Source organism: Actinopolymorpha sp. NPDC004070 (genome assembly GCF_040610475.1).
Lineage (GTDB): Bacteria > Actinomycetota > Actinomycetes > Propionibacteriales > Actinopolymorphaceae > Actinopolymorpha.
In genome coordinates, this window is sequence record NZ_JBEXMJ010000011.1 from 1 (window position 1) to 55,971 (window position 55,971).

54 protein-coding genes (1 of these 54 only partly in view) are annotated in these 55,971 nt (G+C 72.1%); 23 read left to right on the forward strand and 31 right to left on the reverse strand.

Translation table 11 applies throughout. From position 1 onward, the window contains the following. Positions 1-186: 186 nt before the first annotated feature. Positions 187-1,167 carry a hypothetical protein gene (locus tag ABZV93_RS20095; protein WP_354938226.1) on the reverse strand — a complete coding sequence of 327 codons (981 nt, stop codon included), beginning with the start codon at positions 1,165-1,167 and terminating at the stop codon, positions 187-189. 134 nt (positions 1,168-1,301) lie between these two features. On the opposite strand from ABZV93_RS20095, the gene wecB reads away from it, so the two are divergent. Then, positions 1,302-2,498 carry a UDP-N-acetylglucosamine 2-epimerase (non-hydrolyzing) gene (wecB, locus tag ABZV93_RS20100; RefSeq protein ID WP_354938229.1) on the forward strand — a complete coding sequence of 399 codons (1,197 nt, stop codon included), beginning with the start codon at positions 1,302-1,304 and terminating at the stop codon, positions 2,496-2,498. 33 nt (positions 2,499-2,531) lie between these two features. On the opposite strand, the gene wecC is transcribed toward wecB, so the two are convergent. The 5 genes from wecC to ABZV93_RS20125 form a co-directional block, all read right to left on the reverse strand. Then, a complete protein-coding gene (gene wecC, locus ABZV93_RS20105) occupies positions 2,532-3,800 on the reverse strand; it encodes a UDP-N-acetyl-D-mannosamine dehydrogenase (protein WP_354938232.1) in 1,269 nt (422 codons plus the stop codon). A 112-nt stretch (positions 3,801-3,912) separates the two neighbouring features. After that, positions 3,913-4,887, reverse strand: a complete 975-nt coding sequence (locus ABZV93_RS20110; RefSeq protein ID WP_354938855.1) for a glycine cleavage T C-terminal barrel domain-containing protein — start codon at positions 4,885-4,887, stop codon at positions 3,913-3,915. 157 nt (positions 4,888-5,044) lie between these two features. Then, entirely contained in the window at positions 5,045-5,527 is a 483-nt protein-coding gene (locus tag ABZV93_RS20115; RefSeq protein WP_354938235.1) for a Fur family transcriptional regulator, read from the reverse strand. A gap of 61 nt (positions 5,528-5,588) precedes the next feature. Next, on the reverse strand, positions 5,589-6,155 hold the full coding sequence (locus tag ABZV93_RS20120; protein ID WP_354938237.1) for an FABP family protein: 567 nt from the start codon (positions 6,153-6,155) through the stop codon (positions 5,589-5,591). Between the two features lie 6 nt (positions 6,156-6,161). Beyond that, a complete protein-coding gene (locus ABZV93_RS20125; RefSeq protein WP_354938240.1) occupies positions 6,162-6,296 on the reverse strand; it encodes a hypothetical protein in 135 nt (44 codons plus the stop codon). Between the two features lie 404 nt (positions 6,297-6,700). Here ABZV93_RS20125 and ABZV93_RS20130 point away from each other — a divergent pair, with 404 nt between their 5' ends. Beyond that, entirely contained in the window at positions 6,701-7,837 is a 1,137-nt protein-coding gene (locus ABZV93_RS20130) for an LCP family protein (protein ID WP_354938243.1), read from the forward strand. A 161-nt stretch (positions 7,838-7,998) separates the two neighbouring features. Here the strand turns inward: ABZV93_RS20130 and ABZV93_RS20135 are convergent, their stop codons facing one another. Next, a complete protein-coding gene (locus tag ABZV93_RS20135; protein WP_354938245.1) occupies positions 7,999-9,522 on the reverse strand; it encodes a sugar transferase in 1,524 nt (507 codons plus the stop codon). Positions 9,523-9,712: 190 nt separating this feature from the next. On the opposite strand from ABZV93_RS20135, the gene ABZV93_RS20140 reads away from it, so the two are divergent. After that, positions 9,713-10,681 carry a UDP-glucuronic acid decarboxylase family protein gene (locus tag ABZV93_RS20140; protein ID WP_354938248.1) on the forward strand — a complete coding sequence of 323 codons (969 nt, stop codon included), beginning with the start codon at positions 9,713-9,715 and terminating at the stop codon, positions 10,679-10,681. Between the two features lie 138 nt (positions 10,682-10,819). Here ABZV93_RS20140 and ABZV93_RS20145 read toward each other — a convergent pair whose 3' ends face one another. The 8 genes from ABZV93_RS20145 to ABZV93_RS20180 form a co-directional block, all read right to left on the reverse strand. Then, a complete protein-coding gene (locus tag ABZV93_RS20145; protein WP_354938251.1) occupies positions 10,820-11,140 on the reverse strand; it encodes a DUF1416 domain-containing protein in 321 nt (106 codons plus the stop codon). After that, positions 11,137-11,988 (reverse strand): sulfurtransferase, encoded by an 852-nt coding sequence (locus tag ABZV93_RS20150; RefSeq protein ID WP_354938254.1) that lies wholly within the window; start codon positions 11,986-11,988, stop codon positions 11,137-11,139. Before ABZV93_RS20150 ends, ABZV93_RS20145 begins: the two co-directional genes overlap by 4 nt. A 174-nt stretch (positions 11,989-12,162) precedes the next feature. Then, the gene (locus ABZV93_RS20155; protein WP_354938856.1) at positions 12,163-12,249 is read right to left on the reverse strand and encodes a putative leader peptide; all 87 of its coding nucleotides are present in this window, start codon (positions 12,247-12,249) and stop codon (positions 12,163-12,165) included. 106 nt (positions 12,250-12,355) lie between these two features. Then, positions 12,356-13,762, reverse strand: a complete 1,407-nt coding sequence (locus ABZV93_RS20160; RefSeq protein WP_354938257.1) for a glycosyltransferase — start codon at positions 13,760-13,762, stop codon at positions 12,356-12,358. 243 nt (positions 13,763-14,005) lie between these two features. Continuing rightward, positions 14,006-14,335: a thioredoxin family protein gene (locus tag ABZV93_RS20165; protein WP_354938260.1), complete on the reverse strand. Its 330-nt coding sequence runs from the start codon at positions 14,333-14,335 to the stop codon at positions 14,006-14,008. A 43-nt stretch (positions 14,336-14,378) separates the two neighbouring features. Continuing rightward, the gene (locus ABZV93_RS20170; protein ID WP_354938263.1) at positions 14,379-15,155 is read right to left on the reverse strand and encodes a zf-HC2 domain-containing protein; all 777 of its coding nucleotides are present in this window, start codon (positions 15,153-15,155) and stop codon (positions 14,379-14,381) included. Next, on the reverse strand, positions 15,152-15,700 hold the full coding sequence (locus ABZV93_RS20175) for a sigma-70 family RNA polymerase sigma factor (RefSeq protein WP_354938858.1): 549 nt from the start codon (positions 15,698-15,700) through the stop codon (positions 15,152-15,154). The genes ABZV93_RS20170 and ABZV93_RS20175 overlap by 4 nt, the downstream gene beginning before the upstream one ends. A gap of 71 nt (positions 15,701-15,771) precedes the next feature. Continuing rightward, positions 15,772-16,041 (reverse strand): MoaD/ThiS family protein, encoded by a 270-nt coding sequence (locus ABZV93_RS20180; RefSeq protein WP_354938266.1) that lies wholly within the window; start codon positions 16,039-16,041, stop codon positions 15,772-15,774. A gap of 85 nt (positions 16,042-16,126) precedes the next feature. Here ABZV93_RS20180 and ABZV93_RS20185 point away from each other — a divergent pair, with 85 nt between their 5' ends. Next, positions 16,127-16,891, forward strand: a complete 765-nt coding sequence (locus ABZV93_RS20185) for a response regulator transcription factor (RefSeq protein WP_354938269.1) — start codon at positions 16,127-16,129, stop codon at positions 16,889-16,891. Between the two features lie 106 nt (positions 16,892-16,997). Here the strand turns inward: ABZV93_RS20185 and ABZV93_RS20190 are convergent, their stop codons facing one another. Together ABZV93_RS20190 and ABZV93_RS20195 are read right to left on the reverse strand one after the other, a co-directional pair. Further along, positions 16,998-18,062: an LLM class flavin-dependent oxidoreductase gene (locus ABZV93_RS20190; RefSeq protein WP_354938272.1), complete on the reverse strand. Its 1,065-nt coding sequence runs from the start codon at positions 18,060-18,062 to the stop codon at positions 16,998-17,000. 180 nt (positions 18,063-18,242) lie between these two features. Next, complete coding sequence (locus ABZV93_RS20195) at positions 18,243-20,129, reverse strand: 5'-nucleotidase C-terminal domain-containing protein (protein ID WP_354938275.1); 1,887 nt, start codon at positions 20,127-20,129, stop codon at positions 18,243-18,245. A 139-nt stretch (positions 20,130-20,268) separates the two neighbouring features. Here ABZV93_RS20195 and mshD point away from each other — a divergent pair, with 139 nt between their 5' ends. From mshD to ABZV93_RS20210, 3 genes are all read left to right on the forward strand, one after another. Further along, positions 20,269-21,306 (forward strand): mycothiol synthase, encoded by a 1,038-nt coding sequence (gene mshD / locus ABZV93_RS20200; RefSeq protein WP_354938278.1) that lies wholly within the window; start codon positions 20,269-20,271, stop codon positions 21,304-21,306. 31 nt (positions 21,307-21,337) lie between these two features. Beyond that, on the forward strand, positions 21,338-23,467 hold the full coding sequence (locus tag ABZV93_RS20205) for an RNA degradosome polyphosphate kinase (protein WP_354938860.1): 2,130 nt from the start codon (positions 21,338-21,340) through the stop codon (positions 23,465-23,467). Between the two features lie 65 nt (positions 23,468-23,532). Next, positions 23,533-24,426, forward strand: coding sequence for an NUDIX hydrolase (locus ABZV93_RS20210; RefSeq protein ID WP_354938281.1), 894 nt, complete (start codon positions 23,533-23,535; stop codon positions 24,424-24,426). A gap of 9 nt (positions 24,427-24,435) precedes the next feature. Here ABZV93_RS20210 and ABZV93_RS20215 read toward each other — a convergent pair whose 3' ends face one another. After that, positions 24,436-24,867 carry a VOC family protein gene (locus ABZV93_RS20215; protein WP_354938284.1) on the reverse strand — a complete coding sequence of 144 codons (432 nt, stop codon included), beginning with the start codon at positions 24,865-24,867 and terminating at the stop codon, positions 24,436-24,438. Positions 24,868-25,234: 367 nt separating this feature from the next. Between ABZV93_RS20215 and pstS the strand changes: the two genes are divergently transcribed. Genes pstS through pstB form a run of 4 tightly spaced genes read left to right on the forward strand, consistent with a single transcriptional unit; the run spans position 25,235 to position 29,057 of the window. Further along, positions 25,235-26,350 carry a phosphate ABC transporter substrate-binding protein PstS gene (pstS, locus tag ABZV93_RS20220; RefSeq protein WP_354938287.1) on the forward strand — a complete coding sequence of 372 codons (1,116 nt, stop codon included), beginning with the start codon at positions 25,235-25,237 and terminating at the stop codon, positions 26,348-26,350. Positions 26,351-26,358: 8 nt separating this feature from the next. Further along, entirely contained in the window at positions 26,359-27,348 is a 990-nt protein-coding gene (gene pstC / locus ABZV93_RS20225) for a phosphate ABC transporter permease subunit PstC (RefSeq protein ID WP_354938290.1), read from the forward strand. Continuing rightward, positions 27,345-28,259 (forward strand): phosphate ABC transporter permease PstA, encoded by a 915-nt coding sequence (gene pstA / locus ABZV93_RS20230; protein WP_354938293.1) that lies wholly within the window; start codon positions 27,345-27,347, stop codon positions 28,257-28,259. Before pstC ends, pstA begins: the two co-directional genes overlap by 4 nt. 21 nt (positions 28,260-28,280) lie before the next feature. After that, entirely contained in the window at positions 28,281-29,057 is a 777-nt protein-coding gene (pstB, locus tag ABZV93_RS20235; protein ID WP_354938296.1) for a phosphate ABC transporter ATP-binding protein PstB, read from the forward strand. Between the two features lie 34 nt (positions 29,058-29,091). Here the strand turns inward: pstB and ABZV93_RS20240 are convergent, their stop codons facing one another. The 4 genes from ABZV93_RS20240 to ABZV93_RS20255 all read right to left on the reverse strand — a co-directional run bounded on the left by ABZV93_RS20240 (position 29,092) and on the right by ABZV93_RS20255 (position 31,589). Further along, positions 29,092-30,087 carry an inorganic phosphate transporter gene (locus ABZV93_RS20240; protein ID WP_354938299.1) on the reverse strand — a complete coding sequence of 332 codons (996 nt, stop codon included), beginning with the start codon at positions 30,085-30,087 and terminating at the stop codon, positions 29,092-29,094. A 44-nt stretch (positions 30,088-30,131) separates the two neighbouring features. After that, entirely contained in the window at positions 30,132-30,749 is a 618-nt protein-coding gene (locus ABZV93_RS20245; protein WP_354938302.1) for a DUF47 family protein, read from the reverse strand. 172 nt (positions 30,750-30,921) lie between these two features. Continuing rightward, positions 30,922-31,248, reverse strand: a complete 327-nt coding sequence (locus ABZV93_RS20250; RefSeq protein ID WP_354938305.1) for a DUF202 domain-containing protein — start codon at positions 31,246-31,248, stop codon at positions 30,922-30,924. A 2-nt stretch (positions 31,249-31,250) separates the two neighbouring features. Further along, complete coding sequence (locus tag ABZV93_RS20255) at positions 31,251-31,589, reverse strand: DUF202 domain-containing protein (RefSeq protein WP_354938308.1); 339 nt, start codon at positions 31,587-31,589, stop codon at positions 31,251-31,253. 103 nt (positions 31,590-31,692) lie between these two features. Here ABZV93_RS20255 and ABZV93_RS20260 point away from each other — a divergent pair, with 103 nt between their 5' ends. After that, a complete protein-coding gene (locus ABZV93_RS20260) occupies positions 31,693-33,033 on the forward strand; it encodes a C1 family peptidase (protein WP_354938311.1) in 1,341 nt (446 codons plus the stop codon). Positions 33,034-33,141: 108 nt separating this feature from the next. Here the strand turns inward: ABZV93_RS20260 and ABZV93_RS20265 are convergent, their stop codons facing one another. Further along, positions 33,142-33,849, reverse strand: a complete 708-nt coding sequence (locus tag ABZV93_RS20265; protein ID WP_354938314.1) for a Type 1 glutamine amidotransferase-like domain-containing protein — start codon at positions 33,847-33,849, stop codon at positions 33,142-33,144. 314 nt (positions 33,850-34,163) lie between these two features. Here ABZV93_RS20265 and fdhA point away from each other — a divergent pair, with 314 nt between their 5' ends. After that, entirely contained in the window at positions 34,164-35,411 is a 1,248-nt protein-coding gene (gene fdhA / locus ABZV93_RS20270; RefSeq protein ID WP_354938317.1) for a formaldehyde dehydrogenase, glutathione-independent, read from the forward strand. A 31-nt stretch (positions 35,412-35,442) separates the two neighbouring features. Here the strand turns inward: fdhA and ABZV93_RS20275 are convergent, their stop codons facing one another. Together ABZV93_RS20275 and ABZV93_RS20280 are read right to left on the reverse strand one after the other, a co-directional pair. Further along, positions 35,443-36,114, reverse strand: coding sequence for an alpha/beta fold hydrolase (locus tag ABZV93_RS20275; protein WP_354938319.1), 672 nt, complete (start codon positions 36,112-36,114; stop codon positions 35,443-35,445). Beyond that, positions 36,111-37,286 (reverse strand): YbfB/YjiJ family MFS transporter, encoded by a 1,176-nt coding sequence (locus ABZV93_RS20280; protein WP_354938322.1) that lies wholly within the window; start codon positions 37,284-37,286, stop codon positions 36,111-36,113. Before ABZV93_RS20280 ends, ABZV93_RS20275 begins: the two co-directional genes overlap by 4 nt. An 81-nt stretch (positions 37,287-37,367) precedes the next feature. Between ABZV93_RS20280 and ABZV93_RS20285 the strand changes: the two genes are divergently transcribed. Then, positions 37,368-37,979: a TetR/AcrR family transcriptional regulator gene (locus ABZV93_RS20285; protein ID WP_354938325.1), complete on the forward strand. Its 612-nt coding sequence runs from the start codon at positions 37,368-37,370 to the stop codon at positions 37,977-37,979. 183 nt (positions 37,980-38,162) lie between these two features. After that, positions 38,163-39,812, forward strand: a complete 1,650-nt coding sequence (locus ABZV93_RS20290; protein WP_354938328.1) for a carboxylesterase family protein — start codon at positions 38,163-38,165, stop codon at positions 39,810-39,812. Between the two features lie 12 nt (positions 39,813-39,824). On the opposite strand, the gene ABZV93_RS20295 is transcribed toward ABZV93_RS20290, so the two are convergent. After that, on the reverse strand, positions 39,825-40,928 hold the full coding sequence (locus ABZV93_RS20295) for a phosphotransferase (RefSeq protein WP_354938331.1): 1,104 nt from the start codon (positions 40,926-40,928) through the stop codon (positions 39,825-39,827). A gap of 100 nt (positions 40,929-41,028) precedes the next feature. Between ABZV93_RS20295 and ABZV93_RS20300 the strand changes: the two genes are divergently transcribed. Together ABZV93_RS20300 and ABZV93_RS20305 are read left to right on the forward strand one after the other, a co-directional pair. Then, positions 41,029-42,351 (forward strand): sensor domain-containing protein, encoded by a 1,323-nt coding sequence (locus ABZV93_RS20300; RefSeq protein WP_354938334.1) that lies wholly within the window; start codon positions 41,029-41,031, stop codon positions 42,349-42,351. A gap of 30 nt (positions 42,352-42,381) precedes the next feature. Next, positions 42,382-43,020, forward strand: coding sequence for a response regulator transcription factor (locus ABZV93_RS20305; RefSeq protein ID WP_354938337.1), 639 nt, complete (start codon positions 42,382-42,384; stop codon positions 43,018-43,020). 31 nt (positions 43,021-43,051) lie between these two features. Here ABZV93_RS20305 and ABZV93_RS20310 read toward each other — a convergent pair whose 3' ends face one another. Further along, on the reverse strand, positions 43,052-44,104 hold the full coding sequence (locus ABZV93_RS20310; protein WP_354938340.1) for an alcohol dehydrogenase catalytic domain-containing protein: 1,053 nt from the start codon (positions 44,102-44,104) through the stop codon (positions 43,052-43,054). Between the two features lie 214 nt (positions 44,105-44,318). On the opposite strand from ABZV93_RS20310, the gene ABZV93_RS20315 reads away from it, so the two are divergent. Then, positions 44,319-45,458 carry a GNAT family N-acetyltransferase gene (locus tag ABZV93_RS20315; RefSeq protein ID WP_354938343.1) on the forward strand — a complete coding sequence of 380 codons (1,140 nt, stop codon included), beginning with the start codon at positions 44,319-44,321 and terminating at the stop codon, positions 45,456-45,458. Between the two features lie 37 nt (positions 45,459-45,495). On the opposite strand, the gene ABZV93_RS20320 is transcribed toward ABZV93_RS20315, so the two are convergent. Together ABZV93_RS20320 and ABZV93_RS20325 are read right to left on the reverse strand one after the other, a co-directional pair. Then, positions 45,496-46,473 (reverse strand): alpha/beta hydrolase, encoded by a 978-nt coding sequence (locus ABZV93_RS20320; protein ID WP_354938346.1) that lies wholly within the window; start codon positions 46,471-46,473, stop codon positions 45,496-45,498. A 249-nt stretch (positions 46,474-46,722) separates the two neighbouring features. After that, positions 46,723-47,685: a 1,4-dihydroxy-2-naphthoyl-CoA synthase gene (locus tag ABZV93_RS20325; protein WP_354938349.1), complete on the reverse strand. Its 963-nt coding sequence runs from the start codon at positions 47,683-47,685 to the stop codon at positions 46,723-46,725. A 287-nt stretch (positions 47,686-47,972) separates the two neighbouring features. Here ABZV93_RS20325 and ABZV93_RS20330 point away from each other — a divergent pair, with 287 nt between their 5' ends. Continuing rightward, a complete protein-coding gene (locus ABZV93_RS20330) occupies positions 47,973-48,575 on the forward strand; it encodes a hypothetical protein (RefSeq protein WP_354938352.1) in 603 nt (200 codons plus the stop codon). Between the two features lie 82 nt (positions 48,576-48,657). Then, a complete protein-coding gene (gene secD, locus ABZV93_RS20335; RefSeq protein WP_354938355.1) occupies positions 48,658-51,060 on the forward strand; it encodes a protein translocase subunit SecD in 2,403 nt (800 codons plus the stop codon). 52 nt (positions 51,061-51,112) lie between these two features. Here secD and ABZV93_RS20340 read toward each other — a convergent pair whose 3' ends face one another. Beyond that, the gene (locus ABZV93_RS20340; RefSeq protein ID WP_354938358.1) at positions 51,113-52,318 is read right to left on the reverse strand and encodes an NADPH:quinone reductase; all 1,206 of its coding nucleotides are present in this window, start codon (positions 52,316-52,318) and stop codon (positions 51,113-51,115) included. A 75-nt stretch (positions 52,319-52,393) separates the two neighbouring features. Beyond that, entirely contained in the window at positions 52,394-53,287 is an 894-nt protein-coding gene (locus ABZV93_RS20345; protein ID WP_354938361.1) for an SDR family oxidoreductase, read from the reverse strand. Between the two features lie 123 nt (positions 53,288-53,410). Here ABZV93_RS20345 and ABZV93_RS20350 point away from each other — a divergent pair, with 123 nt between their 5' ends. The 3 genes from ABZV93_RS20350 to ABZV93_RS20360 all read left to right on the forward strand — a co-directional run. Continuing rightward, positions 53,411-54,319 (forward strand): aldose 1-epimerase family protein, encoded by a 909-nt coding sequence (locus ABZV93_RS20350; protein ID WP_354938363.1) that lies wholly within the window; start codon positions 53,411-53,413, stop codon positions 54,317-54,319. A 142-nt stretch (positions 54,320-54,461) separates the two neighbouring features. Then, entirely contained in the window at positions 54,462-55,604 is a 1,143-nt protein-coding gene (gene dnaN, locus ABZV93_RS20355; RefSeq protein ID WP_354938366.1) for a DNA polymerase III subunit beta, read from the forward strand. A gap of 141 nt (positions 55,605-55,745) precedes the next feature. Beyond that, positions 55,746-55,971: the beginning of a ferritin-like domain-containing protein gene (locus tag ABZV93_RS20360; RefSeq protein WP_354938369.1), read on the forward strand. 590 nt of this gene lie beyond the right edge of the window; the window shows 226 of its 816 coding nt (coding positions 1-226); the start codon lies at positions 55,746-55,748; its stop codon lies beyond the right edge, outside the window.

A 55,971-nucleotide genomic window follows, 5' to 3' on the forward strand; every position in this document is an offset into this window, starting at 1 on the left:
GCGCGCGGGCGCCGTGCCCCCTAGTGCCCCCCGCGGGGGGGGGGGGGGGGCGGCCGGGGGGGGGGGGCGGCGCGCGGGGGGGGGGGGGGGGGGGCCCCCCCGCCCCCCCCCCCCCCCACGACCACCGGCTAGGACAGACCCTGAGCAAGCGGTCAGGGCGAACAACAGGTCCAGGGCGGCCGCCGGTCAGTGCGACTGCCGGCCCCACGGCGTTCGGGTCCAGTGCCGACCGGCGTCGGTGGTGGCCCACACGGCCTCACCCCGGGCGAGGTACGCGCGATCGCCGTCGGCGGAGATGTCAGGGGGGGACCCGCTTCGCGCCTGGTCACCGGTCACGCAAGCTGTCAACTTCCAGTGCCGTCCGCCGTCGGTGGTGCGGACGACCTGAACTCCGTCGCAGCCGGGCACGCCGGTCCGGACGACCAGCCCGGTGCGTTGGTTCACGAAGTCCAGGTCGGCAGCGGCCTTCACCGTCCCCTGGGCGCTCCAGTGCGCACCGCCGTCGCTGGTCGACATCACTCTCCCGTCGTCGCACAGGACGAACGCGCGCCGCGCGGACAGCGTGCTGAACCCGAGCAGGTCGGCGGCCTTCCCGCAGGGGAGGACCACCTCGCCGGTGGGCGCGTGCAGCCGGGGCGCGGGCCTGGCCTCGAGGTACCAGTTGCCGTCGGCGCCGTCCAGCCGGGTCCAGGTCCCGCCGGCGTCGGTGGTGACGTACGTCGCGAGCTTGCGGCAGTCGACGTCCGCACCGATCAGCGAGGTGTTGCGTACGGTCTTGGTCATCACCCGGACGACGACCTTCGCCGACGGGATCTCGGCCTCGTCGAAGGTCCGGCCGCGGTCGGCGGACAGTTGCACCGTCGCACCGCCCCGGCCGCAGGTGCCGGTCGTCGCCCGGGCGACGGCGGCCCCCGCGCCGATGTCGACCAGCGAGCGGGACCGGACGGACGGGCTCGCGGGCGCGCTGGTGGGCGACGTCCCCGGAGTCACCGGGGGTTCCTCCCCCGGCGACGGGGAGCCGGCCGAGTTGTCCGTAACCGAGTTGTCCGTCTTCGAGTTCTGCGTGGCCGTCCCGAGGACCGCCTCACCGGCCGAGTGCCGGATCGCCATCGTGACGAACATCGCGTCCGCCACCACGAGCCCGACCAGTCCGGTGACTGCCACCATGCCCTTCCACCGCATGTGTGGTGCATTCCCGGGATACGAAAACCCGACACCTCGGTCGGCGCGACCGGGTCACCCGCTAGCCTGACCGCCGTCCGGCGGTCATCCGCGTCCGCGCACGCCAGCCCCACGACCGGATGCCCGCGACCCCCACCTCGACGAAGGGGAGTTCCGCGACCGTGGCCCGCGTCATGCTCGTCTACGGCACCCGGCCGGAGGCCATCAAGATGGCTCCCGTCGTCCGGGCACTCGGTGAGTCCGCCACCATCGAACCAGTCGTCGCCGTGACCGGCCAGCACCGCGAGATGCTGGACCAGGTACACGAACTCTTCGGGATCGATCCCGACCACGACCTGGCCATCCTCTCCGCGGGGCAGACGCTGGGGCAGGTGACGACCCGTGCCCTGACCGGGCTCGAGCCCCTCGTCGCCGAGATCGCACCCGACGCGGTGGTGGTCCAGGGCGACACCACGACGACCTTCGCCGGAGCGCTGGCGGCGTTCTACGCGCAGGTCCCGGTGGTCCACCTCGAGGCGGGCCTGCGTACCGACAACCGCTACTCGCCGTTCCCGGAGGAGATCAACCGCCGGCTCACCACCGAGTTGGCGACCCTCCACCTGGCGCCCACACCGGCCAACCGGGCGCACCTGGAGGCGGGCGGCGTGGCGCCGGAGGCGATCACGGTCACCGGCAACACCGTCATCGACGCGCTGTTCGAGGTCGCCGGGCGCCGGCCCGCCTACACCGATCCCGACCTGGCCCGCACCGTCGACGCGGCGGCGGCCACCGGTCGGCGGCTGGTCGTGGTCACCGCCCACCGGCGGGAGTCGTGGGGCGAGCCGATGCGGGGATCCTTCCGGGCCGTCGCCGAGGTGGCCCGGGCGCATCCGGACACCGACTTCGTGTTCCCGGTCCACCGCAACCCGGTGGTCCGGGAGGTGGCGGCGGCCGAGCTCGGCGCCGAACCCAACGTGCTGCGCACCGAGCCGCTGTCGTACGCGGAGTTCGCCCACCTGCTCGGCAGCGCCCACCTGGTGGTCACCGACTCCGGGGGCGTCCAGGAGGAGGCACCCAGCCTGGGCAAGCCGGTGCTGGTGCTGCGCGACACCACCGAACGCCCCGAGGCCGTGACCGCCGGCACCGTCCGGCTGGTCGGCACGGACCGGGAGGCCGTCCGCGACGCGGTCACCGAGCTTCTCGACGACGAGGAGGCGTACGCGGCGATGGCGGCCGCGGTCAACCCCTACGGCGACGGCAAGGCCGCCGCCCGCAGCGTGGCGGCGATCGAGGAACTGCTCGGGCTGGGCGTACGGCTGCCCGACTTCACCGGCTGAACTTCACCGGGCTGAACTTCACCGGGCTGAACTTCACCGGCTGACGCCTCGCCAGGCGCCGCGGGTGTCCACCACCTCGGCGCCGGCGAGGTGCTCGGGCTCGATCCCGGCGAACTCGTCGTGGTCGACCAGCAGGGCGAGCACCCCGGCCTGCTCGAGCGCGGCCGCGGCACCGACCAGCCGCACCTGCTCGTACGCCCTCAGCGCCGCGGGCAGCGCGCGCACGTGCGGCTCCACCACCAGCAGCGGCACGTCCGGCAGCGCGGCGGCCAGGCCGGCCACCACCTCCACGGCGGGGCTCTCCCGGAGGTCGTCGACGTTGGCCTTGAAGGCCAGCCCGAAGCAGGCCACCGGCTCACCCGGCCGGGACCGCGCCGCCTCGGCGATCCGGCGTACGACCTGGGCGGGCCGGTCGTCGTTGACCTCCCGCGCCGTCCGCATCAGCCGGGTGTCCCCCGGTGCCGCCGACACGAGGAACCACGGGTCGACCGCGACGCAGTGCCCACCCACCCCGGGGCCGGGCCGCAGGATCTGCACCCGGGGATGCCGGTTGGCCAGCTCGACGACGTTCCACACGTCGACTCCGAGCCGCTCGGCCACCTGCGCCAGCTCGTTGGCGAAGGCGATGTTGACGTCGCGGTAGGCGTTCTCGGCCAGCTTGGTGAGTTCGGCGGTCCCGGCGTCGGTGAGGTGCAGCTCGCCCTGGGCGAAGATGCGGTAGACCTCCGCGGCCCGCTGCGCGCACGCCGGGGTGATGCCGCCGATCACGCGGTCGTTGGTGACGATCTCGATCATGATCCGGCCCGGGAGCACGCGTTCGGGGCAGTACGCCACGTGCACGTCGACCGGCCCGGCACCACGTTGGTGGGCCAGCACCAGGTCGGGTCGCAACTCCGCGAGCCACTCGCTCACCTGCAGCGTGGTGCCCGGCGGAGAGGTCGACTCCAGGATGACCAGCGCTCCGGGGCGCAGCCGCGGCGCGATCTCCTCGGCCACCGCACGGACGTGGGACAGGTCCGGTCGGCGGTCGCGCTTGAACGGCGTGGGCACCGCGATGATGTACGCCGCGGCCTCGGGCATCCGGGTCGACGCGCGCAGCCGGTCCATCGACACCGCGCCGCTGACCGCCACCGCGAGGTCCGGCTCGACGAACGGCACCTCGCCGCGGTTGACCGCCCGCACCGTGTCGGTGTTCACGTCGACACCGCGGACCTCCACACCCTGGGTGGCCAGCGCGGCCGCGGTCGGAAGACCGATGTAGCCCAGGCCGACGACGGCCACCTTCCCCACTGCTCGTGCCACGACTCGACGCCCCCGGTTCACGACAGGCTCAGCAGCTTCGGACGGCGGCGAGCCTATCCCCAGGGCAGGTCACGACGATGGAGGCGCCTGGGTTCCGTGGTCTGGAGCCCGGTCAGCGGCGCGCCCGCACGTGCAGCCCGGCCTCGGGATCGACCACGACCTCCTGCGCCGCGGCCACGCCGTCGGCCAGGAGCCCTGCCTCGACCGGGACGTTGCGGCGGACCAGGGCCAGCGCCACCGGTCCCAGGTCGTGGTGGCGTGTGCTGCTGGTGACGAAGCCGACCTCGCGGCCGTCGAGGACGACCGGCGTACCGTGGCCGGGTAGCCGGTCGACCGAGCCGTCCAGGTGCAGGAACGCCAGTCGGCGCGGCGGGCGGCCGAGGTTGTACACCCGGGCCACCGTCTCCTGGCCGCGGTAGCAGCCCTTGTCCAGGTGGACCGCGGAGCCCAACCAGCCGACCTCGTTCGGGATGGTGCGGTGGTCGGTCTCGAAGCCGAGCCTGGGCTGGTGGGCGGCGATCCGCAGCGCTTCGTACGCCCACAGCCCGGCGGCCGGGCCGGCCATCTCGGCGTATGCGGCCAGCTCGCCCCGCGGCACGAACAGCTCGCGTCCACCGATCGGGTCGCCACCCCGCCGGACGAGGTGTCCGCCGCTCTCGCCCTCCGCGCGGGGCTCCCACACCACGGCGTACTCCGCGGTCACGTCGGCCACCTCGACCCGCAGCATGAACCGCATCGAGTCCAGGAAGCCGGCCGCCGCGGCGGCGGTGCCCGGCTCGACGTGCATCCAGAACGCCGTGCCGTCGTCGACGCCGTACAGCGCGTGCTCGACGTGGCCGTGCGGCGACAGGACCAGCGTGGTGGTGCCCTCGCCGGGGCCGAGCCGCTCCAGCGCCTGGGTGGTCAGCGAGTGCAGCCAGCTCAGCCGGTCCGGTCCGCTGACCCGCACGACCCCGCGGTGGGACAGGTCGACGAAGCCGGCCCGGTCGCGTTCCAGGCGGCGCTGCTCGATCAGCGGCTCGCCGTAGTGCGCGGCGACGCCCGCGTCCGGGTGTTCGCCGGCCACCGCACCGGGCAGCCCGAGCAACGGGCTCGAGGGTTGGTCCGCGGCGTCCGGCGGCGTCGCGCCCGGCTGGTCGGGCCGGGCGGGCTGGTCGGGTGTGCTGGAGGAGCTGGTCACGCGTTCGAGATTACGACCCGGCTGCCAACCCGGCAGACCGTCGGGGTGTCCCGGGCACTCGCACCTACCCGCGCGGTGGCGGGCAGTCGGCTCCTTCGCGACATTCGGCGCACTGCCCGAAGACCGTCAGGTGGCGTACGTCGGTGTCGAAGGCGTACTGCTCGCGCAGGCGATCGGCGAGCGGCTCGACCGCCTCCGGAGGCACCTCGATCACCCGGCCGCAGCCACGGCACACCAGGTGGGCGTGGTCGGCGGTGGTGGCGGCGTGGTAGGTCGGGGCACCGTGGCCGAGGTGGGCGTGCGAGACCAGGTCCAGCTCCTCGAGCAGCTCGAGGGTGCGGTAGATCGTGGACATGTTGACGCCGCGCGCCTTGCGCCGCACCGCGGTGAGGACCTCCTCGGGGGTGGCGTGCACAAGATCCTCGACCGCCTCCAGCACCAGCTGGCGCTGCGGGGTCAGCCGGTACCCGCGGGCGCGCAGTTCCTCGTGCAGCGCGCCGGCGGCAACGGCATCGTGGCCGTGACCGTGGTCGTGCGATTCGCCCATCAGATCGAGTCTAGGCTCGGCGGCAGCGGGCAGCGGCCCTCGCGGCGCGAGCCGTCCGGGGTCAGTCACCTTCCGGAGCGGGCGGCGCCACCTCGGGCGCGGCGGCCGCCGATCCCGGAGCCCCGGCGCGTTCGAGCTTGCCCCACAGGTGCGGCTGCAGGCTCTCCCCGCGCGCCGCCATGTCGAACGTCCACATCAGTGCGCCCTGCACCAGGCCGTACAACCGCTGGCCGCCGGAGTAGTCCTTCGCGGTGGTCGTGCGCGCCACCAGATCGGTGGCGAGCTCGATCTTGGCGCCGTCGATCCGGCCGTACCACACCTCGGCGTAGCCGGTGGGATGTGCGAGCACCACCTCCAGGCCGTGGTCGGGCTGCGGCCGCCAGAAGCCGGTCTCCATCGCCAGCGGACGGACCGCGGTGCCCTCCTCGTCCAGCAGCCAGGTGCGGCTCGTGTAGTAGAGGAACGCCTTGCCGTTGTGGCTGAAGACGACCTCCTGACCGAACGTGAACGGCTCGATCGTGGGGTAGTCGCCGTGCCCCTTGCCCTCCCAGCGGCCCAGGAGGAAGGCCAACTGGACGCAGTCGGGGTGCAGATCGCCGGGGATCTGGAACGGCGCCGGCGTCGACAAGACGGATCAACTCCCGTTTCGCTGGTCGGTGTCCTGCGCGCGCCGGGGGCGGCGGAGCAGGCTGCGGAGGACGTACGCCCCGAGCACGCCGACGGCGAGCACGAGTACGAGCAGCACCGCCACGAACGCCGCCTCCCACACCCGCCAGAGTCTAGGGTCCTGCGGGGTCGGTGCCGCGGGTGCGGTCCGACCGAGCCCGCGAGGGGCGAACGTGGAGCCCGTGACGTGCCGGGAGGCGACCCGGGGTCGACAGACCCGGGACGGCCCGGACAAAATGGACTTCGGGACGAAGCCGGGGCAACTGACGCCTGTCGTCGTACGAAGTGGGGCCGACCCCACCCGCCCGTAGGATTGCTCGGCCGGCAGGTGCGACTTCGTCCGCGAAGCGGGGTATCCCCGTTCCAAGACAACCGGGGCAGCCGGTCGCGCGTCAGTGCTGTCGGGGTTCCTGTTTTCGGGGACACCGTCGACAGACGCTGAGCGCGTCGAGTCAAGCCGGGGCGGACGTCCGCCACTCACGGGGTACGAGGACATCAGGGACGCTAATGAGTGACTACCGCACCGACGACGGGTTGCGTTCGATTCGCCTGCACGAGGACGAGGACGGTCCCCCCGACCGCCGGGCCGCCGGGCATCGCCGGAAGTCGAGCCGCACCAAGACCACGCTGCTGATCCTGCTGTCGCTGGTCCTGATCCTGGGCGGCGGCGTCGCGCTGACCGGCTACCTGCTGTCGGAGAAGTTCGGCAACCAGGTCTCGCGGGTCCCCGCGTTCTCCCAGCTGCCCGAGGCCGAGCGGCCCAAGAAGCCGGTGAAGGGCGCGCCCGGCGCGGACGCGATCAACATCCTGCTCGCCGGCAGCGACGCCCGCACCGACGACGCCAGCGGCGGCACCACCGGCGCCGGCAAGGGCAACGCCTGGGAACGCCACGGCCAGCGCAGCGACACGATCATGGTGTTGCACATCACCGGCGACCGGAAGTCCGCCTACCTGATCTCGATCCCGCGCGACTCGTGGGTGGAGATCCCCGGCCACCGGCCCAACAAAATCAACGCCGCCTACTCCTTCGGCGGCCCGCCGCTCTACATCCAGACCATCGAGAAGCTCACCGGGCTGCGGATCGACCACCTCGCGGTGATCGACTGGACCGGCTTCAAGGCACTCACCGACGCGCTCGGCGGCGTGCAGCTGACGTTCCACCAGGAGACCCGCTTCGCCAGCGGAAAGATGTACCCCCCCGGCCAGCACACGCTGTCCGGTCAGGATGCGCTCGACTACGTGCGCGAGCGCCACCACCTGGCCAACGGAGACTTCGGCCGGATGCAGCGCCAGCAGAACTTCCTGCGGGCACTGATGCGGCAGACCCTGTCCAACGGCACGCTGACCAACCCGCTGAAGCTCGGCCGGGCGATGGACGCGATCACCAACAACCTCTCCGTCGACGAGGAGTTCAGCACCGGGGAGATGCGTTCGCTGGCCCTGGAGATGAAGGACCTGCGGCAGAGCAACGTGACGTTCATGACGGCGCCGTACAAGGGCACCGGCATGCAGGGGAGCCAGTCGGTCGTCTACCTCGACAAGGCCAAGGACGACGCCCTGTGGAAGGCGATCCGTGACGACCAGGTCGGCGAGTGGCTGAAGACCACCGGTCGCGACGACGTGCTCGGCGAGCAGGTCCGCTGACGCGGGATCACCACCGCGGACACGACCGGCGTACGCAAAGCCGGTCGTACGCAAAGCCGGTCGTACGCATGTCGATGAGAGAGGGCCTTCCCGGTGCGCGAGCCGCGCGGGGAAGGCCCTCGCTCGTTCCACTTCCGCGAGCGGACCGGCCGGGTAGTCGGTCAGTACGCGCCGTTGCGGCTGAGCACCGCGCCGACCGTCTTCGCGAGGATCACCAGGTCGGCCGACAGCGACCAGTTCTCGACGTAGTAGAGGTCGAGGCGCACCGAGTCGTCCCAGGAAAGGTTGGACCGGCCGGAGACCTGCCACAGGCCGGTGATGCCGGGCCGGACGAGCAGCCGGCGGCGTACGTCCTCGGCGTAGGCGTCGACCTCCGCCGGCAGCGGCGGCCGCGGGCCGACCAGGCTCATCTCTCCGCGGAGCACGTTGAACAGCTGCGGGACCTCGTCCAGCGACAGCTTCCGGATCACCCGGCCCACCCGGGTGATGCGCGGGTCGTTACGGATCTTGAACAGCACCCCGTCGTGCTCGTTGGCCGCGCGGAGCTCCGCCAGCCGCTGCTCGGCGTCGACCACCATCGAGCGGAACTTGAAGCAGGTGAACTCGTTGCCGTGGACGCCGACCCGGGTCTGGCGCAGGATCACCGGCCCGCCGTCGTCGCACTTGATCGCCAGCGCGATCGCGAGCATCACCGGCGCGGCGACGATGGTGATGAGTCCGGCGCCCACCCGGTCGAAGATGTTCTTCACGATGCGGCGCGCGCCGGTGAACTCCGGCTCCTCCACGTGCAGCAGCGGCAGGCCGGCCACCGGCCGGTGGTGGATGCGCGGGCCGGCGACGTCGGTGAGGCTGGGCACGACCACCAGGTCGACCCCGAGGCCCTCCAGCGACCACGACAGCCGGCGCAGCAGCCGTGAGGAGCGGCCGGGCAGCGCGCTGACCACCACGGTGTCGGCGCCGGAACGCTCCACGGCGGAGCGGACGTCGTCGAGGTAGCCGTAAATCGGCAGGCCCTCGTCGGCCACCTCGTCGCCCGGGTCCTTGGACAGCCGCGGCAGACAGGCGCCGACGACGGAGAACCCCATCTTGGGCTCGCGGCGCATCACCTCGAGCAGTTCGGCCACGCCGGCCGGCATGCCGACCAGCAGGACCCGGTGGACCAGCCGGTCGCGCGCCCGCAGCCGGTGCAGGACCTTGCGGGCGCTGAAGCGTCCGGCCACCAGGAGCACGGCGCCGATGGGGAACGCGAACCCCAGGAAGCCGCGGGACAGCTCGATCTTGGCGAGGTAGCAGACGATCGCGATCAGCCCGGCGGTGAGGACGCTGGCGCTCAGCACGAGTTTGTACTCGTCCGCGCCGGAGCCGAACGTACGACCGGAGTAGCCCCCGCGTACCGCCAGGACGGCGATCCACACCACGGCGACCATCACCACGACGGCGGAGTAGGGCACTCCGCTGAGGTTGGAGCCGCGCCATCCACCGGCGATGTAGGTGGTCGGCTCGCCGAACCGCGAGACGGCGGCGAGCAGCCCCGCGCAGAGGATCAGCACGGTGTCCAGCACCATCACCACCGTGGCGAACCACGCCATGCCCCGGGCGGTGGCCCGGCGATCCGGCAGCGGTGCCGTGGTGCCGGGTACGGCCCGGTCCGTGAGCGTTTCGTCGAGTTGCTTCAGCGTCACCATGTGTTTGTCGTCCGTCCCCCCGAGCGTCTTCTGCGTATTACGTACCACGGGGCTGATTGGTTGCCGGCGAATCGGCGCAACCGCGGGGACATCATGACAGGCCACTCATATCGCCCGACCCGAAATACCCGTCCTCACCGTAGTCCCCCAGGCAATACCATTCGACATCAGATCGGGTAAGGGGAACGAATTGCGACAAGTCGGGTATCCGAGCACGAAGCGCAGGGCCGTGGTCACCGGCGGTGCCGGCTTCCTCGGCAGCCACCTGTGCGAAAGGCTGCTGGCCGACGGCTACGAGGTCGTCTGCCTGGACAACTTCCTCACCGGACGACCGGAAAATGTCGCACACCTTCTGCCCCACCAGGCGTTCCGGCTACTGCGGTGCGACGTGACCGACTACATCCACGTCGGCGGGCCGGTCGACCTGGTGCTCCACTTCGCATCCCCCGCCTCGCCGATCGACTACCTCCAGCTCCCGATCCAGACGCTGAAGGTCGGCTCGGTCGGCACCCTGCACGCACTCGGCCTGGCCAGGGACAAGGGCGCGCGCTTCGTCCTCGCCTCCACCTCCGAGGTGTACGGCGACCCGCTGGTCCACCCGCAGGAGGAGGAGTACTGGGGGAACGTCAACCCCGTCGGGCCACGCGGGGTCTACGACGAGGCGAAGCGGTTCGCCGAGGCGCTCACGATGGCCTACCGCTCCGCCCACGGGCTGGACGCCGCGGTCGTACGCCTCTTCAACACGTTCGGGCCCAGGCTGCGGCCCGGTGACGGCCGGGCCATCCCGACGTTCGTCCGCCAGGCACTGAAGGGCCAGCCGCTCACCATCGCCGGAGACGGCTCACAGACCCGTTCGATCTGCTACGTCGACGACACGGTGGAGGGCATCCTCGCGATGGCCCACACCGACCACCCGGGCCCGGTCAACCTGGGCAACCCCCACGAACTGTCCGTGCTCGACCTCGCCCGGTGGATCCGCGACCTCACCGGGTCGGACTCCGAGCTCGCGTTCGTTCCCCGCCCGCAGGACGATCCACGCGTGCGCCAGCCGGACATCTCCCGCGCCCGCGACCTCCTCGGCTGGGAGCCGAAGGTCCCGGTCGAGGACGGCCTCCGCATGACCATCGAGTGGTTCCGGGCCCACCCCGAGCTGGTCTGACCTCGACCCGCACTGCCGGAGACGCCTCGCGGGGCGCCCCGGAACCCGGTGGGCGGTGACCCGCCGGGAAAGGGACGCCCCGCGAGGGCGTGCTGCGTACTCTGTTCGGTTTCTGCGTTCGGCGTTGTCGCGCCGGACTCAGGCCGGGGTGAGCGCGAGCTCGACCTCGGCGATCTTGCCGAGCTCTGCCTCCACCGAACCCTCCGCCGTGGCACCGCGCGGCGCGAGCGCCCGCACCGTCCAGGTGCCGGGGCCGGCGAAGAAGCGGAACACGCCGTCGGCGTCGGTGGGGACCTCGGCGGTGAACTCACCGGACCCGTCCAGCAGGCGCACGTAGGCGCCCGACACCGGGCCGGCGTCGGCGCGGACGACGCCCTGGATCACTGCTTCCTTGGCCAGGTTGACCCCGGCCAGAGCGGCGCCGCCGGTGGGCGCGCCGCAGCTGTCGTTGGCACTCATGAGGCATCTCCAGGCTGGTCACCGAGGGAAACGGGGACACCCACGAGGGAGCCGTACTCGGTCCAGCTCCCGTCGTAGTTCTTGACGTTCGGCTGCCCGAGGAGCTCGTGCAGCACGAACCAGGTGTGCGAGCTGCGCTCGCCGATCCGGCAGTAGGCGATGGTGTCCTTGCCGAAGTCGACGCCGGCCTTGCCGTAGATGTCGCGCAGCTCGTCGTCGGACTTGAACGTGCCGTCCTCGTTGGCCGCCTTGCTCCACGGCACGTTGACCGCGGTGGGCACGTGGCCGGCCCGCTGGGCGACCTCCTGCGGCAGGTGCGCCGGGGCGAGGAGCTTGCCGGAGTACTCGTCGGGCGAGCGGACGTCGACCAGGTTGAGCTGGCCGATGGCGTCCACGACCTCGTCGCGGAACGCGCGGATGGACAGGTCGGGGTCGGAGGCGACGTACTGCGTGGGGGCGTACGAGGGCACGTCCTCCACCAGCCCGCGGCTGTCGAGCTCCCACTTCTTGCGGCCGCCGTCGAGCAGCTTGACGTCCTGGTGGCCGTAGAGGCGGAAGTACCAGTAGGCGTAGGCGGCGAACCAGTTGTTGTTGCCGCCATAGAGGATCACCGTCTGGTCGTTGCCGACGCCGCGGGACGACAGCAGCTTCTCGAACTGCTGCTTGTCCACGAAGTCGCGCCGGACCTTGTCCTGCAGGTCCTCACGCCAGTCCAGCTTGATGGCGCCCTTGATGTGGCCCTTGTCGTAGGCGCTGGTGTCCTCGTCGACCTCGACCAGAACGATGTTGGGGTCGTCCAGATGCTCTTCCACCCATTCGGCGGAGACGAGGACGGAGTCACGGCTCATGCGGAAACCTCCATGCGAGCGGTTGTGGGACGTTTGCCGCAGAGCGCGGCGGGTCAGCATTCGGGGCGCGGGCCGCCCTGGATCGTCAGGGGGCACTGCGGACGGCGTGAGGTCCAAACCGGGGTGACTGCTCGGCACGGGGTGCGAGCGACGGAAGGAGCGGACGGCCGTCGGTCAGGAGGCCGGACACAAACAGGTCGAGGTGCGGCAGTTGTCCACCGCACGGCGCTTGGTCAACAGGGTCCTCCGCAGCACGAGCATCAGCGTACGGACCTGGCCCGACCCTGTCACGGACGTCTCACATGATGGGAATGCCGGTCAAGTGGTGAGACGTCGGTCGGCGGTCCCAAGGACGGGCCCCCACTGGTCAGGCGATGAGCCGGCGCGACCGGAACGGGCCGCGCCGCTCGCCCCGTGACAGCCGGGTCGCCGACCCCGCCCGGCGTACGGCCTGGCCGTAGATCGCGGCCATCCGCCGGGCGTACTCCGACGGCGAATTATGCCGGGCCCGGCGCCGCGCCTCCTCCCCCACGTGCGCCCTGCGCACCGGGTTGGTCAGCAGGTCCTCCAGCGCCTCGGCGTACCGCATCGGGTCCGGGCCGGCGAGCACACCGGTGCCCGCCAGCGGCCCGGTGGAGTACAGCGCCTCGTCGGCGAGCACCGCCGGCAGCCCGGCCAGCGCCGCCTCCTGGACCACCAGCCCCTGCGTGTCGGTCAGAGACGGGAACGCGAACACGTCGCTCGCGGCGTACGCGGCGGCCACCTCGGCCGGCGGCAACTGGCCGGTGAGGACCACACGGTCGGCGATACCGGCCTGTTCCAGCAGCCGCTGCACCCAGCGGGGCTCGTACACCGCGCCGACCAGCACCAGCCGGGCCGCGGGGACGACACCGCGCAGCCGGCCGAACGCGTCGGTCAGCAGGTCGATGCCCTTCTCGCGGTTGACCCGCCCGACGAAGACCACGACCGGCTCGTCCGGCCCGATGCCGTACCGCCGGCGAAACTCCGGGCCCGCATCGGCCGGAACGTCGTGCAGGGAAACACCCGTGGGCGCGACGTAGATCCGGTCGTCGTCGATCGGCAGCCGGCACCGGGTGAGAATCGCGGAGGTCGGTACGAGCACGGCGTCTGCGTCGGCCAGCAGCAGGCCGGTGCCCGCGTCGACCAGGGCGTCGCGGCGCGCGGTGCGGTCGGCGCCGTGCGGCAGCTCCAGTTTGGGTGAGCCCAGCCGGCGGGCGTAGCAGCGCAGAACTCCCTCGATCACCGGAGTCGGCAGGCGGTACGCGTCGGCGTACGCCCGCAGATCGGTGTGGTACGTCTGCACCAGCGGCAGGCCGAGCCGGCGCGCGGCGAAGATGCCCAGCAGGCCGACCGGACCGGGCGTGTGCACGTGCACCACGTGCGGCAGCCAGTGCGCGACCCGCTCCACGTGCCGGCTGCGCGGCCAGGCCGCCAGCCGGAACTGTGCCACCCCGCACGGCAGCGACCGCAGCCGCAGCAGTTCCTCGTCCGCGGGCTGGTCGGGGTGCCGCGGCACCACCAGCAGGCTCGAGTGGCCGAGTTCGGACATCGCGGCGGTGAGCGACTGCAGCGAGGTCACCACGCCGTCCCGGCGCGGGAGGTAGGTGTCGGTGAAGTGCGCGACCCGCAGCGTCGGCCTGGCCGTACGGGCCGCGGCGGCCGGATCGAGCGCGATCACCGAGGCGAGGTCACCCCGCGCGGACGGACGGCCGCGGCGGAAATGACGTGCCCCGATCATTGGGCGGAGGTCCATGGACCGGCTCCTTGTGTCGGCCTGCGTGACCCGGACGATTCGGGACATCATGACCCAGACCCCACGGCTGCTCCCATCGGGGATCGCCCGGATCCGCCCGACACCCGCTGTTCCACACGCGCGTTCCTACCCGGATGGAACGCCCGTAGGCGTGGCCTTTCGGCCCGAATCCGGCCCGAACGGAGCAGACACGAAGGGGGCTACGGGAGCGGCGCGGTCAGGACGCAGGCGCGCAGAACGCCGTCAGACCGAATTCGCGGACGCCGCCCGCTCCACGGCCGCCACCACCTGCGGGCGGCGCGGCACACCGCTCGCCCGGGTGACGACCCGGCCGTCGGCGGTCAGCACCAGGACGGTCGGCGTGCTCCGGACGTCCAGCCGGCGGACCAGCTCCAGGTGGGACTCCGCGTCGAGTTCGACGTGGGCCACGCCCGGCTCGGTCTCGGCCACGGCCCGCAGCACGTGCCGGGTCGCCCGGCAGGGCGCGCAGAACGCGGTCGAGAACTGCACGAGGGTCGCCCGGGCGCCGAGCGGGACACCCAGCACGCCCGCGTCCAGCCGATCGTCGTCCACCCGTGCAGCGTACGAGGTTCGCCCGCCGTCGATCAGCTTCGGCTCAGCCGTCGATGGTGAGCAGCGGCCGCTCGCCGGTGGCCTTGATCTCGATCCTGACCACCTCGTTCGCGGGTACGGCGATGCCGCCGCTCCACCGCACGCCGTCGCGGTAGGCGACCCGCCAGCTTCCGCCGTCCCAGCGCCGCCCGGACCGGTCATACACCGTCAGCGAGCACACCTGGCCCTGCTGCACGCCGTGCAGCACGATGTCGACCCTGGTGCCCCATGGAACGCCGTTCATCGTGGCCGTCCCGTCGACGGCGAGCGTGGCGTTCGTCCCCGACCAGCGCACCGGCGGCGCGGTCGAGTGACCGGTGGGAGCGGGGCTCGGGGTGGGCGTGGACCCGGCGACCGGCGGGCCGGACGGGGCAAGCGCCTGCCCGACCGCCCAGCCGCCACCGCCGGCGACCGCCACGGTCACCGCGGCCGCCGCGAGCGCCACGGCCAGCCGCCGGCGGCGTTCGCGCGCGCGTTCTGCCCGGACCCGCGCCAGCAGCCGCCGCAGACCCAGCTCGTCGGTATCGGGGGCGGAGCTCGACGAGTCCGCGGACTCCCCGGGCCCCTCCGGCAGTGCTTCACCGACGGTCGCGGCCTCCTCCGCACCGACCAGTCCGAGCAGCGCGGGCAGGCCGGCCAGGTCGTCGTACGCCGCACGGCACTCGGCACAGTCGGCCAGGTGGGCGTCGACCGCGGCAGCCTCGGCCGCGTCCAGCGCTCCGAGCACGTGCGCACCGATCGCGGCGCGCACCTCCGCACAGGTGGGGGCCCTCTCGCTCACAGCGCCACCTCCGCGGTGAGGCCGCGCTCCTCCAGCAGCAGCCGCAGCTGGCGCAGGGCGTAGTAGGTGCGGCTCTTGACCGTCCCCGGCGGTACGCCGAGCCGCCGGGACGCCTCGGCGACGGAGTGGCCGCGGTAGTAGACCTCCACCAGAACCTGCCGGTGGTGCGGCGGGAGCTCGGCCAGCACCTCCATGACCTCCCATGCCACCATCGCCCGGTCGAGGTCCTCCTCGCCGGTGGGTACGACGTCCAGCGCCTCCTCGCCCACCTCGGGCGGTCGCGCCCGGCGGGCCCGGTCCCCGTCGAAGACCAGGTTGCGGGCCACCGTCACCAGCCACGCCCGCGCCGGGCCCCGCGCGGGGTCGAGCGCCTCGGGATGCCGCCAGGCTCGCAGCAGCGTCTCCTGTACGACGTCCTCGGCCCGCTGCCGGTCGCCGCGGACCAGCCGCAGGACGTAGCCGAACAGAGCTCGCCCGTGCTCGGCGTACAGCCGTCGGACCAGCTCCTCGTCAGCGGTCGCGCCCCTCGGCGCCGCCGCACCCATGCCCTGGACACGGCGCGCGGGACGAGGTGGTTCATCCATCGAGCAACCCAGTCATTGCGGCAGACCCGTCCTCAGCCACCAGCGAACGGCGGAAGCAGCTCGATCCGGGCACCCTCGGCCAGGCGTACGGTCGCCGGGTCGCGGCCGCCCACGGGGTCGCCGTCGACCAGCACCGAGCACATGGCCAGCACCCGCGCGAACCTCGGCCGATCGCCGTGCCGTGACCGGGCTTCGGCGAGAACGTCGGCGAGCGTGCCCGCCTGCACCTGTTCCTCGGCCAGCCCGGCAGCCTCTTTCGCGGCCGCCCAGTAGCGCACCGTCACCGTCATCGGGGAAGACACGTGGGATATCCTGCCTGCAACCGGCGGACCTGGGCGACAGCGCCGTCCCGAGTGCCAGGTCCCCACTGACCAGGGGAGACGTCCGGTGAGCACAATCATCCTGCTCACGAACGCCCTTCAGCCGTCGGCGGAGATCGTTCCGGCACTCGGCCTGCTCGCGCACCACGTGCGCGTCGCACCTGCCGAGGCGAGCGCACTCTTGGACGTAGGCCCGGCTGACGCGGTGCTCGTGGACGCGCGAAGCGACCTGGTGCAGGCCCGCAGCCTGACCAGAATCATCCGGACCACCGGCATCGGCGTTCCGCTGCTGGTGGTCGTCACCGAGGGCGGCCTGGCCGCCGTGAACGCCGACTGGGGCCTGGACGACGTCCTGGTCCACAACGCCGGCCCGGCCGAGGTGGACGCCCGGCTGCGGGTGGCGATCGGCAAGCTCGCCCTGCACGCCGCCGAGGACGAGCACCCCAACGTCATCCGGCGCGGCGAACTCGTCATCGACGAGGACACCTACACCTCCCGGCTCGCCGGGCGCACGCTCGACCTCACGTTCAAGGAGTTCGAGCTGGTGAAGTTCCTCGCCCAGCACCCGGGCCGGGTGTTCACCCGGCAGCAACTGCTGCAGGAGGTGTGGGGATACGACTACTTCGGCGGCACCCGCACCGTCGACGTGCACGTACGCCGGCTGCGCGCCAAGCTCGGCTCGGAGTACGAAGCCCTGATCGGCACGGTCCGCAACGTCGGTTACCGCTTCGTCTCACCGCCTGTCACCCCCGTGCCCGAGGACGACGACGACTCGTCCGGCTCGTCCCGGGTACCCGACGACGCGCGGTCGCTCACCGGCGAGGCTTCGTAACCGACGCACGACCTGACTTCGACACGACAGGTGGCCCGGGCGCAGATCCGCCCGGGCCACCTGTCGTTCGTACGTCGGTCGCCCTCCGGTCGCCCTCCGGTCGCCCTCAGTGGCGAAGCAGGGGCAGCAGCTGGTCTCCCTGGCGCCTGATCTCCGGCAGGTAGGGAGTGTCGGAGAGTACGAAGTGGGAGATGCCGAGGCTCTCGTACTTCCGCAGTGACTTCGCCACGTCCTCGGCCGAACCGACCAGCCAGGTGGTGCCCGCTCCACCGCCGCCGTACCGCCCGGGCGTGGTGTAGAGGTTGTCGTCCAGCACCTCGCCCCGCGCGTGCAGGTCGAGCAGCCGCTGTTGCCCGACGGCACCCCGCCAGTTGGGATGCCGCGACCCGGCCACACTGCCCTTCGCCATCTCCGCGACCTTGGCCTCCGCGTCCGCCCACGCCTCGGCGGTGGTGTCCCGGACCAGGGTGGTGATCCGCAGCCCGAACTCCAGCGGCGGGTGCTCGCGTCCCAGCTTCGCGGCCAGGTCCTTCAGCCGCTCGATGCGTTCCCGGACCCCGTCCAGCGGCTCGCCCCAGAAGAGCTGGACGTCGGCCTCGGTGGCGGCGACCTTCTCGGCGGCCTCGGACGCGCCGCCGAAGTAGAGCCGGGGGTGCCTGCGGTCGCCGCGGACGACCGGCCGGGACGCCAGCGTGGAGTCGGTGACGTCGAAGTGTTCGCCGTGGTAGGTGACGTTCTCCTCGGTCCACAGCCGACGCACGATCTGCAGGAACTCCCTGGTGCGGGCGTAGCGGGCGGCCTGGTCGCCCTCGCTGTCGCCGTACGCCGCCAGGTCGTCCTGGCCGGACACGACGTTGACGAGCACCCGTCCGCCGCTGAGGTGGTCCAGGGTGGCAGCGGCGGAGGCGAAGTTCGCCGGCCGCCAGTAGCCGGGGCGGATCGCGATCAGCGGCCGGAACGTCGTCGTCCGCGCGGCCAGGGCGGTGGCGACCGTGAAGGTGTCCGGCCGGCCCCACCCGGTGCCGAGGAGCGCGCCGTCCCAGCCGTGGTCCTCCAGGGCCCGGGCGTGGCTGGTCAGGGTGTCCAGGCTGTTGTGGCCCTCGACCACGGCGTCACCACGGTGACCGGGCTGGACCTGGTTCGGGATGTACCACAGGAACTCGGGGCTCATGCGCCAAACCATACCTAATAAGTAGGCATTGTAGAGATTGATGCGGAAGAGCTCCCGAAGAGCGGCGGGGGGGGGGGGGGGGGGGGGGGGGCCCCCCCCCCCCCCCCGCCGAGTGCGCCGTACACCAGTACGCCGTACGCCAGTTCGCCGTACCCCAGTTCACCGTACGACGTCCGGCCGTCAGTTGGTGGCGGTGATCCGGCCCTCGCCACCGACCGGGTAGTCGGCCGCGCGGACCTTCCCCGACAGCCCTTCCTCGAGGTAGCCGCGCAGCGCGCCCTGGTAGGTCGTGCCGACCGGGGTGAAGTCCAGGCCCTTCAGCGGGTAGGCGTCCCCGCCGCGGGCGGAGAAGTCGTTCGTCGCCACCGGCACCGGTGCGCCGTCGACCACCTGGCCGTCCCGGACCAGCACGGTCCCGTCGTCGAGTACGACGTCGCGCACCCGCTCGCCCGGGGTGAGGATCTCCCCGGTCGACTCGTTCACCACCTGCGCCTGCCGGCTCACGTCGTAGGTGAACGCCAGCCCGGACACCTGGATGAACGCGCCCGCCGGCGAGGGCGCCGCGGCGACCCCGCGCTCGAGGAGCTGGCGCAGCGTGTCGCGAGGCACCTCGGGTACGACCGCGACGAAGTTGGCGAACGGCGCGACGTCGTAGGTGTCCAGCGCGGTCACCGGACCGGCCGGGATCACCGCGTCGTTGCGCAGGCCGCCGCCGTTCTGGATGCCGACCACCGGTGCGGGTACGCCGTACTCCGCGGCCTTCTGCGCGCCCGCCCACACCAGTGCGTCGGCCACCAGGTCACCGAGGTTGGTCTCCTTGCTGCGCACGTCGGCCCGGACGCCGTTCAGCGGCACCTCACTGTCGGCGACGACAGTCTCCCGCAGGGACGCCAGGTGGCTCTCGACGGGCACCTCGACGTTGGTGCGGGTCCAGGCGTCCTTCGCCACCGCGTCGGCCCCGGCGCCGGAGACCCGGACCGGGCGGCTGCGCTGGTCGTCGGCGCCGAGCAGCCGGCCCGCGCGGTCGAAGCGCAGGACGAGCTGCCCGACGTACTTGTAGTTGCCGGTCGTGGTGGCGACCGGCACCTGCCGGCCGTCGGCGTCGGTCGCCCACAGCGGGTAGCCGCGTTCGGCCCGGTCACCGGGGATCAGCCGGTCGCCGGGGTCGGCCAGAATCTCCCCGCCGCCGGCACCGAGCACGACGTCGATGTCGCGCAGCTGCGGTACCAGCGCGAGCTCGTTGTCGATGTCCTGCAGGTGGCTGACCAGGATGATCTTGTCCACACCCTGCCGGGTGAGCGCGCTCGCCGCGTCGTTGGCGATCCGCGCCAGTTCGGTGCGGACCCGGACGTTGCGCGGGCTGGAGATGGTGGGCAGCTCCGGCGTGGTCAGGCCGATCACGCCGATGCGTTCGCCGCGCTCGCGGATCACCGTACTGGCGCGGATGACGCCCTGGTCGGCGTACTTGGCCAGCGCGGGTTCGCCGCTCACGTCCAGGTTGGCCGAGACGAACGGGAACGAGCCGCCGGTTTCCTGCACGCTGGCCACGAAGTCGGCGAACACGTCAGGTCCGAAGTCGAACTCGTGGTTGCCGATCCCCGACGCGTCCAGGCCGAGCCGGCTGAGGGCGAGGGCGTCGTAGAACGGCACACCGCGCTCGATGCTGGCCGAGAACTCCGGGCCGGCGAGGTAGTTGTCGCCCCCGGAGATCGACACCACGGCGCGCGTGCCGCCCTGGGCCGGGCGCCCGGTCTCCGCCTCCCGCCGCAGCTGCCGCCACAGGGTGGTGTAGCGGGCGGCGCCGCCGTAGGCGCGGGTCTCGTCCGGCTCGATCGTGCCGTCGCCGTCGGTGTCGCCGTCGACGCCGAGGAGCTGGGACTCGTCGTCGTTGGTGTGCAGGACGGTCAGGGTGAGGTCGGTACGCGGCCCGCTGTCGGCCGCGGCGGGGCCCGCGCCGACCGTGCCCACCAGCCCGGCCGCGACCGCGCCGAGTCCCAGCACGCCGGCCGCGCCCAGCGCGACGGTGCGCCGGAACGCCGACCTGCGCGATGGCATGTCCTGTGTCATGCGCGCTCCTTGCTCTCGCCCCCGAGGGGCGGACAGGTCCGGCTCGAGGCGGGCCGGACAATGCTTGCCTGCGATACCTCACCGCGCGGTCGCCGGATCGCCGCGGCGGACGTCGGTGGGTGACCCGTACGGTAGCGGTGTGGGTACCTCGCCGGGTGGAATCAAGATCACCGGTCGCCTCTCCGCGGCCGAACGTGCGGCGGTCGACGCCCTGGTCGAGGCCGCCGCGGCCGAGGACGGTGTACGCGCCCTCGACGAACGCGCGACCCTGCTCCTCGGCGTGCCCGACGCCACCTGCCACCTGCTGGCCCTTGGCGGAGACGGGAACGGGGACGACGAGGTGGGCGACGTGGCGGGGTACGCCCACCTGGACCTTCCGGCGGTCACGGCCGACGAGCCCGCCGACGGCGCTCCGGCGCAGGCGGCCACCGCCGACCTGGTGGTCCGGCCCGACCACCGTGGCCGTGGCGTCGGCCGGGCACTGGCCGACGCACTGGTCACCGAGGCGGGCCCGGTGCCGGTGCAGGTGTGGGCACACGGCCCGCACCCGGGTGCCGCCCGGCTGGCCGCGGCGACCGGGTTCACCGCCGACCGGGCGCTGGCCTGGATGCGCCGGCCGCTGAACGGACCGGACGCCCGGCCGCTTCCGGACATCGCGCCGCCGGCCGGCATCACGATCCGCACCTTCGTACCCGGCCGCGACGAGCAGGCCTGGCTGGCGGTCAACGCGGCCGCGTTCGCCGCCCACCCCGAGCAGGGCCGCTGGACCCGCGCCGATCTCGACGCCCGGGTCGGCGCGGACTGGTTCGATCCGGAGGGCTTCTTCGTCGCCGAGCGCGACGGTGAACTGGTCGGCTTCCACTGGACGAAGGTGCACACCGGCCAGGTACGCGGAGGCGAGCCCGGCCCGGCGGGTGAGATCTACGTGCTCGGCGTGGCTCCGCACGCCCAGGGCGGCGGGCTGGCCAAGGCGCTGGCGGTGGCCGGTCTGGCGTACCTGCGCGACCGTGGCCTGCCGACCGTGATGCTGTACGTCGAGGACGGCAACCGCGCCGCGGTCGGCCTCTACGAGAAGCTCGGCTTCACCCGGGCCGCCACAGACGTGATGTACCACCACGAACCGGTCGGTCGGTTGAGATCGTCGCTACCGCTTGTCCACGCCACGGTGAAACGATGACGGGGTGAGCACCCAGATCGCGCGCCCCGAAATCACCGAGTACGACGTCGAACCCCCGTACGACGTGACCGAGGGCGACCTGCCCGACGACCGGTTCCTCGACCGGGAGCTGTCCTGGCTGCACTTCAACACCCGGGTGCTCGAGCTCGCCGAGGACCCCCAGATGCCACTGCTGGAACGCGTGCGGTTCCTCGCGATCTTCGCCAACAACCTGGACGAGTTCTTCATGGTCCGGGTCGCCGGCCTCAAGCGCCGGATGGCCGCGGGCGTCGCCGTGCGGGCCGCCTCCGGGCTGCTGCCGAAGGAGGTGCTGGAGAGCATCTGGGCGCGCACCCGGGAGCTGATGGTGCGGCACGCGGACGCGTTCCACGACCGGGTGCTGCCGGAGCTGGTCGCGCAGGGCATCGAGGTGCAGCGCTGGGACGACCTGGACGAGGACGCCCGCAAGCGCATGCACGAACTGTTCGGCGCCCGGGTCTTCCCGGTGCTCACGCCGCTCGCGGTCGACCCGGCGCACCCGTTCCCGTACATCTCCGGGCTGTCCCTCAACCTCGCGGTCGTCGTGCGCAACCCGCAGACCGGCGGCGAGCACTTCGCCCGGGTGAAGGTGCCGCAGATCCTGCCCCGGTTCGTTCCGGTGGACAAGCAGCGCTACGTCCCGCTGGAGGACGTCATCGCCGCGCACCTGGACCAGCTGTTCCCCGGCATGGAGATCCTCCAGCACCACTCGTTCCGGGTCACCCGCAACGAGGACCTCGAGGTGGAGGAGGACGACGCGGAGAACCTCCTGCAGGCGCTGGAGCGGGAGCTGCTGCGCCGCCGGTTCGGGCCGCCGGTGCGGCTGGAGGTGGAGGCGTCCATCGACCCGCACGTCCTCGACCTGCTGGTGTCCGAGCTCGGCGTCAGCGAGGAGGAGGTGTGCCGGCTGGCCGGGCCGCTGGACCTGTCCGGCCTGTCCGCGATCGCCGACCTGGACCGCGCCGACCTGAAGTTCCCCGCGTTCGTGCCGGTGACCCACCGGGACCTCGCCGAGGTGGAGAGCTCGCACCCGCCGGACGTGTTCTCCGCCGTACGCCAGCGGGAGGTGTTGCTGCACCACCCGTACGACTCGTTCTCCACCAGCGTGCAGCGGTTCATCGAGCAGGCCGCCGCCGACCCGCACGTGCTGGCGATCAAGCAGACCCTCTACCGCACCAACGAGGAGTCGCCGATCGTCGACGCGCTGATCGACGCCGCCGAGGCCGGCAAGCAGGTGCTGGTCGTGGTGGAGATCAAGGCCCGGTTCGACGAGGAGGCCAACATCCGCTGGGCCCGGCAGTTGGAGCAGTCCGGCTGTCACGTCGTCTACGGCCTGATCGGGCTGAAGACCCACTGCAAGCTGGCGCTCGTCGTCCGCGAGGAACCGGACGGGCTGCGCCGCTACGCCCACATCGGCACCGGCAACTACAACCCCAAGACCGCCCGGCTGTACGAGGACCTCGGGCTGCTCAGCAGCGACCCCGTGCTGGCCGCCGACCTGAGCGCGTTGTTCAACACGTTGTCGGGGTACGCCCGGACCACGGAGTACGACCGGCTGCTGGTCGCGCCGCGCTCGGTGCGTACGTCTCTGATCGAACGCATCCACCGGGAGGTGGCCCACCACCGGGCCGGCCGGCCCGCGTGCATCAGGTGGAAGGTCAACGCGCTGGTCGACGAGGCGGTGATCGACGCGCTGTACGAGGCGTCCCGGGCCGGTGTCCCGATCGACCTGTGGATCCGCGGGATCTGCGCGTTGCGGCCCGGGGTGCCCGGCCTGTCCGAGACGATCCGCGTCCGCAGCGTGCTCGGCCGGTTCCTGGAGCACTCCCGGATCTTCTGGTTCGCCAACGGCGGCGACACCGACGTGTGGATCGGGTCCGCGGACATGATGCACCGCAACCTCGACCGCCGGGTGGAGGCGCTCGCCCAGATCCGCCAGGACGACCACGTGACCGAGCTGACCAAGCTGCTCGACCTGGCCTTCGACGACCGCACCTCGTCGTGGCACCTCGCCGCCGACGGCGACTGGATCCGCCACCACCTCGACGCCGAGGGCGCACCGCTGCGCGACCTGCAGCAGCACCTGATCTCGGTCAAGCTGCGCCACCGGATGAAGGTGGCCGCGGGGCAGGGGGTGGCATGAGCCGCCCGGCGGGGGACGCGGTGGTCGGCGCGACAGTCGGCTCGGCAGGCGAGGGGCGCTGATCCGTGGCCCCGGGGAGGACCGAACCCAGGGACCGGGTGGTCGAGGCCGCCGGTGCGGTGGTGTGGCGGCCGTCGGCGTACGAACGCGCCGAGGTGCTGCTGGTGCACCGGCCGAAGTACGACGACTGGTCCTTCCCCAAGGGCAAGCTCGAGCCGGGCGAACGCGCGCCGGCCGCGGCGGTCCGCGAGGTCGCCGAGGAGACCGGCATCTCGGTGGCGCTGGGGCCGCCGATGCCTCCCGTGCGCTACCCGCTGGCCGGCGGGGCGGTGAAGGTGGTGCGTTACTGGCAGGCCGTGCCCCTCGACGAGGGGGACTTCACGCCCGGCCACGAGGTCGACCGGCGGGTCTGGCTGCGGATCGGCGAGGCCGCCCGCCAGCTCACCCACCCCCGGGACCGTTCGCTGCTCACCACCCTGACGCCGCGGACGACCCGGCCGCTGGTGCTCGTCCGGCACGGCTCGTCGCTGCCCCGGTGCGGCTGGACCGGCGACGACCTGGAACGCCCGCTCAGCGACGAGGGCCGCACCCAGGCCGCCGAACTCGTCGGGACGCTCGCGGCGTACGCCATCACCCGGGTGGTGAGCTCACCCGCCCGGCGGTGTGTGGAGACCGTGCTGCCGTACGCCACCGCCGCCGGGGTTCGGATCGAGCTCGAGCCCGCGTTCGCCGAGGGGGCCGACCCGGAGCTGGTCCGGGAGCAGGCGATGCGCCTGCTGGACGCGCCGGAGCCGACTGCCGTGTGCTCCCACCGACCGACGCTTCCGGACCTGTGGGCGGGTCTGGGCGTGACCCCGATGCCGCTGCAGACCGGCGAGGCGGTCGTACTCCACCTCGCCGGCCGTAGTCCCGTGGCGGTCGAACGCCACCCACCAGCCGAACCCCTCTCGGGTCGCTGAGGAAAGCGGTCAGGCGCGCTCGACGACGTAGAGATGGTTGGCGTCGGGGTCGCGCAGGCCGAACATCGGCGGCACGCCGGGCCAGCGCAGCACCTCGGGGTCGACGTCCACACCGTGCTCACGCAGGTACGCATGGTCGGCGCCGGCGTCCGCCGTGGCCAGCCGGATGCCGGTGTCCACCCCGGCGGGCGCCTCGTCCCGAGCGCTGACCAGGGCGATCGTCGTACCCCCTGCCGGGCCCTCGGATGACGGAGCCACCTCCACCCAGCGCTGCCCCGGGCCGAACGAGCCGTCCATGGTCACCTCGAACCCGCACGTACCCACATAGAACGCCAGAGCGCGGTCGTGGTCGGCCACCGGCACCGCCACCGTCGCCACCCCGGTCACCCGGACGCCCGCGACCGCCTGCTCCCCGACGTGCTGGTTCACTCGCTCGTTCATCCTGGTCTCCTGCCGTCCGTGCTGTCGGATACTCGTGGTGTCGGAACCAGGACCGGCCGGCCCGGCCGAACTCATCGGCGCGACGAACCCCCGACCCACCAGACGAGCCCACGATCCCGGCTCCAGCCCACGGAATGCCCGCGAACCGGACCTTCGGGCATGACCACGGCAAAACGTCCGCAACCCGGCGAGAAGTGACACAGCGTGCGTGTTCACGTGACGTCCGCCACAGCGTCGAGCGGTCTTGGTGTCGCGGTTCGGCGACGTTCACTCCCCGTTCATGTAGGCCCGTCCAGCACGTCACCTGGCCTCCCTACCGTCCTGGGAGACAAGGGATTTCCGTGAGATCGAAGGGCTGGGAAACGACGTGAAGCACACCCGATTCGCCGCGCTCGCATTCGCGGCACTCGGTGGCGCTGTGGCGCTGGCCGGCTGCGGGAGCGACCCGACGCCGGCGGCAGGCAGCAAGGGCGCCGAGCCGACCAAGAGCGGGTCGTGCCCCTCCGGCACCCTCAACGCGGAGGGCTCCTCGGCGCAGAAGAACGCGATCGAGCAGGCCATCGCCGACTACCAGACGAAGTGCGCCGACGTCACGATCAACTACAACCCGACGGGCTCCGGCGCGGGCATCAAGCAGTTCAACGCCGGCCAGGTCGACTTCGCCGGCTCGGACTCCGCGCTGAAGACGGAGCCGAAGGACGGCGTGGTCGAGGCCGACGCCGCCAAGAAGCGGTGCCAGAACAACCCCGCCTGGAACATCCCGATGGCGGTCGGCCCGATCGCCATCGCCTACAACGTGCAGGGTGTCGGCAACCTGGTGCTCGACGGCCCCACGGCGGCCAAGATCTTCAACGGCACCATCAAGACGTGGAACGACCCGGCGATCGCCAAGCTCAACAAGGGCGCCAAGCTGCCGAACGCGAAGATCGTGGTCTTCTACCGGTCGGACGAGTCGGGTACGACGGAGAACTTCACGAAGTACCTCCAGGCCAGCTCCGGCGGCGCGTGGAAGACCGAGCCCGCCAAGAGCTGGGAAGGCACCGGCTCGGGCAAGAACAAGTCCGCCGGCGTGGCCTCGGGCGTCAAGGCCACCCCCAACTCGATCACCTACGTCGAGTGGTCCTACGCACGTGACAACAAGCTCGCCATGGCGAGCATCGACAGCGGCTCCGGCCCGGTGAAGCTGACCGGTGAGTCGGCGGGCAAGGCCGTCGCCGCGGCGAAGCCGGACGGCCAGGGCAACGACCTGCGGCTGAAGCTGGACTACGCCACCAAGGCCAAGGGCGCCTACCCGATCGTCCTGGTCACCTACGAGATCGTCTGCTCCAAGGGTCTGGACGCCTCGAAGGCCGGGCTGGTGAAGGGCTTCCTCACCGACTACTCCAGCAAGCAGACCCAGACCGGGCTCGCCGACCTCGGCTACGCGCCGCTGCCCGAGCAGGTGCGCACCAAGGTCGAGACCGCGGTCAAGGCGATCCGCTGACGACATCGATGAGCTCGAACAGTTCCCGCCAGGAACTCCTCGACAGTCGGCCCCGGGGCTTGGACCTGGGGCCGACCGGCCGTGGTGGTGACCGGCTGTTCTCCGGTCTCGCCCGGGGCTCCGGTCTCGCCGTCATCGCGCTGGTCGTCTTCGTCGCCGCGTTCCTGCTCTGGCTCGCCGTACCCGCCCTGAAGGACAACCAGGCCAACTTCCTGTTCTCCCGGACGTGGCAGCCGGGGCTGACCCCGCCGAAGTTCGGGATCGTCGACCTGCTGTGGACGACGGTGCTGGCCTCGGCGTTCGCGCTGCTGCTGGCCGTGCCGGTCGCCCTCGGGGTGGCGTTGTTCCTCACCCACTACGCGCCGGCCCGGCTGGCCCGGCCGATCACCTACGTGGTCGACCTGCTGGCCGCCGTACCCTCGATCATCTTCGGGCTCTGGGGGATCACCGAGCTGGCACCCAAACTTGCACCGGCCGGGAACTTCCTGTCTCGCCACAACCTCGGGATCCCGTTCCTGAAGCCCGGCATCCCCGACACCGGGACGGTGTTCGTCGCCGGCGTCGTGCTGGCGATCATGATCCTGCCGATCATCGCCGCGTTCACCCGGGAGGTGTTCGCACAGACCCCCGCGGAGAACCGGGAGGCCGCGCTCGCCCTGGGCGCGACGAAGTGGGAGATGATCCGGCTGACCGTCCTGCCGTACGGCCGGTCGGGAATGGTCAGCGCCGCCATGCTCGGCCTGGGCCGGGCGCTCGGCGAGACCATCGCGATCATGATCATCCTGTCCACGCCGAGCCCGGGCGCGCCGTTCAGCGCGAGCCTGTTCGCCGGCGGCGAGACGTTCGCCAGCAAGATCGCCAACAACGCGGCGGAGTTCGACTCCCCCAGCAAGACCGGCGCCTACATCGCCGCCGGCCTGGTGCTGTTCGTACTCACGTTCGCGGTCAACGCGCTGGCCCGCCTCGTCCTGCTGCACACCGGAAGGAAGCACTCGTGAGTGCGCTCAGCTCGGCCCGCCCGGCCGGGTCCCACGTCGACCTGACCGGCAAGCGGTCCAGGGGCCGCGCCGTCCGCAACGTGGTGGCGACGGTGCTGGTCGCGGCCTGCTTCGCGCTGGCGCTGGTACCGCTGGTGTGGATCCTGTGGACGGTCGCGAGCAAGGGCTTCCACCTCCTGCTCGACCCCAACTGGTGGGGCCAGTCCCAGCGCGGGATCACCTCCCGCACGGCCGGCGGCGGCGCCTACCACGCGATCATGGGCTCGCTGATCACCGCGGTCATGTGTGCGCTGGTCTCGGTGCCGATCGGCGTGTTCGGCGCGATCTACCTGGTGGAGTACGGCCGGGGCGGACCGCTCGCCCGCGCCGTGAGCTTCATGGTGGACATCCTCACCGGCATCCCGTCCATCGTCGCGGCGCTGTTCATCTACGCGCTGTGGGTGACGTTGTTCGGCTTCGGCCGGGTCGGGTTCGCGGTCAGCCTGTCGCTGGTCCTGCTGATGGTGCCGACCGTGCTGCGCCTCACCGAGGAGGTGCTGCGGCTGGTGCCGAACGAGTTGCGCGAGGCCTCCGCCGCGCTCGGCGTGCCCCGGTGGAAGACGATCCTGAAGGTCGTCGTCCCGACGGCCTTCAGCGGCATCGTCACCGGCGTGATGCTCGGCCTGGCCCGGATCATGGGCGAGACCGCGCCGCTGCTGATCCTCGGTCCCTACACCAGCGGGATCAACTTCAACCCGTTCGCGGGGAACATGGCCGCCCTGCCCACGATGATCAACCAGGACCGTACGGAGTCCCTCCAGCCGGCCGTGGACCGCACCTGGGCCGCGGCCCTGACGCTGGTCCTGCTGGTACTGGTCCTCAACCTTCTCGCGCGAGCCGTCGCCCGGTTCAGCGCCGTACGCAAGCGTTAGAAAGCAGAGGAAGAAGACACCATGGCGAAACGAATCGATGTCTCCGGCCTCGACATCTACTACGGCGCGTTCAAGGCGGTCGAGGGCGTCAACATGACGGTCGAGCCGCGCAACGTCACCGCGTTCATCGGCCCGTCCGGGTGCGGGAAGTCGACCATGCTGCGCACCCTCAACCGGATGCACGAGGTGGTGCCCGGCGCCCGGGTCGAGGGCAAGGTCATGCTGGACGACCAGGACCTCTACGGATCCGACGTCGACCCGGTGGCGGTGCGCCGCGTGGTCGGCATGGTCTTCCAGCGGCCCAACCCGTTCCCCACGATGTCGATCTACGACAACGTCGCCGCCGGCCTCAAGCTGAACGGCGTACGCCAGAAGAGCGTGCTGGACGAGGCGGTGGAGCGCTCCCTGAAGGGCGCGAACCTGTGGAAGGAAGTCCACGACCGGCTCAACCGGCCCGGCGGCTCACTGTCCGGCGGTCAGCAGCAGCGGCTGTGCATCGCCCGGGCGATCGCCGTCGAGCCGCAGGTGCTGCTGATGGACGAGCCGTGCTCGGCGCTGGACCCGATCTCCACGCTGGCGATCGAGGACCTCATCTCCCAGCTGAAGGAACGCTTCACGATCGTCATCGTGACGCACAACATGCAGCAGGCGGCCCGGGTGTCCGACGCCACGGCGTTCTTCAACCTGTCCGGTCAGGGCAAGCCGGGGCACCTGATCGAGATGGACAGTACGCAGAAGATCTTCTCCAACCCGTCCGAGCAGGCCACCGAGGCCTACATCACCGGGCGGTTCGGCTGATCGCCGTACGTACCCCGGTCAGCCGGCGAGCCGATCAGGGCAGGAAGAGCCGGGCCGCGTAGTAGACGACGGCGGCGACCGCCGCTGCCGCCGGGATGGTGAGCACCCAGGCGGTGACGATGTTGCCGGCCACGCCCCAGCGCACCGCCGACAGCCGCTGCGTGGAGCCGACGCCCATGATCGCCGCGCTCACCGTGTGGGTGGTCGAGACCGGGGCGTGGAAGCCGATCGCCATCACGTAGAGCACCGCCGAGGCCGTGCTGTCCGCCGCGATGCCGCGGGCAGGGTCGAGCTTGATCACCCGGCGGCCCAGGGTGCGCATGATCCGCCAGCCGCCGGAGTACGTACCGAGCGCGATCGCGGTGGCCGCGGCCAGCTTCACCCACAGCGGGACGTCGGACCCGGTGTGCAGGCCGGCGGTGACCAGCGCGAGCACGATGACGCCCATCGTCTTCTGGGCGTCCTGCAGGCCGTGCCCGAACGCCATCGCCGCCGCCGACACCGACTGCCCCGCGCGGAAGCCGCGGTTGGCCCGGCTCGGGTTCGCCTTCCGGAAGATCCACAGCAGGCTGAGCATGACGACGTAGGCGAGGCAGAACCCGATCAGCGGCGACAGCACCATCGGCAGCAGGACCTTCTTGCCGATCGTCGCCCAGTGCACCGAGGCCGACGCCGCCAGACCGGCGCCGATCAGCCCGCCGATCAGGGCGTGCGAGGAGGAGGAGGGCAGGCCGAGCCACCAGGTCAGGAGGTTCCAGCTGATCGCGCCGACCAGGCCGGACAGGACGACCGTCATGCCGTGCGCGTCGGTCTCCGGGGTGATGATGCCGCTGCCGATCGTCTCGGCCACGCCTTCGGAGATCAGCGCGCCGGCGAGGTTCATCACGGCGGCCAGCGCCAGCGCGGTGCGCGGGGTCAGCGCTCGGGTGGACACCGACGACGCGATCGCGTTCGCCGCGTCGTGGAAACCGTTGGTGTAGTCGAACGCCAGGGCGATCAGGACGACCGCGGCGACGAGGGCGAGCTCCATCTATCCTCCAGACCCCGGGCGGGAGCCCGCGCGTACCCGCGTACTCACGACTCCTTGACCGCGATCTGCTCGACCGTGTTGGCGACCTTCTCGAACGCGTCGACGGCGAGCTCGACGAGCTCGATCACGTCCTTGAGCTTCAGCACGGTCAACGCGTCGTAGGCACCGCTGAACAGCTTGGCGAGCATCTGCCGGTGGATCTGGTCACCGAGGTTCTCCAGCCGGTTGACCTCGATCCAGTACTCCTCCAGGTCGCGCATCGTACGCAGCCGGGGCATGGCCTCGGCGGTGAGCGCGGCGGCCCGCTGGAGCACCTCGACCTGCTGCTCGAGTCCCTCCGGCAGCTGTTCGAGCTCGTAGAGGACGATCGAGTCGACCGCCGCCTCCATGTAGTCCATGACGTCGTCCAGGCCGGCGGCGAGGCGGTAGATGTCCTCGCGGTCGAACGGCGTGACGAAGGTGCTGTTGACCCGGCGGATGATCTCGTGGGTGGCCTCGTCGGCCCGGTGCTCGGCGTCCTTCATCAGCCGGGCACTGGCCTGCCGGTCGGCATCGTGGGCGAGCAACTCGGCGAACAGTCGGGCGCCGTCGACCAGGATGCTGGCGGACTTGGCGAAGAGGTCGTAGAACGTCGTGTCCACCGGAGTGAATCGGAAGCGCACGGCGAAACTCCTGTCGAACAGTCCCCGTCGGCGAGCAGGCCAGGGTAATGCTAGGGCGTTACGTCTGGTCGCGGCTCGGCGGCGGGTAGGGGGTGGGTCGACGGGCAGGTCGAAGACCTGGCACCGGGGCGGTCGGTCAGTGGTCGGTCAGCTGTGGGTTCAGCTTGGGGGGTCAGCTGTGGGTGAGCACCGCCAGCAGGTCGAGGATCCCCACGCCCACGAACACCACGACGGCTACGACAGTGAACATGCCCCGGGTGAGCAGGGCCGCAGTGGGTCCGGCCCACTGACCGCGGTATGCACGATTCGTGACGAGCCACGCCGCAAGAGTGACAGAAAGTACGCACAATCCGGCTACTTCGGCCCACGCGCCGCACGCCGGACCGCTGCGCACCAACAGCGCACCGTTGACCGCCAGGACCAGTGAGGTGCGGTTCCAGGCCAGGGCCGTTCGCTCGAGCTGGCCCTCCCGGGAGGGGAGCCGCGCCGGCATGCTCATCGTCAGCGCTGCCCGAACGCGACCAGGTAGATCGCCAGGCCGGTCACCACGAAGACCGTGAACGCCAGCCCGAGGGGCATCAGCGTGGCCGGAAGCGGCGCTCCCCTGCGCATCGCGGCGGCCGTGCGCCGCCACCGGACATAGGCCCCGAGCGTGGTGGCAATGCCCCCGGCCGCGAGCACCAGGCCGAACAGCCGCCGCAGCCACGCCGGCTCCACCGAGGTCAGGAACTGGACCGCGGCCACCCCGGCCGCTCCCAGTGCGAGGCCGGTCCGCAGGTAGGCGAGGAAGGTGCGCTCGTTGGCCAGGCTGAAGCGATAGTCGGGTTCGGTGCCACCCATGATCACGCTCCGTTGATCTTGCCATCGTGCCGCCGACAACGCGGCAGCACGAGTCTAGGGTTCCTTCTACCGCCACCCGACCAGCCTGGAGGGTCCTCCCGTCATGGATGCGTCACTCACCACCGACGACGTCGCGCTCCTACGTAAGAGCTTCACCCGTAACCCGGCCTACCGGCTCGTCCAGAACGCGTTGACCCAGACCACCCTCGACGACCTCACCCTAGACCGCGAGATCGTCGTACGCACCGACCACTCGGTCTCCCACCTGCTCGACGACTGGACCGCCACCAACCAGAAGAACAGCGGCCGCTGCTGGATGTTCGCCGGCCTGAACCTGCTGCGGGTCGAGGCCATGCGGCGGATGAACCTCAAGTCGTTCGAGTTCTCCCAGAACCACGTGATGTTCTGGGACAAGCTCGAACGCGCCAACTACTTCCTCGAGGCGATCATCGACACCGCCGACCGGGACCTCGACGACCGGACGGTCGCGTTCCTTCTCCAGGACGTCGCCAGTGACGGTGGCCAGTGGAACATGTTCGCGGCGCTGGTCCGCAAGCACGGGCTGGTCCCCAAGTCCGCGATGCCGGAGACGCAGAGCTCGTCCTCGACCGGCCGGATGAACTCCGTCCTGCGCCAGCTGCTCCGCCAGGGCGCCCGCGACCTGCGGGCGCTGGCAGCCGGTGACGGCGGGGCCGACGCGGCCCGGTCCCACAAGCGGCAGCTGCTGGACGTGGTGCACCGGGTGCTGTGCATGCACCTCGGCACGCCGCCGGAGACGTTCACCTGGCAGTGGACCGACAAGGACCGGGTGTTCCACCGCGACGGTGACCTGACCCCGCTGGAGTTCGCCCAGCGGTACGTCGGCATCCCGATCGACGACTACGTGTGTCTCGTCCACGACCCGCGGGAGACCAGCCCGCGCGGCCGGACGTTCACCGTCGACCAGCTGGGCAACGTCGTCGGCGGCGGCGCGGTGGTCTACCTCAACGTCGACGTGGCGGTGATGAAGCGGCTGGCCCGCGACTCCGTCGTGAACGGCGAGCCGGTGTGGTTCGGCTGTGACGTCGGGAAGATGATGCGCCGCGACATCGGCATCTGGGACGCCGACCTGTACGACATCGGCTCGGTCTACGACACGACGTTCGACCTGGACAAGGCCGAGCGGCTGCTCTACCACGAGACCGCGATGACGCACGCCATGCTGTTCACCGGCGTCGACGTCGACGGCGAGCTGATCCGGCGCTGGCGGGTGGAGAACAGCTGGGGTGACAAGGACGCTGACAAGGGCTTCTACACGATGAACGACTCGTGGTTCGACGAGTACGTCTTCGAGATCGCCGTCCACCGTGACGCGCTGCCGGAGGACCTGCGGGCGGCACTGTCGGAGGAGCCGATCGTCCTGCCCGCCTGGGACCCGATGGGGGCACTGGCCCGCGCCCGCTAGCCGACGCGGCGCGCGACGACCGTCGCGGCAACGGTCGCGGTGACGTGACAGAGGGTGGGGAGGAGATCGACGGTCTCCTCCCCACCCTCTGTGCGTCCTGGGTGCGACCTACTGCGCGGCCTCCTGCGCGGCCTCCTGCGCGGCCCGGGCGGGAAGGTACTTCCACTGCCCTTCCGACACGACCTCGACGGTGCCGTCGACCACCGTGATGGCCGTCTCGTCGTCCATGATGTACGCCGGACCCGAGATGCCGGCCGCCCATGCTTCCGCCTCGGCCATGGAGTTGCCCGGCATGCCGTCCGGAGCCAGGTGCGGGCAGATCGAGAAGTCGACGAGGCCCAACGTGGAGTCGTCGCCGTTCGGCGGCCGCCACTGGATGAAGTCGTCCCCGACCTCGGGGGTCATCACCATGCTCCCGGCGCTCAGCCCGACCCAGACCGTCTCGGTCAGCGACGGGAGCAGGTCCGAGAGCCCGGACTGCCGCATCCAGTGGCACAGGTAGAGAACGTCGCCGCCGGCCACCAACAGGACGTCGGCCTCGCGGACCAGCGGCACCCAGCGCTCCTCGTCGAGGCTGGGCAGCGCGGTGAGTTCCAGCACGCCGACGGACTTCCAGCCGAGGTCGACCATGGGGTTCGTGGAGTTTCCGCTGATGAACTCCCACGCCCTGGTGCCCGGGCCGACCCAGGGGTGCCCGTACATCGCGGTCGGGATGCACAGGGCGGTCGACTCGGCGATCGGCTTGCCCAGCAGGTCGACCAGCGCATCACGGATGGTGGCGTTCGTGACGCCACCGGAGGTGAGAAGGAGCTTCAAGACGCCTCCTGGTTCGAGGGCGACGGAACGGTCGCGGCGGGAGAGCTGAGACGTGGGACCACCGGCGAAACGTATCGCTGCCGAACGGGCGGAAACCACCCCGCAACCCGGGCCTCTCGCACCGGGCGGCGATCCCGGGCCCTTCGGGGGAGCGCGAAGGCCCCGTCCCTGCGGCGACCGTGGTCCGCACACTCCTCCCGCGCGGGCGCCCCGGACCCCGGCCGGCGCGAACCGGACTACAGTCGAAAGTCCGGGAAGCCGTCCCACCCGCCGGTGGTCTGCTGGGTGCCGCCACGTGAGCAGGGGAGGCAGCCATGCCGGGTAACGGCGGCGACCGGACCAACAGGGCAGTCGTATACATCGGACCGGGCAAGGTCGAGGTCCGCGTCATCGACTATCCGGCACTGGAGTTACGTCCAGGGCCGGGCGTACCGCCACAAAACGCCGGGCGGCAGTGCCCGCACGGTGTGATCCTCAAGGTGGTCGCGAGCAACATCTGCGGCTCCGACCAGCACATGGTGCGGGGGCGGACAACCGCCCCGGCCGGCCTGGTCCTCGGCCACGAGATCACCGGAGAGGTCGTGGAGAAGGGCCGGGACGTGGAGACCATCAACGTCGGCGACCTGGTGTCGGTGCCGTTCAACATCGCCTGCGGCCGGTGCCGGATGTGCAAGGAGGGCAACACCCACGTCTGCCTGAACGTCAACCCCGAACGCCCCGGCGGTGCGTACGGCTACGTCGACATGGGCGGCTGGCCGGGCGGGCAGGCGGACTACGCCATGTCGCCGTACGCCGACTGGAACCTGCTGAAGTTCCCCGACCGCGACCAGGCGATGGACAAGATCCTCGACCTGGCGATGCTGGCCGACATCTTCCCCACCGGCTACCACGGCTGTCACACGGCCGGGGTGACGTCGGGGTCGACGGTGTACGTCGCCGGCGCCGGGCCGGTGGGACTCGCGGCGGCCTGTGCGGCGTTCCTGCTCGGCGCGGCCGTGGTCATCGTCGGCGACATGAACACCCGCAGGCTGGATCAGGCTCGCAGCTTCGGCTGCGAGACGGTCGACCTCACCGAGGACGCAACCCTCGCCGATCAGATCGAGCAGATCCTCGGCGTGCCCGAGGTGGACGCCGCGGTCGACTGCGTGGGCTTCGAGGCCAAGGGGTCGGGCGAGGAGGGCCCGACCGAGCAACCGGCGACGGTACTGAACTCGATCATGGAGGTCACCCGTGCGGCCGGCAAACTCGGCATCCCCGGTCTCTACGTCACCGACGACCCGGGCGCGAGCGAGGAGGCCGCCAGGCACGGCAGCCTGTCCATCCGGATCGGCCTGGGCTGGGCGAAGGCACACCAGTTCACCACCGGGCAGTGCCCGGTGATGCGCTACAACCGCGGGCTGATGGATGCGATCCTGCACGACCGCGTCCAGATCGCGAAGGCGGTGAACGCGACCGTCCTTCCGCTGGAGGAGGCGCCGAACGGCTACAAGGACTTCGACCGGGGCGAGGCGAAGAAGTACGTCCTCGACCCGCACGGGATGCTCGCCGGCAAGACGCCGTGAGGCTCAGCAGCCGCCGTCCGGCGTGAGCTGATCAGCGGGCGGCGACGTCGACCAGGATGCTCGACAGTTCGTCCGGCGCGTCCCGCATCAGGTTGTGGCCGGCGGCCAGCCGGTGCGTGGTCCAGCCGGGGTCCCCGCTCAGCCTCTGGTAGACGTGCGTGAACGGAGACTGGTCGGCCCAGCCCGCGGCGTACACGTAGTCCCGGCGGCGGATGTGCCCGAGGTCGCCGGTGAGCCGCAGCGGCTGGAGCACCGACGCGATCGGGTGTGGCGTGGCCCGGGCGTCGAAGAACGGCAGGGGCAAGGAGGCGCACCCGGTCTCGTCCACGTCGGCGTACCACGTCCGTTCCTGGTCGGACACCAGGGACCAGCAGGAGTCACCGTCCTGCGGCACCACGGCGTCCAGATAGACCAGGGAGTCGACCCGGTCCGGCGCGCGGTCGGCAGCACCGGTGATCACCATTCCGCCGTAGCTGTGTCCGACCAGCACCGCGTCCCGCAGGTCCTCGCCGTCGAGGACGGCGAGGACGTCCTGGATGTGCGTGTCGAGGTTCACCGTGCCGTGCAGCAAGTGTCGGCGTTCGCTCACGCCGGTCAACGTCAGCGGGTGGACGGCGTGTCCGAGGTCGCGCAGTCGCCGGGTGAGGTGCTCGAAGGACCATCCGCCGTGGCACATGCCGGGGACGAGGACGAAGGTCGTCATGGTGCTCCATCGGTTGGTGATGTGTGGTGGCGGTGCGGCGTGGCGGGTCGCCCGACGAGGGCGATCGCGGCGCCGGCGGTGCACAGAACCGCCGTCCACGCCAGGGCGGCCACGGGGGAAGTACGGTCGGCGACCAGCCCGGCGAGCCACGGACCGGCGGTCTGACCGGCGGCGAACACCGTGGTGAGGGCGGCGAGGGTGGCGGTCCAGTCGGTGGCCGGGACGTGCGCCCTCAGCACGGCGGTGACCGCGGCAGGCACGCCCATGAACGTCGCCCCGTACACCAGCGCGGAGAGCAGGACGACCGGCGGCGTGGACGACACCAGGACCAGGGCCGAGCCCCCGCCCAGCACGGCGAGCAGGGTGGCCAGAGCCCGGCTGCCGGGCCAGTCGGCGATCGGGCGGCTCCACAGGGCTGGGGCCACCGCGACGGCGGCGCCGAGCGCCGTCCAGGTGAGCACCACCTGCCCGACGGGGGCGTGCCGGTCGGTCAGGTAGGCGGAGAGGAAGGTGATGTAGGCGATGTAGCCGGTGGCGAACAACAGATAGGCCAGGGTGGTTGCCCAGAGCGGCCGGAGCCGGGCCCGCCCGGCCGTGGGCCGCTGGTCACCGTCGGTGCCGGCCGTGCTCCAACTCACCAGGGCGGCCAGCGCGGCGGCGACACCCAGACCGAGCCAGGCCAGCCGCCAGTGCACGCCGAGCAGCGGGACCGTCACGCCACTGACCACGATGCCCAGCCCGGCGCCGGCGAAGTACACCGTGATGGGAACGGCCGAGGCGGCCCGCGCGGCGGCGTGGGACGCGATCACCCCGCCGGCGATGAAGACCACCGCCCCGGTCGCCCCGGCCAGCGCTCGGATCGCCAGTAGCAGTGGGTAGGCGCCGCTGACGGCGGTCGCGGCCAGCGCACCGGCGGTCAGTGCCATGCCGGCCCGGAACGCGGTGGCCGCGCCGAGCCGGCGGATCAACCCGGTGGCCAGCAGCGCGCCGAGCAGGTAGCCGAGGCCGTTGGCGGCGCTCATCGCGCCCGCGTCGGCCAGCGTCCAGTGCAGGTCGTCGCGCATCGCCGGCAGCAGGAGCCCGTACGCGAAGCGCGCGAAGCCGAGCGCCGAGGCGGTGCCCAGGGCCAGCCGTACGGCCTGCCCCACCCCGGCGGGCGCGGTCGACGTCATGAGTCCCCCTGGGAACGAACCGATCGGTACGAATTCCGGGAATGCTAGCAGGGGAACGAACCGACCGGTACTATCCATCTCATGCCAGTCCCGAAGGGCTCGTCGATCGACCCGGAACGCACCCGCGCCGGCATCGTCGACGCGGCCACCCCGCTGCTGTACGAGCGGGGCCTGGACGGCATCGGCGTCGCCGAGCTGTGCACCCGTCTCGGCGTATCCAAGGAGACCCTCTACCGCTACTTCGGCAGCAAGGAGGGCCTGATCGAGGCAGTGCTGGCGGCCCGCAGCGAGCGGGTGTCGACCTGGATCGCCGACGCCGCGGCCGCCGCCGGGGACGATCCGCGCGACCAGATCACCGCCGTCTTCGACGAACTCCAACGGTGGTACGAGGAGCCGGACTTCCGCGGCTGCGCGATGCAGAACGCCGCCGCGCAGCACCACGTCGAGGCGGTACGTTCGATCACCGCGCGGCACCTGGACCGCCGGCTCGACCTGTTGACCGACATCGCCCGGCGCGCCGGCGCGGACGACCCGGACGCCCTCGGACGGCAACTGCTCCTGCTGGTGGAGGGCGCGACCCTGGTCGCCGCCCACCATGACCGCGCCGGTGCCGGCGGCTACGCCAAGCGCGCCGCCCTGGCGCTGCTGCCCGCCACCCGGCCGGCCGATCGCGGCAGCCGCCGTCCGGCGTGAGCTGGGCGCCGGCGGCACCGAACGCCGTCCGGCGTACCGGCAGCACACTTTCGTAGGGCTCGACCGCACCCATCGCCGCTGGTGAGGGTGCCGGCCCGCTCGCTGTAATCGCTGTGGGCCCGTTCCCGATCGGGAAGGGGCCCACAGCTCGGATCCCCTTACAGCGAAGCGAGATGAGCACCCATGCGAAAGCGAATCGGTGCGTCGGTGGCGGCCGTCGCCGGCCTCACGGTGAGTCTGGCGGGCCTGCTGGCCGGACAGGCCCTCGCCGCCGGTCCACCCGGCACCGCGCCTCCACCGCCGGACCGGCCGGTCGTACGTACCGACCGCGGCCTCGTCGCGGGCACGACGACCGGCGACTATCGCCTCTTCCAGGGCATCCCGTACGCCGCCCCGCCGACCGGCCGGCTGCGCTGGACGAACCCGCGCCCGGCGGCGCACTGGAACGGCGTCCGGCCCGCCACCAAGCCCGGCAGCCCGTGCCCGCAGGCACCCGGCGAGGTGCCCGGCGGCAGCACCACCGAGGACTGCCTGTACCTCAACGTCACCAGTCCCACCTCCGCCGGCCCGAAGCGCACGCGTCCGGTCGTGGTGTGGGTGCACGGCGGCGGCTTCACCTCGGGTGCGGGCAGCAGCTACGACGCCCGCCGGATGGCGGTCCGCGGCGACGTGGTGGTGGTCACCGTCAACTACCGGCTGGGTGTCTTCGGGTACTTCGCCCTGCCCGGCCTCCGCGGCGGCGGCGACTTCGGACTACAGGACCAGCTCGCCGCGCTGCGCTGGGTGCGCCGCAACATCGCGGCGTTCGGCGGGGACCCCCACAACGTGACGCTGGCCGGTGAGTCCGCCGGCGGGATGAGCACGTGTGCGTTCCTGACCGCTCCGGCGGCCGCGGGCCTGTTCCAGAAGGGCATCATGCAGAGCGGTTCGTGCATGCTGGAGTGGCCCGCGAACACCTGGTACCCCGGCATGCCCGCGTTCGCGCCGTACGCACCGCTGGCGGAGGTCGAGGAGTTCGGCAAGGAGACCACCGCCGACCTGCACTGCGCCGACCCGCACACCGCGCTCGCGCTGGCCTGTCTGCGCAAGGTCGAGCCGGAGAGACTGCTCGGGGTCGACCAGCCGTACAACATGCCGGCGTACGGCACACCGCTCCTGCCCCGCGACCCCGCCGAGGCGCTGCGCACCGGGTACTTCCGCAAGGTGCCGGTCATCTCCGGCGGCAACCGCGACGAGGGCGCCGGCAACGCGGCCGCGCTGCAGACCAACCAGCCGCTGACCGAGCAGAGCTACCTGGACCTGCTCACCGGCACGTTCGGCGCCGACGCCGGTAGGCAGGTCGCGGCGCACTACCCGGTCGCCGCGTTCGGCACGCCGGCGCAGGCGTGGGCGGCGGTCATCTCCGACCGGCCGTGGGCCTGCCCGACGCTGCAGGGAAATCAGGCGATGGCGAGGCGGACCACGACGTACGCCTACGAGTTCGCCGACCGGACCGCGCCGAACCTGGGCGCGCCGCCCCCGCCGAACTTCCGGATCGGTGCCGCGCACGCGTTCGACCTGCCGTACGTCTTCGACTTCAGCGGGTACGGCCTGCACCTCGACCCGGCGCAGCAGCGGCTGTCGGACCAGATGGTCGGCTACTGGACGAGGTTCGCCGCCACCGGGAACCCGAACGGGCCCGGGCTGCCGGCCTGGCGGGCGTTCCGCCCCGGCGACACGACGGCGCCCGCGCTGGCCACCGAGGCCGACGGCGGGGTGCGGCCGGTCGACCTCGCCGCCCGGCACCAGTGCGGCTTCTGGTCAGGGCTCGCGGCGAAGTCCGACGCCGGCTGACCGCCAGCCGAGTCAGGTCCTCGCCGCGTCCTCGCCGACAGGAGTACGCGGGAAGAGATCCGCGACGCCGCCGAGTCCGCCCACCACGGCCCGCGCGCCGAGGGCGGACACGGCGGCGGCCTCCTCGCCGGTGAGGTACGCCGCCGGCGACTTGCCGTGCACCCGGGCGAGCAGCAGCGCGCCGGTGTGCCGGACCACCGCCTCCTCGTCCACGGCCAGGCCGCCGGCCTGCGCGTACGCCGTACGGAACGCCTCCGCGCAGCGCACCAGCCGCGGGACGACATCCGTGCCGTCCGGGTGACCGGCCAGGTGGACGCTCTTCATCACCAGGTGGTGCAGCATGAACGCGACGTCGAACACCGGGTTGCCCGCGTGTGCCACCTCGTGGTCGAGCACCCACAGCCCGCCGCCCGCCCCGCTCGGGTCGACCAGCACGTTCTTCGGGGAGAAGTCGCCGTGCACCAGACACCGCGGCCGGGTGAGGAGCTCGTCCAGGCAGCCGAGCACCGCGGTGGCGAGGTCGGGCCGGCGGGCCGCGACGGTGCGGTGGTAGGGGTCGCCGCGCAGTTCCAGGAACATCGTGAGGTCGCCGTACGCCGCGAGCCGGTCGCCCACGCCCGGGTCGGCGGTGGCGGCGTGCCAGGCGCCCAGCACCCGCCCGAGCGTCGCCCCGGCGGCGACGTCGACCACCCCGGCCAGCAGCGCCTTCCGCCACTCGGTCCAGCCGGCCGGTGCGGCGGTCATGGTGAGGACGAAGCACTCCGGGTCGTAGTCGACCAGCCGGGGCAGATGGGCCGGGGTCAGCTCGCCATACCAGCGCAGCGCCGCCGCCTCCACCCCGGCGCGTTCGACCCGGGCGGGCCACTCGTCGGCCACCGCCAGGAAGGGCAACGGCTGCTTGACGACGTACGTCCGTACGCCGGGCATCCAGCCGTCGCCGTCGAGACCGTCCACGCCGTCCACGCGGTCCGCGCCCTCGGTCCCGTCCTCCGCGACCACCAGGAACGTCGCCCCGCTCACCCCACCGGACAGTACCGAGGCTGTCGCCGGGGCGTCCGGGGCGAGCACTCCCCGACCGCGCAGGAAACGCACCACGGTGTCCTCGCTCAGCCGCACGCCGAACCGCCTCCCAAGCACGGGGTAGGGATATCCCCACCAGCGAACCAGGAGTCCGCCGGATGGAGAAGCCCATGTTTCGGCCCGTACTGTCCCTGACATGACCAGCGCAACCCCTGACCTGGCCCGCACCGGGCGGGCCGAGGCCGGCCGCCGCGGCTACTGGCACCGCCTCGGCGGCCGCTCGATCTACGTCCTGGCGGGCTTTCCGCTGGCGATCGTGCGGTTCGTCGTGCTGATCGTGTTGTTCCTGTTCGGGGTGGGGACGGCGGTCACCTTCCTCGGGCTGCCGGTTCTGGCCGGGACGATGAAGGTCGCCCGCGGTTTCGCGGCGGTCGACCGGGCCCGGCTGTCGCGGGTGCAGGGCTGGCCGGCCCGGCGCCCGGCGTACGTCGGCGGGCACCCCCACACCCGGGTGGGCCGGATGCTCGCGCCGCTGCGGCAGGGACAGTCCTGGGCGGACTGGGGCCACGGCGTCCTCGGGCTCTTCCCGGCCGTGCTCGGGTTCGCGTTCACGCTGCTCTGGTGGGCGGGGACGGTGGCCGGTCTCACGGCGTTCGCCTACATCTGGATCCTGGACCGGACCACCGGCTACGAGGGGCTCGGCACGTTGCTCCGCATCAGCGACGCCTGGCAGTTCGACGCGGCGATCAACACCGCCGCCGGGCTGATCTTCCTGTTCACCCTCCCCGCGGTGGTCCGCGGCTGCGCCGAGCTCGAGGCCGCGCTGGCCCGGGCCATGCTGACCAGCGACCGGGTGGCCGACCTGCACGGCCGGGTGTCCGACCTCACCCAGAGCCGCGACGCCGCCGTCTCCGCGGAGGCCCAGGCCCTGCGCAGGCTGGAACGCGACATCCACGACGGGCCGCAGCAGCGGCTGGTCCGGCTGGCGATGGACCTGTCCTCCGCGCAGCGCCGGCTGGCCAAGGACCCTTCGACCGTGCAGCCGATGCTGGCCGAGGCGATCACCGCGACCCGGGAGACGCTGGAGGAGCTGCGGGCGCTGTCCCGTGGAATCGCCCCGCCGATCCTCGCCGACCGCGGGCTGCGGGCCGCGCTGGCCGCGGTCGCGGGGCGGTCCACGGTGCCGGTCGACCTCGCCGTCGACATCCCCGACGGCGAGCACCTGCCGCTGATGGTGGAGAACACCGCGTACTTCGTGGTCGCCGAGGCGCTCACCAACGTGGCCAAGCACAGTGCCGCCACCCGGTGCACGGTCGAGGTCCGGCGTACCGGCAGCCACGTCCAGGTGGTCGTCGGCGACAACGGCGTCGGTGGGGCGCACACCGCCAAGGGGCACGGGCTGGCCGGACTCACCGAACGGCTACGCGGCGTGGGAGGCTTGCTCGCGGCGACCAGCCCGGTCGGCGGACCGACCGTGCTCACCGCCGAGCTCCCTTTGCAGAGTTCGCAGAACGCCTGAGACGAAAAGACTCGTGCGAAGGGATCCGTCGTGCGCGTGGTGATCGCGGAGGACTCCGTACTCCTGCGGGAAGGTCTCGTCCGGTTGCTCGAGGAGGCCGACCACACGGTGGTGGCCGCCGTGGGCGACGGGCCGTCCCTGGTGGACGCCGTGGTCGCGCACGAGCCGGACGTGTCCGTGGTCGACGTCCGCATGCCGCCCACGCACACCGACGAGGGGCTGCGGGCCGCGATCGAGGTCCGCAAACGGCTGCCGGGTGCGCCGGTCCTCGTGCTGTCCCAGTACGTCGAGGAGTCCTACGCCGCCGACCTAGTGGCCGACCGGGTGGGCGCAGTCGGCTACCTGCTCAAGGACCGCGTGGTCGACGTGGAGGAGTTCCTCGACGGCCTGGCCCGGGTCGCGGCCGGCGGCACCGTCCTGGACCCGGACGTGGTGGCCCAGCTCCTGGTCGCCCGCCGCGACCCGCTGGCCTCACTGACACCGCGCGAACGCGAGGTGCTCGCGCTGATGGCCGAGGGCCGTACGAACACCGCGATCTGCCGGCGGCTCGTGGTCAGCGAGGGCGCGGTGGAAAAGCACATCGGCAACATCTTCGCCAAGCTCGGGCTGGCGCCGTCGTTGTCCGACCACCGCCGGGTGATGGCCGTCCTCGCCTATCTCCGCCCCTGACCGCGCCCCTTCCGACCGGCCCCTCGGTGGATCAGGCGGGCTGGCCGTTGGGGAGCACGATGACCTTCAGGTGCGCGGCGGGCTCGTGGTGCAGCGCGTCGAACCCGTGAGTGACCACCTGCTCCAGGCCGATCCGGTCGGTGATGAGCGGACGTACGTCGACCTCGCGGGACTCGAGCAGCCCGATGGCCTCGGGGAAGTCGACGTCGTAGGTGTGCGACAGCGAGGCGATCAGTTCCTTCTCACCGAGCAGGAACGAGATGAGGTTCAGGTCGAGGGTGTCGCCGCTGACGCCGACCAGGACCGTCCGGCCGCCCTTGCGGGTCCACTTCACGGCACTGCGGACGGCCGCGAGCTTTCCGCCCGCCTCGAACACCACGTCCGGGCCCACGCCGTCGGTCAGCTCCTTCAGCGCGTCCTCGGCGTCGTCGGGGCTGACCGCGCGGTCCGCACCCAGGCGTTCGGCGAGGGCGCGGCGTTCGGCGACCGGCTCGACCACGACGACGCGGTCGGCACCGCGCAGCCGGGCGACCTGGGCGACCAGGAGGCCGATCGTCCCGCCGCCGACGACGGCGACCGTCGAGCCGGGCTCGAGCCGCGAGCGCCGCACCGCACGCACGGCGACCGAGGTGGGTTCGGTGGCCGCCGCCTCCTCGGGGGTGATCGCGTCGGAGTACGGCAGGCAGATGCGCGCGGGTGCCAGCATCTCCTCGGCCAGTCCCCCGTCGGCGCCCTGGCCGGTCGACCGCAGGCTCACGCAGAGGGCGTAGTCGCCGCGCCGGCACCAGAAGCACTCCCCGCAGAACAGGTGACCCTCGACCGCGACCCGCCGGCCCACCGGCAGGTCCACGCCGGGTCCGGCCTCCACGACCACTCCGGCGGACTCGTGGCCCATGGTCAGCGGTTCGCGCTCGGCCAGCGGGGGCTCCTCGGACCGGCGGGCGTTCAGGTAGACCTCGAGGTCGGTGCCGCAGATCCCGGCCGCCTCGACCTTCAGCCGCACCCAGCCGGGCGGAGGGCTGCCGAGCGCGGGAACGTCCTCGATCCGCAGGTCCTGCCGGCCGTACATCCTCGCGGCGCGCATCGGTCTCCTTCTCGGGTGGTCGGGGGGCGGCCCGGCGTTCGGCGGTTCGGTGCGTTGAACGCATCCGCGGCGAACCGGGCCCCGACGCGCATCGTATCCAGCCGATTTTGCGTGGTCGCAACACTGACCGACCCCGGCCCGAAACATTCGCCCGGCACGGTGGCAGTGCGTACATGCACACCGAAGTAGGGGGACCATCGTGACCTTGTGGCAGGTGCGGACCAGAGTCCGCGACATTCCCGGCAAGCTGGCCCAGCTCGCCACGGCCCTCGGCGCCGTGCGCGGCAACGTCGTCGGCATCGACGTGCACGGCTGCGACCTCGAGCACGTCCACGACGACCTGTTCGTGGACGTCCCCGAGACGGTCGACGCGGATCGCCTGGCCCAGGTGCTCGCGGCTACCGGCGGCTCCGACGACGCGGCGGGGGCCGAGCCGGTACGCCTCCGCCGCGCCCGTGTGCAGGAACTCGTCGACGGCCCCGGTCAGGCACTCACGCTGGCCGCCTGGCTGGTCGAGGACCCCGCGGCGCTGCCCGGGCTGTTGTGCCGGCTCGTCGGTGCCGACAGCGCGGAGCTTTGCGGGCAGCCGCCGCCGGACTCCCCGCATCTCCTGGCGGTCGGGTGGCCCGGCCGGAGCGGTTTCGTCGTCGTCCGCCGGGAGTGGGCGCCGTTCACCTGGGTGGAACGCGCCCGCGTGGACCGGCTGGCCGCCGTGGCCGCCGCCCTGGCCCGCCGGCAGGCGGACGCCGGTGACCGGGTGGTGCTGGCGGACGGGTCCCGGCTGCGGATCCGGCTCGGCGGGCCGGAGGACGCCTGGCACGTCGCCGACCTGCTGGCCCGGTGCAGCCGGTCCTCGCGGGAGGCGAGGTTCGTCGCCGACGAGGGTGAACGGCTGCCCGTCCGCTGGCTCGATCGCCTCGCGGCGCCCCCGGAGGGCTTCTCCCTGCTGGCGTTCGCGGAGTCCGGAAACCTGGTCGGCATGGCACAGTGCCTGCCGCAGGACCCGGCCGGGGACCGGCCGGGCGGGGCGCACGAGGTGGGACTGCTGGTCGAGGACGGATGGCAACGGCGTGGCATCGGGACGCTGCTCGTCCGCGGCCTGGCTCGCCGCGCCCTCGCCGACGGCGTGACCGAACTCGTCGCGGTCAGCACAGCCGCGCACGTGGGTACGGAGCGGCTGTTCGCCCGGGCCGGCCTGCCGGTCCTGACGAGGTACGCCGACGGCGTGTGGGAGGCACGTGCCCGGCTGCGCGCCGACGCCCGGGAGGAGCCCGTCTCCGCCGCCGACCTGCACAGCGCGGTCCTGCGCGGTGAGGCGGCGGTGCGCGCGTGGGCACGCTCGACGGCCCGCTGAGCCCCGGGCAGCCGAAACATCCCCTCGACCTCGGCACTCAGCCGGCCCGGTGTCCTCGCCGGTGGTTCCGCGGCACCGGGTGCCGGGCGGTCAGGAAGTCCAGCAGCACCCGGTTGAACGCCCTCGGGTTGTCCAGGTTGGCGAGGTAGCCGGCCCGGTCCACCACCTCGTACTCCGCCCGCGGGTCCCGGTCGAGCCATCGTTTCGCGTGCCGGCCGAGGCGGCTCGTCCGGTCGAACTCACCGCGTACGAGCAGCAGCGGCTGGTCGATGCGGTACTGGGGTTCGGGGTGCGCGGACGTCTCCCCCGCCCGCCACACCTGTGTCAACCGCGTCTTGTCGATGTGCTCCATCGCCAGGTAGGCGTGGGTCTGCGTCGCGGCGTCCACCCCGGCCGCACGGGCGGCCTCGTGCCGGATGCGGGCGTCCCGCCTCGTCGCGAAGGCCAGTGCGGCGAGCCTGCCCCAGCGGTGCGCCGGCACCGTCCACGGCCGGCGCGGCAGGGTGAGGCAGCCGGCGGCGACGACGACCAGCCCCGCCACCCGTTCCGGGCGCAGGAACGCGGCCTCCTGGGCCACCTGCCCGCCGAAGGAGTGGCCGACAAGGGCTAGTTGACGATGCGCGCGGAGCCGATCCGCCAACTCCAGCAGAGCTTCCGCCAGTCCGCGTACCGTCAGGTTCTCCCTGACGACGGGAGTGGCATACGTCCGCACGTGGTCGACCGGCACCGACTCGACCGGGACCGACACGTCGGGCACGGCGTCCGGTGATGGTGCGGATCCCTTACGAGCAAGGAGTTCCCGCCAGAAGGTACGCCGGTCGCGTGGCAGCGTCGGCAGCTCCCAGGTGAGGGTGCGGTATCCCGCCTCCCACAGCACCGGAAGCTGCGGACCCCACATCCGATGGTCCAGCCATCGCCCGGCACCCAGGACGACGACGGGGCCGTCCCCCGGGCCCGCCATCCGGTAACGAAGAGCAGAGCCCGCGCGTTCGAAGACGCCTGCGGCTTCCTGCACAGGGCAGCGCCTCCCCCGGACGGCTCGAGCCCACGCAGCGATCACTCCGCAACGGATCCAGGGTGACCTCGTTGTCCGCCCCGGATCCTTACGATCAGGCTAGGCCGACCAGGGGATCGGCACGCCAAAAACACCGCCGGGCCGGGTCCTGCCAAGGCAGAGGCCAACGACACAAAGCGGTGGAGGCAACGGACAGCGCGACGAAAGCCCGCCTTGACACGCGGCGATTCGCCGGAACCAGGTCAGACCTCAGTAATAGAAGGGAAACTCGGACCAGTCGGGCGAGCGCTTCTCCAGGAAGGCGTCCCGGCCCTCCTGCGCCTCGTCGGTCATGTAGGCGAGCCGCGTCGCCTCACCGGCGAACAACTGCTGGCCCACCAGGCCGTCGTCGACGGCGTTGAAGGCGTACTTCAGCATCCGCAGCGCGGTCGGGCTCTTGCCGTTGATCTCCCGAGCCCAGGTGAGCGCCTCGCGTTCGAGGTCGGCGTGCGGAACGACGGCGTTCACCATGCCCATCCGGTGCGCCTCCTCCGCGTCGTAGGCGCGACCGGTGAAGAAGATCTCCCGGGCGAACTTCTGTCCGACCTGGCGGGCGAGGTAGGCCGAGCCGAACCCGCCGTCGAAGCTCGCCACGTCGGCGTCGGTCTGCTTGAACCGCGCGTGCTCGCGGCTGGCCAGGGTGAGGTCGGCGACCACGTGCAGGCTGTGCCCGCCGCCCGCGGCCCAGCCGGGGACGACGCAGACCACGATCTTCGGCATGAACCTGATCAGCCGCTGCACCTCGAGAATGTGCAGCCGGCCGAGCCGGGCCCGGTCCCCGGCTCCCGGTGCGTCGCCACCCGCCTCGCCGGTCTCGTCGCCGGCGTACTGGTAGCCAGACCGGCCCCGGATCCGCTGGTCGCCACCGGAGCAGAACGCCCAGCCGCCGTCCTTGGGCGAGGGGCCGTTGCCGGTCAGCAGCACACATCCCACGTCCGGGGTCGTGCGAGCGTGGTCGAGCGCACGATAGAGCTCGTCGACGGTGTGCGGGCGGAACGCGTTGCGGACCTCCGGTCGGTGGAAGGCGATCCGGACCGTCCCCTGGTCCAGCGCCCGGTGGTAGGTCACGTCGGTCAGGTCGTCGAATCCGTCGACCGGCTTCCACGCCGCCGGATCGAACAGCTCCGAGACCCGGTCACCGCCGGCCACCGATCCCGCAGACCCCACCGCCATGCCTACCGCCTCTCGCTCCGTGTCCCTTGCGTCGATCGTGCCACCGCCTCGAAGCGGCACGGACGCCGCCCGGCCGGACGTTGTTCCACGGCGGGTAGCTACGGGTCAGCCGCCGGCGCCCCACTCATGCCTAGACTGGCCACTTCCCGGGGACGCTTGTCCTCGTGGTGCCGAAAGCCGCGCATGGTTTCGAACCACCGCGCACCACCGGAACCACCCGCACCACCGCAAGCACCCGCACCACCGACATCCGTACCGCCGACCGACCCCGACGGGAGGGACCCGCAGTGGCGCGCACGCCGACCGCCGTGTTCCGTACCGTCCCGTCCGCGTCGCCGCCGGCCGCCGGCGCACCTCCCGCCCGGCTCCGGAGCACCTGGGCCGTCCTGGTCGGGCTGGTCCTGTCCGGTGCGGTCTGTGCCGGCCTGCTCGCCGGTGGCGCGCCCGCTGCGGCGAGCGTGCACCGGGCGATCAGCACGGCGAGCGGTCAGGCGAGCGGGCCACCGGGCACGGAGCAGCGCCAGCGCACCATCTCCCGTCGTACCCAGTCCCAGTCGGCCACCCGAGCCGAGCGCACCGCCCGCGCGGACCGCCCCGGCCAGGCACACCGCGCCGCCAAGGCCGCCCGGCCGGTGACCCGGGCGGTCCGGGTCGCGCACGGCATCGCCGCCAAGTCCGTCGGCGGCGACCGGGCTCCGCCCACCGCGGGCCGTGGGTACGCCCACGGCTCCGGCACCGCCCACCCGACGGCATGGGCCGTCGACACCGGGCAGACCGACCCCGACCTGAGGGCCGGCCACGTCTCCACCGACCGCGATCGCACCGGTCACGCGCCGGCCGCCCTCGGCGGCACCGGCGTCCGGGCTCCACCGGGACCACCCGCAGCCTGAACCGCGACCACCGCACCCCCAACCGGTGCGGCCATGCGCGCAGGCGTCCGCGTCCAGTCCCGTCACACCAGTCGGAGCCACCGTGTCCGGAGATTCCACGCCCGAACGCCCATCCGCGTCCGCCCGCTCGTCGGCGCGCGCACGCTCGTCCGCATCGTCCAGGAACAGACCCGCGTCCCGGCCGCCGAAGTCACGCGCGCCGCTGGTCCGCGCGCTGCTGACGTTCGGCGTCCTCGCCCTCGCGTTGTACTTCGCCATCAGCACACCGGCCCGGCTCGGGCTGGACCTGCGCGGCGGCACCCAGATCGTCCTGGAGACCCGGGACAGCCCCACCGCGAAGGCCAACGCCGAGTCCACCGACCGGGCCCTACAGGTCCTCAACCGCCGGGTGGACGCGCTCGGCGTCTCCGAGCCCAACCTGACCCGATCGGGTGACCGCCGGATCATCGTCGAGCTGCCCGGCGTCCAGGACCCGCGGGAGGCCGAACAGGTCATCGGCCGTACGGCACAGCTGACGTTCCACCCCGTTCTCGGCATCGCCCAGCCGAAGGAGAAGGCCAAGCCGGGCGAGCAGATCCTCGGTGACGAGAGCGGCCAGCGGCTTCGCCTCGGCCCGTCGGCGCTGACCGGTGAGGGGGTGAAGGACGCCGCCGGCGCCACCGACCCGCAGCAGGGGGTGAGCTGGTTCGTCACGATCGACTTCAACGGCAAGGGCGGCGGCGCCTGGAAGGAGATCACCGGCAAGGCGGCCTGTGCCCAGCCGGGCGACCCGACCCGCCGGGTCGCGATCGTGCTGGACAAGAAGGTGATCTCCTCACCGCAGGTCGATCCCAGCGTCGGCTGCAACGTCGGCATCGGCGGCGGAAGCACCCAGATCACCGGCGACTTCGACCAGGCCTCGGCGCAGGAGCTCGCGGTGCTGATCAAGGGCGGCGCCCTCCCGGTGCCGGTCGAGATCATCGAGCAGCGCACCGTCGGCCCGTCCCTCGGCGCGGAGGCGATCGAGGCGAGCGCGAAGGCGGCGGCGATCGGCCTGGTCCTCACGGGGCTGTTCATCATCCTCGTCTACCGGCTGATGGGCGCGCTGGCGACGTTCGCGCTGGCCTGCTACGCGCTGATCTCGTACGCCATCCTGGTCGCGCTCGGCGCCACGCTGACGCTGCCCGGCCTGGCCGGGTTCGTGCTCGCCATCGGCATGGCGATCGACGCGAACGTGCTGGTGTTCGAACGCGCCCGGGAGGAGTACGCCGCCAACCAGCAGAAGGGCCTGTCCACCGCCCTGTCGCGCGGCTACAAGGGCGCCTGGTCGGCGATCATCGACTCCAACGTCACCACGCTGCTGGCGGCCGGGCTGCTGTTCTTCCTGGCCTCCGGTCCGGTACGCGGCTTCGGCGTCACGTTGTCGATCGGTGTCCTCGCCTCGATGGTCTCGGCGCTGGTCGTGGCGCGGCTGTTCACCGACTGGGCGGTCCGGCGTACGTTCGTGCGCGACCGCCCCGGCATCACCGGGCTCGGCTCGATCGGGCGGGTCCGCACCTGGCTGATCGAGCGCAACCCAGACCTGATGAAGCGGGGCCGGCTGTGGCTCGCGCTCAGCGCCCTGGTGGTCGTCGTGGCCGGCGCCGGCATCGTGGTCCGCGGCCTCGACTACGGCGTGGAATTCACCGGCGGACGGCTGGTGGAGTACTCCACCAGCAAGCCCGTCGACGTGAACGCCGCCCGGCAGGCCGTCACCGACGCGGGCTTCCCGCGCGCGGTGGTCCAGGAGTCCAGCGGCGACAACATCACCGTCCGCACCGGCAAGCTCAGCACCGAGCAGGCGCTGGAGATCCAGCAGGCGCTCGGCGAGCTGGGCGGCAAGGTCAGCAAGGAACGCGACGAGCTGATCGGGCCCAGCCTGGGCAACGAGCTGCGGATCAAGGCGCTGATCGCGCTCGGGGTGGCGCTGCTGGCGCAGATGGCCTACCTCGCGATCCGGTTCCGATGGACGTTCGGCGTCGCGGCAGTGCTCGCGATGTTCCACGACATCGTGATCGTGACCGGGTTGTTCGCCTGGCTGGGCAAGCCGATCGACGGGGTGTTCCTCGCCGCGGCGCTCACCATCATCGGCCTGTCGGTGAACGACACCGTGGTGGTGTTCGACCGCATCCGCGAACTGTGGGCGGGCAACCCGAAGACGCCGTTCGCCCGCAGCGCCAACCTCGCCGTGCTGCAGACGGTGCCGCGGACGGTGAACACCGGGCTGGGCGCGATGTTCATCCTGGCGGCGCTGGCCATCCTCGGCGGGGAGTCGCTGACCGACTTCGCGGTCGCGTTGCTGGTGGGGTTGTTCGTCGGTACGTACTCCTCCACCTTCACCGCGACGCCGCTGGCGATCGAGCTGCAGGGCAGGAGCGGCAGCGGGCCGCCGCGGGTCCGTACGAAGTCGCCGGAGAAGGCGGCACGGAAGCGGGCGCAGCGCTCGGGTACAGGCGCGGTCGTGTAGGTCCGCCTCGGATGAGGCTCCCGGTGCCGTGGCCCTGACAGCGCAGCACGTGTCAGGTCCGCGGCACCAGGATCACCCGGCCGCGCACGCGGTGCTCGACGAGCTGGTGTGCCCGGGCGGCCTGGTCCAGCGGGAGCACCTCACCGATCCGTACGTCGAGGCGGCCCTCGGCGAGGTGGGCGCCGACCACCCGCGCGGCGTCGGCAAGCTCGGCGGCCGACGCGGTGGTGATCACGTAGCCGAGCAGCCGCAGCGACTTGAGGTAGAACGGCGCGATCGGCAGCGCCGCGGGCTCGGGCCGCCCGGCGACCAGGACCACCGCGCCCCGGTCGGCCATCACCTCCACCGCGAGCGCCAGGTCGATCCGCCCGGAGGTGTCGAACCACACGGTCGCACCGCCGGGCGCCTCCGCGGCCAGCCGGTCGCGCAGGTCCTCCACGCGGTAGTCGACGACAGCAGTCGCGCCGTGGTTGCGGCACCAGGTGGCGTCCTCGGTCCGGGCGAGGGCGACCACCCGGGCACCGGCGAACGCTGCCAGTTGGCTGACGCAGCTTCCGACGTTGCCGGCCGCGCCGCCGACCACCACCGTGTCGCCGGGGCCGACGCCGCCGACGTGCCGGAACAGACCGAGGTACGCGGTGACCGCCGGGTGGAACAGTGCCACCGACCGAACCGGGTCCAGCCCGTCAGGGAGCGGATAGAGCCGGTCGGCCGGTACGACGGCGTACTCGGCGGTGGCGCCCTGCCGTCCGGCGTACCCCAGGCCGTTCGTCCACACCCGCTGCCCCGGCGCGAACGCGTCGGCAGCCACCCCGCACGTCTCGACCACCCCCACCAGGTCGCGGCCGACCACGAAAGGGAACCCCGGCAGCGGAGTGCGGTAGCGACCGGAACGGATGTAGGTGTCCACCGGGTTGACCGCCACCGCCTCCACCCGGACCAGCACCTCGTCCGGCGCCGGAGCGGGTACGACGAGCTCGCCGACCCGGATGTGCTCGGCCGGGCCGAGCCGGTCGACGTACGCCGCCCGCATCGTGACCGGGACGCCGTTCGGGTGACCGCCGCCGCGTGGGTCGAGATCGCCCGGCGAGTCGTTGCGCCGCGGGTCCTCGCCCCGCGGGGCGTCCCCGGGCGGGTCCGGGTGGTGGGCGGGGTCGTAATCGTGTCGACCCTCGCGCGGCGGGTCCGGACGACGCGGAACGCTCGGGGCGGGATCGTCGTCCGCGCCGCCCGGGCCGAGCAGGCTGCGCCCGGTCACCGGGCCCGCCTCCTCGGTCGCCGGCCCGGCCGTGCGCCCCCGTGCGTACGTACCATCAGTGCGGCCACCTCAGGGTCAGGGCAGGCCGCCGGTGGCGCGGATGTTCTGCCCGGTCAGCCAGCCGGACTCCGAGCGCGCGAGGAAGCCGACGACGTTCGCGATGTCGTCCGGGGTGCCGAGGCGGCCGAGCGCCGTCAGCTTCGGAATCGCGGCGAGCGCCTCCGGCGGGTTCGACGCGTGCAGCAGATCGGTGTCCGTGGCGCCCGGCGAGACGACGTTGGCGGTGATCCCGCGGGCGCCGAGCTCCTTGGATGCGGTGACGGTGAGGAGTTCGACGGCGCCCTTGGCGGCCTGGTAGAGCCCGTTGCCGGCGACCGGAACCTGGGTATTGAGGCTGGAGATCGTGATGATCCGGCCGCTGTCGCGAACCCGCCGGGAGGCCTCCTGGAGTACGACGAACGCGCCCCGGACGTTGGCGGTCACCATCACGTCGAAGTCGTCGTCGCGGGTCTGCGCCAGCGTCGTGCGCTCGCTGACCTGGACCGCGACCGCGTTGTGCACAACGATGTCGAGCCTGGTGAGCAGCCGCTCCGCCTCGGCGAAGAACGCCCGGATCTGGGCCGGCTCGACGAGGTCCATGCGTACCGCGTGCGCGACCCCGCCGGCCGCGGCGACCTTGGCGACAACCTCGGTGGCGGCCGCCTCGTCGCTGCGGTAGCTGAACACCACCTCGGCACCGTCGAGGGCCAGGCGCTCGACGATCGCCCGGCCGATGCCGCGCGAACCACCGGTGACCACCGCACCCTTCCCGGTCAGCTCTGCACCGGTCAGCACCGCACCGATCAGCTCGGCGTCCGCCTCGACAGCGGTGGGATCTGCTCCGGTGGGCGCATCGGTGAAGTCCGCACCCGTGGGCCCTGCTTCCTCGGGCTCGGTTCCTGTCGGCTCGGTTCCTGTGGGTTCGGCCATGCGTTTCAACCTACCCAACCCGCCCGCACGCCACCCAGAGCCGGAACCGGCGAAGATCTGCGTAGTGCAGGATGGTTTCGTCCGACGGAGGACCGCCGGGCGACGCGGAGGAAGGACCATCACGTGCAGGCGAGCGGCGAACAATACTCCATCAGCGCGGCGGGCTACACCGCGACCGTCACCGAGGTTGGCGCGACCCTGCGCGAGTTGCGGTACGACGGACGCGACCTGGTCGCCGGGTTCGCCGCCGACGAGGTACGCCCGGTTTTCCGCGGCGCGGTTCTCGCACCGTGGCCCAACCGCGTCATCGACGGCACCTACGACTTCGGCGGGCAGAGTCACCAGCTCGCGCTGACCGAGCCCGACCGGCACAACGCCCTGCACGGCCTTGTCGCCTGGTCGAGCTGGCAGGTCGTGCACCACTCCCCGCAGCGGGTCGAGCTCGCGCACCGGTTGTTCCCGCAGACCGGCTACCCCTTCCTGCTCGACCTGCGGGCAACGTACGAACTGTCCGAGGCGGGGCTGGCCTGCACGGTCGCCGCGGTCAACGCCGGCGACACCGACGCACCGTTCGGCACCGCGCCGCACCCCTACCTCGTGGCCGGGCCGGGCCGGGTCGGCGACTGGTCGCTGGAGCTGCCCGCCGGTAAGTACCTCCAGGTCACCGAGGACCGGCTGGTGCCGCAGGGGCTGGCCGAGGTGGACGGCACCGCCTACGACTTCCGTACGGCCAAGACCATCGGGACGACGTTCCTCGACCACGCCTACACCGGGCTCGCCGCCGACGCCGACGGCGTGGTCCGTGCACGGGTGCGCACCGCCGAGGGCTCCGGGGTGGAGCTGCGCTGGGACGCCGGCTGCCCGTGGGTGCAGGTGCACACCGCCGACCGGCCCGAGCCCGAGCTCGACCGGTCGGGCCTCGCGGTGGAGCCGATGACCTGCCCGCCGGACGCGTTCAACTCCGGCACGGACCTGGTGGTCCTCGCGCCCGGACAGCGGCACGAGGCAGGCTGGACGATCGCCGCGATCTGAGCCGCCGGCGTCACTCCGTCCGCTCTCGCCCCTTCCGCCCCGGCCTGTCGGTGGGCCGCTCTAGGGTCTGACAACACCCTGGCCGCCGCATCCACCACCGGCTGGGCGGGCAGCGCCATCACGGCACATCACGGAGGACGCCATGAGATTCGCCAGCGAGAGCACCCGGCTGGGCCGGGCCGCCACCTTCGCCGCCCGGCACTCGGCGGGCACCGCCGCGCCGATCCCGGCGCTGAGCGGTCTGCGGGTGTCCGCCGCCGACGACGCGATCCGCCTCACCGGCTACGACTACGAGGCCAGCTCCACCGTGCGGTTCCCGGCCGAGGTCGACGAGCCGGGTGAGCTGCTGCTCCCCGGCCGGGTCTTCGCCGAGATCGTGCACGCGCTCCCGCAGGGCCTGGTGCGGGTGCACACCCGCGAGGGTGTGGTGGAGATCAGCGCCGGCGCGAGCGAGTTCACCCTGCCGACGCTGCCCCTGGCCGACTATCCCGAGCTGCCGACACCGCCCGCGCCGGTCGGTGCCCTCGATGCCGCACCGTTCGCCCGGGCCGTCGCCCAGATGTCGCGCATCGCGATCCGCGGAGATGCCGTACCCGTGCTGTCCGGCACATTGCTGGAGTTCGACGCGGAGTCGGTCACGCTGACCTCCTCCGACCGGTTCCGGGTGGCGATCCACCGGGTGCCGTGGAAGGCGACCGGATCCGACCTGCCCGCCCGGGCCGTCGTCCCAGCGCGGATGCTCGCCGACGCGACCAAGAGCCTCGGCGCGGGCACCGACCTGCTCACCGTCGGCCTCGGCGGCGAGGGCGAGGCCGTCCTCAGCCTGGGCGTCGACGAACGCCTCACCACGCTGCGACTGCTCGACGACACCTACCCCGCGCTGCGGACGAAGGTCCCCGCCGACTTCGTGGGCACGATCGTCCTGGCCGTCGAGGACCTGCGGGCGGCCCTGCGGCGGGTGTGCATCGTGGCCGACCGGTACGCCGCGGTCGTCCTGACCATCGGCCAGGACGAGGTGGTCGTGGGCGCGGCCGGTGACGTCGACACCCGCGGCCGGGAACGACTCGCGGGGCGACTCGACGGCGACGCCGGCACGGTGGCCTTCAACGCGGGTTACCTGCTCGACGGCCTGGAGGGCTTCGACACCGAGTACGTCCGGCTGGCCTTCCAGGAAGGCATCCGGCCCGCGCTGCTCACCGGCTGCGCGGCGCCCGACGCCTCCCCCGATGCCGAGGTCCAACCTGACGTGATCTACGTCGCCATGCCGCGCCGCCTGCCCGCCTGACCCTCGCGGTCTGCCCGGCCGACCCTTGCGGTCTGCCCGCCGGACGCTCGTCGCTCGCCCGCCTGCCCCTCGCGCCGATCCGGTCTGACCTCGTACCCATCCACATCCGAATCGGCTCCGAATGGCCGGTCGGAGGTGGGCATGGCGTTCGAACTGGAGACCTACAAGCGTGCGGTGCAGCCCGTGAGGATCGACGACGTCGACTTCGACGGCTTCCGGGAGCGGCCGCTCACCGCGGAGGCGTTGCGCACGCTGCACTACATGGCCGACGTCGAGATGCACACGGTCTGCTACCTGCGAGACCTGCTGGTCACGCCGTCACACCAGAACCCTCGGATCACGACGTTCCTCACCATGTGGAGCTACG

What these genes read in the sequence shown, in the direction of transcription:
- ABZV93_RS20095 (WP_354938226.1), bottom strand. Translation starts at nt 1,167, where the DNA reads ATGGTGGCAGTCACCGGACTGGTCGGGCTCGTGGTGGCGGACGCGATG.
- wecB (WP_354938229.1), top strand. Translation starts at nt 1,302, where the DNA reads ATGCCCGCGACCCCCACCTCGACGAAGGGGAGTTCCGCGACCGTGGCC.
- ABZV93_RS20115 (WP_354938235.1), bottom strand. Translation starts at nt 5,527, where the DNA reads ATGGGCGAATCGCACGACCACGGTCACGGCCACGATGCCGTTGCCGCC.
- ABZV93_RS20130 (WP_354938243.1), top strand. Translation starts at nt 6,701, where the DNA reads ATGAGTGACTACCGCACCGACGACGGGTTGCGTTCGATTCGCCTGCAC.
- ABZV93_RS20135 (WP_354938245.1), bottom strand. Translation starts at nt 9,522, where the DNA reads ATGGTGACGCTGAAGCAACTCGACGAAACGCTCACGGACCGGGCCGTA.
- ABZV93_RS20145 (WP_354938251.1), bottom strand. Translation starts at nt 11,140, where the DNA reads ATGAGTGCCAACGACAGCTGCGGCGCGCCCACCGGCGGCGCCGCTCTG.
- ABZV93_RS20150 (WP_354938254.1), bottom strand. Translation starts at nt 11,988, where the DNA reads ATGAGCCGTGACTCCGTCCTCGTCTCCGCCGAATGGGTGGAAGAGCAT.
- ABZV93_RS20155 (WP_354938856.1), bottom strand. Translation starts at nt 12,249, where the DNA reads ATGCTCGTGCTGCGGAGGACCCTGTTGACCAAGCGCCGTGCGGTGGAC.
- ABZV93_RS20160 (WP_354938257.1), bottom strand. Translation starts at nt 13,762, where the DNA reads ATGGACCTCCGCCCAATGATCGGGGCACGTCATTTCCGCCGCGGCCGT.
- ABZV93_RS20175 (WP_354938858.1), bottom strand. Translation starts at nt 15,700, where the DNA reads ATGGGTGCGGCGGCGCCGAGGGGCGCGACCGCTGACGAGGAGCTGGTC.
- ABZV93_RS20190 (WP_354938272.1), bottom strand. Translation starts at nt 18,062, where the DNA reads ATGAGCCCCGAGTTCCTGTGGTACATCCCGAACCAGGTCCAGCCCGGT.
- ABZV93_RS20195 (WP_354938275.1), bottom strand. Translation starts at nt 20,129, where the DNA reads ATGACACAGGACATGCCATCGCGCAGGTCGGCGTTCCGGCGCACCGTC.
- ABZV93_RS20215 (WP_354938284.1), bottom strand. Translation starts at nt 24,867, where the DNA reads ATGAACGAGCGAGTGAACCAGCACGTCGGGGAGCAGGCGGTCGCGGGC.
- pstC (WP_354938290.1), top strand. Translation starts at nt 26,359, where the DNA reads ATGAGCTCGAACAGTTCCCGCCAGGAACTCCTCGACAGTCGGCCCCGG.
- pstB (WP_354938296.1), top strand. Translation starts at nt 28,281, where the DNA reads ATGGCGAAACGAATCGATGTCTCCGGCCTCGACATCTACTACGGCGCG.
- ABZV93_RS20240 (WP_354938299.1), bottom strand. Translation starts at nt 30,087, where the DNA reads ATGGAGCTCGCCCTCGTCGCCGCGGTCGTCCTGATCGCCCTGGCGTTC.
- ABZV93_RS20250 (WP_354938305.1), bottom strand. Translation starts at nt 31,248, where the DNA reads ATGAGCATGCCGGCGCGGCTCCCCTCCCGGGAGGGCCAGCTCGAGCGA.
- ABZV93_RS20255 (WP_354938308.1), bottom strand. Translation starts at nt 31,589, where the DNA reads ATGGGTGGCACCGAACCCGACTATCGCTTCAGCCTGGCCAACGAGCGC.
- ABZV93_RS20260 (WP_354938311.1), top strand. Translation starts at nt 31,693, where the DNA reads ATGGATGCGTCACTCACCACCGACGACGTCGCGCTCCTACGTAAGAGC.
- fdhA (WP_354938317.1), top strand. Translation starts at nt 34,164, where the DNA reads ATGCCGGGTAACGGCGGCGACCGGACCAACAGGGCAGTCGTATACATC.
- ABZV93_RS20275 (WP_354938319.1), bottom strand. Translation starts at nt 36,114, where the DNA reads ATGACGACCTTCGTCCTCGTCCCCGGCATGTGCCACGGCGGATGGTCC.
- ABZV93_RS20280 (WP_354938322.1), bottom strand. Translation starts at nt 37,286, where the DNA reads ATGACGTCGACCGCGCCCGCCGGGGTGGGGCAGGCCGTACGGCTGGCC.
- ABZV93_RS20285 (WP_354938325.1), top strand. Translation starts at nt 37,368, where the DNA reads ATGCCAGTCCCGAAGGGCTCGTCGATCGACCCGGAACGCACCCGCGCC.
- ABZV93_RS20290 (WP_354938328.1), top strand. Translation starts at nt 38,163, where the DNA reads ATGCGAAAGCGAATCGGTGCGTCGGTGGCGGCCGTCGCCGGCCTCACG.
- ABZV93_RS20300 (WP_354938334.1), top strand. Translation starts at nt 41,029, where the DNA reads ATGACCAGCGCAACCCCTGACCTGGCCCGCACCGGGCGGGCCGAGGCC.
- ABZV93_RS20310 (WP_354938340.1), bottom strand. Translation starts at nt 44,104, where the DNA reads ATGCGCGCCGCGAGGATGTACGGCCGGCAGGACCTGCGGATCGAGGAC.
- ABZV93_RS20325 (WP_354938349.1), bottom strand. Translation starts at nt 47,685, where the DNA reads ATGGCGGTGGGGTCTGCGGGATCGGTGGCCGGCGGTGACCGGGTCTCG.
- ABZV93_RS20345 (WP_354938361.1), bottom strand. Translation starts at nt 53,287, where the DNA reads ATGGCCGAACCCACAGGAACCGAGCCGACAGGAACCGAGCCCGAGGAA.
- dnaN (WP_354938366.1), top strand. Translation starts at nt 54,462, where the DNA reads ATGAGATTCGCCAGCGAGAGCACCCGGCTGGGCCGGGCCGCCACCTTC.